Here is a 57671-nt window from a genome sequence, read left to right as displayed (position 1 = left end):
GCGCTTGGGCAGGGGATCAGCGGCCGCCAACCGATCGCCGAAGACGGAACCATGGGACAAATCGATCGAGATTTTGCGGAAGATCGGCGCTTGTGTTAAACCGCTAGAGGGTTAATCAACCGGAAATTGGCGCTTAGGAGCTTGGGGATGGCAAAACGATCGAACGAAGGCACCGTCGCAGCCCCCGTTTCGCCAATGCCCGATCGCCCCGCTTCTGGGGTTTATGTGGTGGTGCATGGGCATTTTTATCAACCCCCGCGCGAAAATCCCTATTTGGAGGCGATCGTGCGGCAGCCCAGCGCAGCCCCTTGCCACGATTGGAATGAGCGGGTTTATCGGGAATGCTATCGACCCAATGCCTTCGCCCGAATTTTTAATGATTCGGGGGCGATCGTGGGGTTGGTGAACAATTTTGAGTGGATGAGCTTTAACGCGGGGCCAACGCTGCTGAGCTGGTTGGAGCGGTTTGACCCGGCCACCTATGCCCGAATTTTGGAGGGCGATCGCCTGAGCGCGGCTCGGCTGGGGGGCCATGGTAACGCGATCGCCCAGGTCTATAACCACATCATCATGCCCCTGGCCAATCGGCGGGATAAGCAAACCCAGGTGCGATGGGGCGTGGCGGATTTTCGATCGCGCTTTGGTCGATCGCCCGAAGGCATTTGGCTAGCGGAAACAGCCGTGGATTACGCCACCCTTGATGTGCTCATCGACGAGGGCATTAAATTTGTGATTTTTGCCCCATCCCAGGCCCAGCGCTGCCGACCGCTGCCCACGGAAGCCGATCCGGAGCCGGATTGGGTGGATGTGGGATCGGGGCAAATTGACCCCACTCGGTCTTATCGGTGTTTTGTGCCCAAGGGAGGGGAACCGGAGCCGATCGACCCGGCAGCGCCTTCGGATCCGGCGGCCACCTTGGCCCGAGACCGCTACATTGATCTGTTTTTTTACGATGGGCCAATTTCCGGCGACATGGGTTTTGGGGATGTGCTGACCAGTGCCGCTTCCTTTGCCGATCGGTTGGGATCGGCGGTGCGGGCCGATCGCCCCAGCCAGGTCATTTCCGTGGCCACCGACGGAGAAACCTTTGGTCACCACAAGCGCGATAAGGAAAAGTGCTTGGCCTATGCCCTCAGCATGGAGTTTCCGGGGCGAGGCTGGTGTACCACCAATTTTGCCCATTACCTAAGCCTGCACCCGCCGGAGTGGGAGGTGGCCATGAAGCCGGTGACGGCCTGGAGCTGCTCCCACGGGGTCGATCGCTGGCAGGATGATTGCGGTTGTGGCGGCGGCGGCGGCTGGCACCAGCGCTGGCGGCGACCGTTGCGGGACAGTTTGAACTATTTGCGCGATCGACTGGTGGCGGTGTTTGAACGCTATGCCACACCACTGCTGCGGGATCCTTGGCAGGCTCGCGATGAATATATTGAGTTGGTTTTGGATCGATCGCCCGATCGGATGACAGCATTTTTGGAACGTCATCGGGCCCGCCCCCTGTCAGCCCAGGAGCGAATCGATGCCCTACGGCTGCTGGAAATGCAGCGCCATGCCCTGTTGATGTTCACCAGTTGCGGCTGGTTTTTTGAGGAAATCTCTCGCCCGGAAGGGGTGCAGATTTTGCGCTATGCCAGCCGGGCGATCGAGCTGGCGGCCGAAGTGGCCGGCGTGAATTTGGAGCCGGACTTTGTGGCCCAACTGGCAGCGGCTCCCAGCAACGTGCCGGAATTTGGCGACGGGGCAGAGGTTTATCGACAGTTAGTTTTGGATGATCATGTCAGTTTTGAGCAGGTGGTGGCAGCCCACGCGATCGGCTCTTTGATTCCCAACCAACCGCGCCAAAGCCGAGCCTATTGCTACACGATCGAACAGCAGGATTACCAACTGCAACGGCTGGGATCTCTGGCTTTGGCCGTGGGCGAGTTGGTGGTGACTTCGGATATTGCGGGCGAGTCTGCCCATTTTGTCTTTGGAGCCTTGCACTTGGGCGGTTGGGATTTTCACTGTTGTGTGCAGCCGTTCCAAGGCCGATTAGCCTACAGCAAGCTGAAGGAGCGGCTGTTTGCGGCGCTGGAGTCTGCCAGTGCGGCCCAGGTGGTCTTGGCCCTGAGTGCCACCATGGGCGGCCAGTCCCGGGGATTTGCCTTGGCGGATCTCTGTGCGGAGGATCGCGATCGGCTGATGCGGGTGCTGGTACAGGAAACAACGGCAAGGCTGGATACGCTGTACGATCGCGCCTATCGCGACAACTGCGGGATCATGACCCGGTTTTATCGAGATGCGCTGCCGGTTCCCCGCGAATTACAGGTGGCGGCGGAATTGGCCTTGGGTCAGCGGGTGTTGTCTTTGGTGCAGCGGTTGGCCGGCGAGTTGGAAACTTGGCCCTTGGCAGCGATCGAGGCCGGGCCAGGAACGCTAACGGAGTTGGAAGCAGTGGCCGCCGAAGCCCAGCGCCTCCACTGTCAATTGGATGGGCTGGAAATTGCCCCTTGGATTACGCGGGCGGTCGGGCGGTTGCTGGAACGGGCATTGGGCTTGGTGGAAACGGAACTGAACGGGCATCCTGCCGCTGACCCAGAACAGTCCCTGGGCGGGTTCCGGGTGGCTGTGGATGCGATCGAGCGACTCACCAGCCTCAGCCGATCGCTTCAACTCACCTTAGATCTGGATTTGGTACAGGAACGGCTCTTTTTCTGGTGGCAGGGTTCCATGGCCGCCGCGCCCTTGGATGATCGGTGGTTGGGCTGTTTGGGGGATTTGGGGCAGGCCCTGGCTGTGCGGCTGCGACCGGGCCCCTACAGTAATTTGCTGATCGATCGCCCCCGATCATCTTGAGCCAATTGGCAGCAATCTGAATCGATCAGGGGCAATCCGAGGCGATCGCCCCAAGGCTAATCCCGTCGGGCCGCCGTATCTCCTAACCCGGATCGCAAAAATCTCGGAAATACCGGAGATATCAGAGGTTTACCCTGCTTTTGTGGTGGCGGTTTTCAGTATCATAAAGGGCGGTCAAAATGTCAGCCCTATGACCTACAACCCTCGGATTCAGGATCTACCCGCCACAGAACGCCCCCGGGAGCGGTTAGCCGCCTTTGGCCCCCGCAGCCTCTCGAATGCGGAACTGTTGGCCATTTTATTGGGCACAGGCCAGGGGCCGGGCAAACTCTCGGCCGTGGGGTTGGGGCAACTGATTTTGCAAACCTTGGGGGGCGATCGCCAGGATCCGCTAGCGGTTCTGCGCGATGCATCCTTGGCGGAACTGACCCAAATTCACGGGGTGGGGGATGCCAAGGCGACGGCAATTTTGGCGGCGGTGGAGTTGGGCAAGCGGATTTTGCAAACCCGACCACTCGATCGGGCCGTGATTGACACCCCAGCCGCCGCCGCTGCTGCCCTCAGTCAGGATTTGATGTGGCAACCGCAGGAACGGTTTGCCCTGTTGTTGTTAGATTCCAAAAATCGACTCCTAGCCACCCAAGTCCTGACGATCGGGACGGAAACCCAAACCCTGGCCCATCCTCGCGATATTTTTCGGGAGCTGATTCGGCAGGGCGCAGCCGCCTGCATTGTGGCTCACAATCACCCCTCGGGCGACCTAACCCCCAGTCCTGAGGATTTGACCCTCACGGAACAGCTTTTGGCAGGGGCCCATTTTCTGGAACTGCCGCTGTTGGATCATTTGGTGGTGGGCTATGGGGAATTTCGCAGCCTGCGCGAGACCACCGATCTTTGGGCCGCCTATCCCGACATGGGCTAAGGGGGCTAGCTCAAGGTTGGGCGGGTGGCTCCGGCGGTTCGGGATTCTCCGGGGGATCTTCCGGCGGGTCAAAGGTGGGCCCATCCCAAGCACTCGACCAATAGACCCGGCCGCCGCCGGTCATTGGTTTGGCCGGTTGCCAGCCGTTCAGCATCTCTTGCAGGGCATCCAAAGAGATCGATCGAGTCTCCCGCAGCTTGTGCCAAACCGATCGCGACAGCAGCAAGGAATGCTCAAATCGCTCGGCCCCAATGCTTTCCAGATAGGCTTCCCGCTCCGGCTGGTAGTCCGCAGAAGCCAGCAAGAGGGGCAAATCGGGATTGAGCGATCGGGTAATCCGCGCCATTTGGGCCATCAACTCGGGATAGAGCCAGGTATAGGCTGGATGCACGGTTAACTCCGCCCGGTGGGGCAGCGCTGCGTATCGGTGCGATCGCACTTGGAAATAGCCGATCGCGGCCTTCCGTTGGGGTTCAAACACATAACCCATCGTGGTTTCTAGCCCATCCATCCGCTGCCGGGTGTCCGCCAGGGCCGCCAACCAATCCGCCTTGAAGTCATCCACGCGCAAATCAAAGGTCTGGCGCACATGGGGGGGCATAGCCGCCGTATCCAGTTGATACAGCAAGGGCGCATCGGCATTCCCCACCGGCATCAGGTTGGGCAAGTCCGGTTCCCGCTCCGCCAGGGCTGTGAGGGCGGCCGGCGGAATAGACCAATAGGTTAACTGGGCGATCGGCTGGAATCCGTTTTGGCGATAGAGCGCCAGGGCATCTTTGCCATGCACATTCACCTCCAGCATCCAGGTGCGTGCTTCCCAAATGGTTTCAAAGCAGTAGCGCAACAGCTCGGAGCCGATGCCCTGGCTGCGACATTCCGGCATCACGGCCACCTGCTTCACACGCCAAGTGCTGCGCGATCGATTCACGGGCATCACTGCGATCGCGCCGCAAACCCGCCGATCGCGCTCGGCCACGCTGGCCCGTAACCGTCGCTGGCTGGGGGCCATCATATCCATCAGTGCCGATAAGCCATACCAAGTGCGCAGCCGCGACCAATCCACCCCTGCCGTTTCCAGGGGGCTTCCTAGCCCGTCAAAGTCCGCTGAGTCCGCCGCAAGCTGGGCGATCGCATCCAAATCGCGATATTGGGCCCCTCGCAGGACAAGATCGGCATTTTGAGGCAAAAAAGCAGGCATCGCGCAGCCGCTCCCACATGGCAGGTTGCTCCTACTGTAGCGGTTTTGATTCCCAGGTGGGGTAACCGTTGGCGAATCCCGATCGTCAATCCCAAACGCCAGTGCTGCGATCGGGGCTAGGGCCTTAATTTTCGGGTGAGTAATTCAGCCCCTTCCTTAACCGCTATTCAAGCCGTTGGATTGATTATTTTCAATTTTGCACTTTCGGTTTCTGATTCAAGAATCGCCTGATTCTTTATTCGTCAACATTCCAATTTTCAGTGGTTTATATCCAAATTCTTAATTGTCACAAGCTTCCAAAATTCAGAAAATTCAACACCCTGATTCGTTGCTTCAAGTAGTTGCAAACCTGACAGATTGATAACTGGCCCACCCCAGGAAACCAACCGAGAACCGCAGTTGTCTGATAAAGCAACTGAGAAGGAAAACCTCGGAATTCAATCGGGTTTGGGAATTTTGAAATACTCGGCTCCGTCAAGATTTGCCAGTTTTTCAACTGTCCATCCCTCCGATCTCCGGATTTCAAACCCCTTTTCAGAAGTATGCAAAGAAGCGCACAGAATGCTTCTCTCAGAATTTTTCAGGGGATTCTTGATCGGGTTCCCCCTCGCTCCTCAGGATTTAAAACCATGCTGAATCGCAATCGCTGGAAAGCCGCTGCCGCTCTGTTGATGACCTTTGGAATGAACGTCACCACCATCACCCCGATGCTGGTTGCTCCTTTGGCTGCTCCTGCTCCGGCCGTGGCCCAAACCATTTCATTCCCTGATGTACCTGCCAATCATTGGGCCAGTGATTACATCCGCGCGCTGGTTTCTCAAAACATTTTGGCGGGTTTTCCCGATGGCACTTTTCGCCCCGATGCACCGGTCACGCGGGCAGAATTTTCAGCCATGTTACGCAAGGTTTATCAACGAAGCAGCATCCGCAGCGCGATCAATTTTGTAGATGTGCCCAGCAGCCATTGGGCCTATGATGCCATTCGCCGCGCCTATGAAATGGGCTTTGTTTCTGGTTATCCCGATGGCATCTTTTTGCCGGAACAAAACATTCCGCGTGAGCAGGTTTTGGTGGCGTTGGCAAATGGTTTGAACTATCAAGCAGCGGCTCCCACGGAACAGGTTTTAGGCAATTTTGCGGATAGTGGGGCCATTTCCAATTTTGCCCGCGGCCCGATCGCAGCAGCCACTGAAAAACGGATGGTGGTGAACTATCCAAACGTCAGCTATTTGAACCCTGGACGCAATGCCACCCGAGCGGAAGTGGCGGCTTTTCTCTACCAAGCCTTGACCAGTGAAGGGCGAGTGGCGGCTCTGAGTTCGCCTTATATTGCCAATGCTCAAACCGTGGCCACCAACTATCGGATTGCGGCGGGCACATCCCTGCCTGTGAGCTACATGAAGGAAAAAATCCTGCTGATGCCGGATGAAACCTTGCCGGTGACTTTTAATGTGCGCAACAACATCACCACCACCACGGGCCAGGTGTTGATTCCGGCGGGCAGCCAAGTGAAGGGAAATCTGCGGCCGGCCGGCGACAAGGCGACGCAGTTTGTGGCGCAGGAAATTGTGATGCCCGATGGTTCAACGCGCTCCCTGAAGGCCACGTCCAGTGTGATTACAACGACGGAAACGGTGCGCAAGGGGGCTGATTTGGGTCGGTTGCTGAAGAATACGGCGATCGGGACGGCGGCGGCGGCGGCCATCTCGGCGGTGACGGGCGATCGGGCGATCGCCACAGAAGAGCTGCTGATCGGTGCGGGTGGCGGTGCGCTCTTGAGCCTGATCGAGCGGTTCTTGGGTCGCAACAGCATCGATGTGCTGGTGGTGCAACCGGAAACGAATCTGAACCTGACCCTCACGGATGATTTTGTGGTGGCGGCTCGCTAGGCGGGAAGTCCGCAAGCCCGGCAACGGGACTGAGACCCTGATTCAGAGCGTTCTCAGTCCCGTTGAGAGCATCCCGTTGAGCGAGATCGAGTGCAATGGCCCTTAGCTCGCGGGTTGCGGTTTCGATTTTGCTTCCAAATCTTCCAGGCGCGATCGCAGGGTTTGGTTGTCTTTTTTCAGTTGATCTAACTCTTGGCGTACCTGATCCAAGGCGCGATCAGAACCCGCATTGTGCTGCACTCGCTTCACAGCTTCTTCTGCCATCCGGCGCACGCGGCCATCGGGCGACTGGCTGGCCAACCCTTGCAAAATCCCGATCGCTTTGGTGGTTTCCAGTTGTCCCAGGGCAGCCACCACCGCCACTTGGGTTAGGAAAAAGCTCTCGCGGGCGTAGGTTTGCAGCCCATTCAAGACCCGATCGACCGCTGGGGCTTCTTGACCGTTGGCCACCGCGCCCAGGGCCCGAATGGCCGCCAAGCGCAGGGCCTGGGGAATGCCCGGTTGGCTGGTTTCCAAAATCAGTTCCAGGGCGGCGGCGGAGGTTTTGAGGGCGCTCAGGCCACTGATGGCCCCCGATCGCACCACTTCATTCCAGCCCGATCGCTTCTTCAGGGCAGATTTGAGCAGCGTAATCGCCTGATCGGCCAAGGCCGGTTGGGCAGACGCGATCGACCCGATGGCCGCCAAGGCCGCCGACTCGGTGGAATAGCTGGCATCACCCTTTTTGGCGATCGGCTCCAGCACCGAATAAGCCGCCTCGGTTTTGAGGGAAGCAATGGCCTGAATCACCGATCGACGCACGCGGGGATCCGAATCCTTCAACCCCGGCTTCAGGGCCGCCAACACCCCATCCAAGCCAATGGTGGCCAGGTGATCGGCCACCTCGGCACGCACCCCCCAGAAGCGATCGCGAGTCAGGGATTGGGCCAAAGCATTCAAGGCCTCCAGCGTGCCTTTTTGGGCGATCGCCTTAGCCGCAAACACCCGGGCGATCGGGTCAGGATCAAACTGCAATTGGGCTTTCAATTCCGGCAGCGGATAATCTAGCTCCACCGTTTTGAGCCAATGATTCCCCGGATCAAAACTGACGAAATCTGGTTTTTGCTCCAAGGGGAAATAGAAAGTTTGTTCCCGATCGTGAATGGCCAGCTTCACGGTTTTGAACGTGATCTTGGGGGCGGGGGCCGCCGCTTTTTTTGACTTTTTCGATTTCGGAGCAAGGCTGGCTGCTTCATAGCTGAGGGTTGCAAAGGCCACCGGAATTTTTAAATTAAACAGCGTCTCCAAATCCCCTTCCTTAGCTTGGGTTTGGATCACGGTCAATTTTGCAATGTTATTTTCCCCATCCCAGCTATAGGCAACTTTGAAATCAGGATGGCCTCCTCGAAACACATACTGATCAAACAGAAACAACAAATTGCGACCCGTTGCCTGTTCGATCGCCCGCAAGAGGTCGATCGTTTCGATGGCACCAAAGGCGTGATTTTTGACAAATGTTTGAATCGATTTCCAAAACAAATCATCGCCCAATTCCTGATGCAGCATGTGGTAAACACAGCCGCCCTTTTCGTAGGTATGGCAATCGTAGAGTTCGATCGGCTCGCGATAAACATGGGTCACCATGGGCCGCCGGTAGCGCCGCCGATCTTCCCCTAAATAGGCCCGTTGATCACCCAGGCGATAGTAGGCCGCTTCCTCCGATCCATATTCATGTTCAGTCCAGAGGGTTTCGGAATAGGTAGCCATGCCTTCTTTCAGCCAAGCATGAGACCAATGCTTAATGACCAGCAAATCGCCAAACCACTGGTGAGCCAGCTCATGAACCACCAAAGCCTCGGAATTGCGATTATCGCTCGCCGCTCGTTCATCTAACAAACAGCGATCGGTTAACAGGGTCATGGAGGTGTTTTCCATACCCCCGAAAATGAAATCCTCCATGCAAGCTTGTCCATACTTGCTATAGGGATAGTCATAGTCAAATTTTTCGCTGAGAAAGTCCATCATCGCTGGCGTTTTGCCCATGGTGCGCTGGGCTTCCGAAGCCCGATTTTGAGCGGTGTAATAGCTCACAGGTCGGCCGCGCCACTCATCCTTAATCTCTGCAAAATCTCCCACGGCTAGGGTAAACAGATAAACCGGATGAGGCTGTTTTTGATGCCAATGATAAGTGGTGGTTTTGCCCTTAGTGGTCTGATTAATCAGCTCTCCATTTGAGAGCACCAGCAAACCACTGGGCACTTGCACTTGCATTTCGGAGGTGCAGAGTTGCCCTGGAAAATCAAAGCAGGGAAACCAAAACCGAGAATCTTCGTCCTCGCCTTGAGTCCAAACTTGCACATTTTTATTGGGATAGTCCGCCGTGGGCTGCACAAAATAAATGCCTCGTTGGGGACGATCTAATTGATAGTCAATGACTAATTTAAAGAGGTGATCGCGCTGGGTTGGTTCCGCAAGGGTGATGGCTAATTTTTCGCCGTCATACTCAAATTTCTGGGCGGTTTTGCCCACTCGCACCCCTTGAATTTGCATCGCCACCGCATCTAATTCCAGGCGATCGACTCCATCTTGTACGGGCAACAGGTCGATCGAGCAAGTTCCCGTGACCTGGCAATTGGGAATATCCAACACCAAATCAAGGGCCACATGTTGCGTGCGCACCGGGCGATCGGGGAGATAGTGGGGCTTGGCTCCGGGAAGTTGAAACGATCGCGCTTCATCTGCACTCAAACCCCAAAATGCTTCCAAAAACCGATTCCGCGACATGGTGGATTGCCCCTAACGATGATGGACTAGCGAAAAATTGCTGACAAATTGAATGATTTGAGCCAGCTTGGCAAATTATTGATGGTCTTGGGCACAAAAATTATTGGCTCATCCCAGACGCGCCGTAGTTATTTTTAACATAACCATCAGAAAATTAGGGCAAGATCAATGGTAGAGATTACAAGATGGCTAGGAGTTGAACCCAATTGAAACCTGGCCCATCGGCTAATCTAGGAATAGTCAACGTTATGAGCTGTGACGAACCCAGCAACCGGATACAAGATCGCTGCTTATTGAAAAGCACTTCTCAAAATCATTTATTCACCAATAACCTCTTTCAAAATCTCCCGATCGAGTTACCCGAAGAGATCTTTGAGACGATTTTGCAAACTCCCGAGATCAAAATTGAGCGAATTTTATCAAAGGGACACCGATCGGAACCTGAGTTTTGGTACGACCAAGCGCAATCTGAGTGGGTTTTGGTGCTTCAAGGTCGTGCCCATTTGGAACTACCGGAAGGCAGGGTTGAGCTAAAGCCTGGTGACTATTTCAATATTCCTGCTCACCAAAAACATCGGGTTGCTTGGACAGACCCGGATGTGGAAACCATTTGGCTGGCAATTTTCTATTGAAATTTGTGGTCTGATGAGAGGGAATGAGTTATCGTTTTTGAGGCTTGATTAGCCCCGAAATGTTGCTTTCAAGATTGATTTCAAGATCGACTTTTAACCTTAGGTTCTTTTAATCTTGGTTTTTTTTAACTTTGGGCCACAACAACTCGATCGCGCCCGGCCCATTTCGCTTGATAGAGAGCGGCATCGGCCGCTTGCAAAAGGGTGGCTACGGTAACCGCATGTTGCGGAAAACTGGCCACCCCAAAGGAGGCAGTAATTGCCCCCAGGGTTTGCCCACCGTGACGCAAGGATAAATACTTCAGCTCTTGGCACATCACCTCCGCCCGTTGCACCGTTTCTTCGAGGGTGGCTCCGGGCAAAATCAGTGTCATTTCCTCGCCACCATAGCGACAGGCGATATCGGAACCTCGGATGCGACTTTGCAGAAATTGCGCCACTTCCTGCAACACCAAGTCTCCGGCATCGTGGCCAAAGGTGTCGTTGAATTGTTTGAAATGGTCAATGTCCAAAATGATCGCCCCGATCGGGGAGCGATCGCGCCGGGCCCGACAAACCGCTTGCTCCAGGGCTTCCTCTAAATAGCGTCGGTTATAGAGACCGGTGAGCGGGTCGCGGATGCTTTGTTGTTGCAGGGTTTCCCGCAATCGCAGGTTGGAAATGGCCAAGGCCACCTGCTCCGCCACGGTGCGGGCGAGTTGCTGTTTTGGAGCCGAAAGGGAATCGTGCTGCGGGGTGCAAAGATACAGCAGTCCTAGGGTTTCGCTTTGGGCCATCATCGGCAAACAAAGGGATTCCGCTTGGGATCCCAGGGGGTGGGCATGGCGACAGAGCAACCCCGTGTGTTTGTGCTCGGCCCAATGGATGCGGCCACGACGCAGGGCCCAGCAATCATCGGGATAGAACAGGGTTTCCCCGATCGGGTCAGGGCCCCAAGTGGCCACCGCCTCCAGGGCCACGCGAGTCGATTCCAGGGTAAACAGGGCCCCGGAACAGCCGGGAAACAGGGCTTGCACCAGGTCAGCCACGGCGGTGTAGGCTTCCTCCACGGTCACGCAAACCTGCAGGAAATCAATCATTTCACTCAGCAGCGCCATTTCGCGGTTGCGAAACTTCAGCTCCTCAATGCGTCGCTCCAGTTGTTGATTGGTTTCCTGAAGCACCTGTTCGGCCTGCTTGGTTTGGGTCACATCCCGAAAAGTCAGGGTCAGGCCGTCGCCTAATTTCACCGCCGTGAGTTGCAACCAAGCATCGCGGCCGTCAACTTGGGTGATTCGGAGCGATCGACTGAAGGCTTGGCCAGTTTCCACCACCCGCACATAGGCTTCAAAGAGGCCGTCTTGGCGCACAAGGGGCACTTGATCAAGCAGTTGTCGATTCAGCAGTTGATTGCGCGATCGCCCCAGCACCATTTCGGCCGAGGCGTTCACCGCCGTCCACAAAAAATCCACAATCTGCCCGGCCCCGTTGCGGATCGTGCGCAGGGCAGCAATTCCATCGATCGAACTGTCGAGAATATCCGCCAGTTCTTGTTGGGTACGGGCCAATTCGCTAATGTCCGTCAGGACTCCCCAAAGGATATCTTCCCCGTTGACCGCGCTGTGGCGCACCGCCCGCACCAGGCCATGAACAATGTTTTGATTGCGGTGCTCAAACCGCTGAATCAGTTGAATGCAGTTGGCCTGGTTCACCTGCACCGCCTGCCGCAGATTGTTCAGGGTCGATCGATCTTCCTCAATGAGCCGCTGTTCCCAAGTGGCCCACTCATCGGCCAACTCCGAGGGGCCATAGCCCAACAGGGCCTTCCACCGAGGCGACAACACCAGGCGATCAGTCGTTAGGTTCCATTCCCAAACCCCATCGTTCACCACTTGGGCAACCCCATCGCCCACTTGTCCCAGGAAATGGGTCAAACCGGCAGACCAGTAGCCATGCACCGGCTGCGAACAAATTAGCGGGGAATAGTCTGAGTCTGGGGCTGGTTCTGACAACTGACCAGCCAGACCGCCCCGTTCCACCACCGCTTCCAGCAAAGCAGTACGAGAAATAACCCCCGCAAAAACTCCCTGCTCCTCTAGCAACACCAACCAGGCGCATTTTTGAGCCTGAAACGTGTCCCAAGCGGTTTGCAAATTGGTCTGAGCGGGCAAGGTCACGGGTGGTCTAGCCAGGCTCATGAGGGCAGAGGTGGCCAATTCCCGCTGGGTCGCCACGGCCCAGGCCAGCTCGCTCACCGTCAGCACCCCGATCGGCTTCTCGCCCTGGGCCGTCGGCAACACCAGCACAATCAATTGTGATTCAGCAATCTGCGATGGGTGAATTCCCTGAAGATGCTGCACCATGTCTGCGATAGTTTTGTCCGCTGAAATCACCAGCGCTTGCGTTGCCGCAAGGTAGCCAGCTTCGCCCAGGGACAGGGAACGGACAGCGGGAATAATTTGGTGAGAATCAAGCACAGGATAGGAAAAAGCAAACGCCTGAATCAGTGAAATCGTTTGAATCGTTTTTGGCAGCCGTGATGCAGTGTTTGGGCCGATGGGGCCGGCTGACCATGAGCAACGTCCCCAGCGATCGCTAAGAGGTAAGCGGGCGGCTTGGGGCTAATTGATCACGACTAATATCCAAATTAATATCCAAAATCAGTACTCAAACAGTGCTAGGGCTGTTTATCGCCGCACAGAGCCGCGCGATCACCTGATCCTAACCCATTCATCCCAAGACCCTGATGGATTGCCTGATGCATTTCCCGATGTACTAGATCTCCAGATCTCCGACTAGATGCACGAACTGAGGTGCTCGTTATTGAATTTCCATTGAATCGCCGAATTGAATCACCGATTGGATTACCGGATGGACTGCTGAATCAGTTATTGGATGAATCGAGCGGTGGACAGCTTGCAGCAACCACCAAGCCGAGTGGCCAGTCACCACACGGCGGGACTAACCAGCAATCAACAGCTCCGCATTTATTATGAGTGGGTTGGCCCGGTCTTCACCAAGGGTTGTTGATGATCAGCCCTGTTGTTGAGGAATTGGGGGCGGCAATCCAAGAAAGTTCGCCTCAAAATCCGTATGGATTGATACAAATCACCGCAAGCTCTCTACCAATTGCTAGGATTGCCCTAATGACGGCGGTTGGTATGTGATCAGCGAGGCGGCGTAATGACTGATAATGCGGCCTTCTGGGAGGGCATCGAGCAGGCAAAACAAGGCGACCAAGCAGCGGCGATCGCTTGCTTTGACCAAGCCATTGCGGCGGATCCCCATTGGGCTGAAGCCTATTACCGGCGGGGTTTGGCCTATTTTGATATGGGCCGATTACAACAGGCCGCTTTTGACTATTCGCGGGCGATCGAACTGGCCAATGATTATCAACCGGCTCTCTATGGCCGAGCCTTGGTTCGTGTGGTTTTGGATCACTTTGATGGGGCGTTGGATGATTTAGCCCATCTGCTGCAGCTCAATCCTCAAAATCCAGCGGCCCACCAACTGAAGGCAACGGCCCTGCGTAAGCGAGGAGATTTGACCGCCGCGATCGTCAGCTTGCGCAAGGCGACGGAGCTTTATCTCGATCGCCGCGATCCCGTGGGGGCCCGGCAATGTTTGGATTTACTGAAGCAACTACAACCCAACGCCAGTCCGCCTGTGCTGACGGAACCGTTGCCCCCGTTTAATGCACCGCCCACGTTGGCCAGTTTGCAGGCCGCCGCCACGGGCACATCCAGTACAGGTGCGTCCGATGCGAGCACACCCAACACGGGCACACCCAACACGGGCACACCCAACACGGGCACACCCAATACGGGCGCACCCGTGGGAGCGATGATGCGCCCAGAGGCCTTTTATGCCCAGGCTTTGAACCGGGCAGAGTCGGGAGATATACAGGGGGCGATCGCGGAGTTAGATTGGGCCCTGAAGTTGGATCCTGTGGATCCAAAGGCGCTGGCTTGTCGGGCAGCGGTGCGCATTAAGCAAGGTAACTGGCAAGGGGCGATCGCGGATTGCAACCGGGCGATTCAAGGGGGTGGGGCTGATGCCACGCTCTACCGTTACCGAGCCAGGGCCAGGCTGGAAATGGGCGATCGAACGGGGGCGTTGACGGATTTAGATCAAGCCTTAGCCCAAGATGACCAAAACCCGCTGCTGTGGCTGGCTCGGGGCGATGCCCAACAGGCACTGGGAAACTACAGCGCCGCGATCGGGGACTATAACCAAGCATTGGAGTTGGGGGGCGATCGGCCCACCATTTTGCTGTTGCGGGCCCAAGCAGCCGTTCGCCAAGAAAACCTGAAACAGGCGATCGAGGACTACCAAACCGCCGCCAGCTTGTTTTGCGATCGCAACGACTGGGAACGCTATCGCGCCACCTTGGAACAACTCAAGATGTTGCAGCAGCCGGTGAACCTGTCTCCGGGGTTGCCCCAAAAGTCCCAAAATCCCCTTTGGCAGCGGCTGTTGGGGCGGGTTGGCGGCCAGGAAGCGATCGCACAAACCTTGCTCGATCGGGCCCGAGACCATTACCCCAACATGGATGAAGATTGGTATTTGGAAAAGGTGCTCTATGACCTGGAACGGGATGACCTCCCGGAGGATTAGGGCGCGTCGTCAAATCGCCTGAAACCCTGATGACCTCGTTTTTCAAACAATCAGTCGTAGGGGCGAGGTCTCCTCGCCCATTCCCGTGATCCTTGGGTGTTCCCAGGGGTGGATAGGGTTGTGGCGATCGCCCGGGCGAGGGTTGGTAGACCCAACCCCTACGACGATTGGGGCAATGAAAACAGGCCCCAAAGACCCATGATTTCGATTCGCGAAAAGTCTGGGAACTGGCTTTGGGAACTGGCAGCGAAAGGGTTGATCAGCTTTCGCCAGCCACAGGGGTTGCGATCGGAGAGAACATAATCGATTCCAGTTGAATCAGCGCCTTGTCTAGGTCGTCGTTCACCACCTGCTGATCAAATTCATCGGCGGCGGCCACTTCCTCGCGGGCCCGGGCCAAACGCCGCTCGATCGCCGCTTCGGCATCTTGGCCACGCGATCGCAACCGTCGTTCTAACTCATCCAACGACGGCGGCAACACAAACACCCGAAACGCCTCGGGAAACGTGGTTTTGACCTGACGCGCTCCCTCTAACTCAATTTCCAACAACACCTGCTCGCCCCGCGCCAGACGCTCCACAATCGGTTGGCGCGGGGTTCCATAACAATTACCGGCAAACTCAGCCCACTCCAGCAGGTCACCCGCTTCGGCCATGGCCATGAACCGATCGCGCGACACAAAGAAATAATCCTGCCCGTCCACTTCGCCGTCACGGGGCGATCGCGTGGTGGCAGAAACGGATAAATACAAATCGGGATGGCGTTCGCGTAACAGCTTCACCAATGTGCCCTTACCCACGCCGCTGGGGCCTGTTAATACCGTTAGCGTTCCGTTCGCCATTTGAGTTGCGCGCCGATCTTCAAATGCATTAATACTGGTCTCAATCAAGGGAAAACAGTGCTGATTTAAAGCTAACTTAAAGCCAGCCTAAAGCCGACTGAAGCCAACTTAAGCTGATCTAAAAAATCGAAACCTCGTGAATTAAAAACCTATCAATCAAGGACTCGTCAACCGAAAGCCTGTCAAGTGATGGAGCCAGGTCGCTCCTAGTCCATCAGCCTAGATCCCAATCATCCTGTCAGTTTTAGCGATTTTGAGCGTGGCTTTAGCCCCTTAGGCACTAGGCCCATGGTTGCATTTTCCATAATCGCTCGATCGCATTCTTGGGGCTATCTGGCTTGCCACAAAGTGTAGTTAGCCAATGTCATTAGCCTAATAAATTAGCCGGTGGTTACTGAACCACAATCTTGCCGGCCATGCCAGCGCCACGGTGAGGTGCGCAGTAGTAGCTGTAGGTGCCAGCAGGCAGGTCGCTCGGCAGGGTGAAGCCAGCTTCGCCTTTGCCCAACAGTTGGCCCAGTTTCTTCACTTCAGCCGCGTCAAACTTCGAGGCATCTTCCAACACCACGTTGTGGGGCAAACCAGCGGGGTTCGACCAAACGATCGTGTCGCCAGCCTTGGCGGTCACGGTTTCAGGGGAGAACTTCAGCAGGTTGGTCATTTCCACGCTGTGGGTTTCGGCCAGGGCGCTGGGAGCCACGGCGAACAACACACCAGCAAACAGAACGACGGCAGCCACCAGCAGGCTAGCGCGACGGGCGATCGATTTCATCCAAGCTTTCATTGGTCAAAAACTCATGAAAGGGGTTTTACAGGTTGAATTCTATCGCTCTCCCGTAGCAACGGTGCTGGTTTTGACCAATTTCCTTTGACCGATTCGATTTGACCGATTAGGTCAGATCGATTGGGTCAGATCGATTGGGTTTGATCAGCTTGATCGAGCTTATTGCTCCAAGGAACCGTGACCACAGCCGATCGCCTGGGTGATGGATGACCAGCCACGCTCCGCCAGCTTGGCCGCCAAGCCCTCAGCAATGCGGCGGGGCAGTCCCGGCCCCTCGTAGACAAAGCCGGTGTAGACCTGCACGAGACTGGCCCCGGCGGCAATTTTGTCCCAGGCATCTTCGGCGCTGAAAATACCACCCACGCCAATAATGGGCAGTTGGCCAGCGGTTTGGCGATAGATATGGTGAATGACTTCCGTGGCCCGATCGCGCAGGGGTTGGCCGCTAATGCCCCCGGCTTCGGCGGTGATTGGGTTGCCCGTTTGCTTCAGGGTTTTGGTTTGCAGTTGGTCGCGGCGAATGGTGGTGTTGGTGGCAATCACCCCCGCTAGGCCAAAGCGCTGGGCAAGGCCCACTACGTCATCGATCGCGCTCCATTCCAAATCTGGCGCAATTTTCACCAACAAGGGCTTCTGGCCTTGGTTGTCTTGCTGAAGGCTGTCCAAAATCTCCCCGAGTCGATCGGCATCTTGGAGCGATCGCAGGCCGGGTGTGTTGGGCGAAGACACATTCACCACGAAATAATCGCCCCAATCCTTCAGCAGCCGGAAGCTGCCCAAATAGTCGGCGGCGGCTCCTTCCAATTCAGTGATTTTGGACTTGCCCAGGTTGACCCCGATCGGGATGTTGGGATTTTCCCAGGGGGAAGGGCGAAGGGCGGCCAGCCGTTCAGCCAGCGCCGCAGCCCCTTGGTTGTTGAATCCCATTCGGTTCAGGACGGCGAGATCGGGCAGCAGGCGAAAGAGCCGAGGTTGCGGGTTGCCCGGCTGGGAATGGAGCGTCACCGTGCCCAACTCCGCAAACCCAAACCCCAGTTGCTCCCAAGCCCCGGCGGCTACCCCATCTTTGTCAAAACCAGCCGCCAGGCCCACGGGGTTCTCAAACTTTAAGCCCCAGAGGGTTTGACTCAGTTCCGGTGTTTGGGCACTGAACCAATGGCGCAGGTTGGCGAGCATTGATCGCCCCGTGGCCGATCGCCGCAACTGAGCCAACCCTTGCAATAACTCCATGGCCTGGTCGTGGGCCCGTTCGGGGCTAGGAGCCAAGGGCGAAAACACCAACGGACGAAGGACGCGATACCAATCCATAAAACGGCAACAAGAGACGGCAACAAGAGACTGATGCGGGCTTGAGTTCGCCAACAGCAGAGCAGACCCACCCCGATCGCGCAGGTCGCCAATCAAGTCGCCAAGGACGCAATCGGCGGTTTTAGGGGGCTTTGAACCGACGGCGGCTTGAAAACTGCTTAGGACGTAAGCGATCGAGACAATTCCACTTGATTCACAGCACGGTTTAGGTGGCGCAAAAACTCTTCTTTGCCTTCAAAGCGATCGAGCCGAAAAATTGGTTTTCCATCCTGAAACAAAATCACCGTCGGCAGGGTGGTGAGGCGATAGGAATTGGCTAATCTCAGATTGCTGTCTGCATTGACATTAACCAACTTGATCGACTCACCCCAGTCCGATCGCAGCTTATTCAGGAGGGGATCAATCAAACGACACAATCCACACCAAGGGGCCCAAAAGTTCACCAACACCAAACCGGGCGTTTGTAGCACTTCCCGATCGAAGCTGGAGTCATCCATGGTATCTAGCATTATGAACCGGCAAAGAAATATTAAAAAACGCTGGACGAGCAATAAACGAAAATAATCAAAAATCGCCGGGAATTTGGCACATTTCAGGAAGGCTAGTCACGCAAACCAATCTAGAAATGTCCTCTGTCCCCGGCGATCGATACCTACCAGTTTACGCTAGCCGTTAGCCGAATGAGCGCCGGATGGGCCCACCAAAATCCCAACACAAAGGCCGTGACCCCCACATAGGCCGGACGCAAAAATTCCGCAAGCTGAAGGGTTTGGCGGCCGTCAAAAATTGCCCGAAAAGGAATGATTGATGTGCGTTCCTTGACTTTTAAGAATGCATCGCCATAGCGGCCATACAAGCGCCGATCCCCGTGCCAAATTGCAAACAGGTGATGGGCAATCAAACCGGCACAGGTCACCATCATGAAACTGGTTCCCAACCAAAGGGCATGGCCCACGCACCAAATAATTTGCCCGATCGCCTGGGGATGGCGAGTGATCCGAATAATTCCCGTTTCGTACAGGTGAACTTGGGGCTTGGCGACGGCGGCCACTTCCAACAGGTTAAAGGTGGCCGGATAGAGGAACAGAAATGAAATGGCCGACAAGATCCAAACCACCGGCTGCACCCAGGCTTCCCCTTGCAGTTGCCAAAGTTGGATCCCGTCGTAGCGATGGTTGAAAAAGTAGGTAATCAACAATCCCGCGGCCGGCAAACTGACCAAGGCGAACAACACCCGGTAAGCCCGCGCGCCGATCAGAGCTTCGCCTTTGATCCGCAGGGCTGCCAGGCCGCTGTGCAAAACCGCAAACCCCACCAACAAACCCAGCATGATCCAATGGCTGGCGGGAAACCAGGCGGGAGTGAGCCAAGGGGCCAAACCCAGGAGGGAACTCATTGCCCCGATCGAGCCGATCGATCCAGTAAATCCGAGGGAGAAAATGGAAATCATGATGCAATCAATCACGCAATCGGCAGTGAGGGCAGAGGGAGGATCGTTGATCCAGTCGGGCAAAACCCGAAATAATCGAAAATGACCAAAGGTGACTGGAAATCGCCACAGGTGACCCGAGAGCGTCAGAAATCGCCCCGAAAATTGCTGGAAATCACCAGAGGCAACCCAAGATAGCTGGAAACAACCCCAGAGAGAGTTGGAGATCCCCAAAGGTGGCTGGAAGACGACAGAAACTGGCCTCAGCACCACCAGGATAGGAATTTACCGGTTTTTGGTCGGTGCGCCGCAGGGATTGGTGCTGTGTTTGATCCTGGGTCTATCAGGGAACCGAAATTTTCTCATAAATGTTTTTAATCAAATGGTGGGGGTCTGCTTCAGAATAATGAAGAACGGGCGATCGTGCGGCTAGGTCGAGATGAGATCCTAGGTTGATGATCATTTGTCACCGTTCGATCGCCTAAGGTTCACTGTCTACGGTTCAGTCGCCCCGTAACCTCTCGATTCACGCCTCCTTTCTCCAGAATGGTGGGCCTGTGAATTTGGCCCGGGCCCTGATGGTTGTCGTTGGGGACTCTTCCCAGTACAACCTTCCGCCAAAAGGCTGTTTCGCCTCGTGTTGTTTCGCCTCATGTTGTTTCGCCTCGTGTTGTTGCGCCCTGTGCTGTTTCGCCCTGTGCCGTTTCACCCGATCGCGCCGCAACATCTTGCAGCAACGGCTTTCTTCGCCAACTCCCGATCGATTTCCATCCCATTCCACTCGATGGCTTTCTCCAGGCTGTAGTACTGTCTATGTCCGATTTGCCATTCACGCTTGACCAACTCCGCATCCTCAAGGCGATCGCCGCCGAAGGAAGCTTTAAGCGGGCTGCCGATAGCCTCTATGTTTCGCAACCTGCGGTGAGCTTGCAGGTACAAAACCTAGAGCGCCAATTGGATGTGCCCCTGTTCGATCGCGGCGGTCGCCGGGCCCAACTAACCGAAGCAGGCCACATGCTGCTGAGTTACGGCGAAAAGATTCTGACCCTTTGCCAGGAAACCTGCCGGGCGATCAAAGATTTGCAAAACCTCCAAGGCGGAACCTTGATCGTGGGGGCCAGCCAAACCACCGGGACTTATTTGCTGCCTCGGATGATTGGCATGTTCCACGACAAATATCCCGAGGTGGGGGTGCAGTTGCATGTGCATTCCACCCGCCGCACCTCCTGGAGCGTGTCGAATGGCCAAATCGACCTGGCCATCATTGGCGGCGAAGTGCCGGCCGAGCTGCAAGAGTCCTTGGAAGTGTTGGCCTATGCCCGCGATGAGCTGGCACTGATTTTGCCACCTCAGCACCCCTTGGCCCAGCTTGATCCCATCGATCGGGAACATCTCTATGGGTTGTCTTTCATTGCCCTTGACTCCCAATCCACCATCCGCAAAGTGATCGATACGGTCTTGAGTCAGTCGGGAATTGACACCCGCCGCCTCAAGGTGGATATGGAATTGAACTCGATCGAAGCCATTAAAAACGCAGTTCAAGCAGGTCTCGGCGCGGCCTTTGTCTCCGTAGCGGCGATCGAAAAAGAACTGCAATTAGGCCACCTCCACCGCAGCCAAATCGAAAACTTCCGGGTTGAGCGAATCCTCAAGGTGATTACCAACCCCAACCGCTATCGCTCCAAGGCCGCAGAAGCCTTCACTCGCGACATTTTGCCCCATTTTGCTTCGGCCGATTTATATCCACCGCCCCCGAGCGTCCCTAGCTCTCCGGAGCCGGAAATGCTGATTAGTTTGGATTAATTAATCTGAGATTCATCAATCTTGAATTAATCCATCTTGGGTTAATCAATCTTGAATTAATTCATCTCGAACTAATCAATTTCAAACTAATCAATCTTGGGTTAACCGATTTTTAGAAAACAAGTGATCAAAAAACAATAGGCAACCAAATCGGAAACCAATTTTAAAATTTTGATCAGAAACCGGTTGATCAGAAAGTTGATCAGAAATCTGAACCATTGACCTTCTGGGGAATAATTGCCGGCCGTTGCGGCCCCTGGCTTAGACTGGAGGCAGCGACCGAAGGCAATCCCCATGGAGGTTTACTGCACGCGGCCGGGGTGCGATCGCCCCCGGAACGAGTTTCCCGATCTGGATCACCCTCAGACCCTGGTGTCTGTGGGGCAAAAGTTTTGTTCGCGCTGCGGAATGCCGCAAATTTTGGGCGGTCGCTATTTGCCGATTCGCCTGTTGGGGCAGGGCGGCTTCGGAGCGGCTTATTTAGCGATCGATCGCTACACCCCCGCAACCCGTAAATGCGTGGTGAAACAGTTTTTGCCGCCGGCCGATCTTCAGGGCGATCGCCTAGCCCTGGCCCAATCTTTGTTTGTGAAGGAAGCGGCGGTGCTGGAATCTTTGGGCCATGAGCATCCTCAAATTCCGGATCTGTTCGCCTTTTTTCCGCTCACGGTTCCCACCCCAACGGGCGATCGCACGCAGGACTACTTCTACATTGTTCAGGAATTCATTGACGGGCAAAATCTGGAAGAAGAGCTAGCGGATCAGGGCCCTTTCTCAGAGGCAGAAACGCGGATCGTGTTGCGAGAAGTGCTGAAGGTGCTGCATTTCATTCACGATCGGGGAGCCATTCACCGAGACATCAAACCCTCAAATCTGATGCGGCGGCGGGATGGGCGGCTGTTTTTGTTGGATTTTGGTTCCGTGCGGTTGGCGGCCCAAGGCTCGAATAACCAGTCCACCAGCATCTATTCCACCGGATTTGCGCCGCCGGAGCAGGTGACCGGCGGGATGGTTTTCCCATCCACGGATCTCTATAGCTTGGGGGTCACTTGCCTGGTGTTGTTAACGGGGCAAGCGCCTGAAACCCTTTATGACTCGTTTCAGGGCCAATGGCGCTGGCGATCGGGGGTGACGGTCAGCGATGAGTTGGCCGTGGTGCTCGATCGGCTGGTGCAGCTCACGCCCAATCAACGGTTCAGCTCGGCCCAAGAGGTGCTGGCGCGGCTTGATCAGGTGACCATTTTGCCGTTGGTGAATCCCGGCGCGGGCCAGCCCAGTTTGCAAATTTTGAGCGTGCCACCCAAACTCAGCACCTCTCAGCCAGTGGCCGCCGGCCCCGCCCCCCTTGCGCCCCATCCTCCAGCGCCAACCCAACCGCAACCCGCCACCTCCCCAAAACCCAGCAAGGGCAAGGCGCGATCGGGCACACCCTTCAGCACGCGCGAGTGGATCAGCCACAGCCTGTTTACTGGTGTTCAGGGCACATTAATTTGGAACTTTGGGCAAAGTTTGGGGCAATTGTTCGGCATTGAGGCGGCCGTGCCGGGCCTGTGGTTGCTGATTATTTTGGTGGCGCTGCAACAGTCGCGGACGATCGAGCGGTGGGATTTATTGCTGTTGCCGGTGATTACGATCGGGGTAGTCAGCCTGATTCCTCTGTTGCGAAACGGGTTAGCCCTGTTGGAATTGATCGTGCTGGCCGGGGCGATCGGGCTGGTTTGCGTCATCATCACCTGCATCATTCGCCTCGGATTTCTGCTCACAGGTCGCTCTCGACCCTAATCAGAATCTATGGACATCTTCAACACAACCAGACAAGGGGCTGAAGCCCCTTGTCACCCACGATTTCGCGAGAATTTTCGGCAGATTTAAGCCAAGGCTTTCACGATTTCTTCATCAGTTGAAAAGTCCACTTCCGCGCGATCGGCTCCCGACGGTAAGTAATCATTTTCAAACGCATCTCGCAACCCAGAAACCAAATCGTAGGCAGGTTGCCATCCCAAATCCTGTTTTGCTTGTTGATTACTGGCAAAGAAATGCTGCACGCGCATTGGAAAAGCCTTTCGCTTGCCAAAATCAAATTGCTTGGGATCGTAATGAATCAATTGCAATTGCTCCGGATCTTTACCGGCAGCCAATGCACAGGCCCGCGCCAAGCCATCAAACGTGACGTAGCGATCGCCCGAAATGTTGTAGATTTTGCCAATGGTTTTGGGGTTACCAGCCGCCGCCACCATTGCACTAGCCAAGTCAGCCACATGGCCCAGTTGGGTGATGTGTAATCCGTTGCCGGGAATGGGAATTGGGCGATCGCGCACAATCCGATCAAAAAACCAAGATTCCAGCGGATTGTAATTCAGGGGCCCGTAGATATAGGTTGGTCGAAATGATGTGAAAGGTTCATCATGGTGGGCTAAATAACTTTCCGTTTCATGTTTGCCCTTGTGACGACTTTTGGGATCAACGGGGTCTGCTTCGCAGTGGGGCAATTGGTCGGTTTTCAGGTAAACACCAGCCGAACTCATGTAGAGAAAATGCTCGGTTTTACCGCGCAACACTTCCACCAGCGGTTGCGTGTCGCTGAGTTCGCGACCGTTATTATCAAACACCCATTCAAAGTGGCGATGGGCTAGTTTTGATTTCAATTCATCGCCTTGGGTGCGATCGCACTGAATGACTTCCAAACCTTCAACGGGCGAGGGCTTGCGACCACGATTCAACAGGGTGACTTCATGACCTTTTTCCACCAGTAATCGGGTCAGATAAACGCCAATAAACCGCGTTCCACCCATCACTAAAACACGCATAAATCCCTTGCACCTTTCAAAAAATGGAGTATTGATCGCTTGGAAAACGAAATTGGGGAAAGAAATAGCCCGGAAGCTTTGAGACCACAGCGACGAGGCTATTTTATCGATTTATTCCCCACACAAACACTCCACCGCCCCTTAAGATTTGATCTGTTACCGCTTGCGATTGATTGTGCCTGCCCATGAGTCGGTTTGACCCCGCTGAAGATGCTGCCTCGGGCGATCGGGATGCGCGATCGCGCCGCAGCTTTGGATCGGCGGCCGATTGGCAAGGAGCAGGAGACGATTGGCCCTTGGAAGCGTTCAACGTCAAAGCATTTCGCAAACGGGGCGATCGCTCCGGTGAGCCGGGCCCCAGCGCCCGATCGCGCCCTCGATCGCACCCTCAATCTTGGTTGGGGCCAACGCCCGATCGGGATGACTCACGGGCCCAAAAATGGGAGCAAACCTGGCGGCAAATTCGCGCCCAGTTGCCCGACCCACGCCAGGTGAACCCGTCCCGCCAACGGGTGACGGTTGTGGGCGGCGTTTTGCTGGCGGCTGTGGCGGGGTTGGTATTGCGGTTGGTGTGGTTACAGGGCGTTCAGGGCGAAACCCTCACCAATCGGGCCCGCGCCCAACAGCGAGTAACGGTCAAACCCTTTGCGCCTCGCCGCTCAATTGTCGATCGACGCGGGGTGGCGCTGGCGCTCGATCGGGTCACCTACACCCTCTACGCCCACCCCAAGCTATTCAACAAGCCCAAATCCGTGGTGGCGGCCCTTGTGGCTTCGATTTTGCAGGAACCGGTGACGGAGGTGGCCCAAAAACTGGAGCGAGGCCGCAGCGGCATTCGGCTCCACGAGTCCCTGACGGAAGACCAGGCCCAACGGATTCGGCGCACGGCCTTGGATGGGCTGGAGTTGCATGAGCGGCCCGGTCGGGTCTATCCCCAGGATGAGATGGCGGCGGAGATTGTGGGTTATGTGAACCTATTTGACGGCCAAGGTAAGACCGGCTTGGAATATTCCATGGGGCGACTGTTGGCGCGATCGGTCAGTCCTGTGACCCTGGAACGGGCCCCGGGTGGCTATGCCCTGCCGCGCTTGGGCAGCCTGGAAAACGATCGGCTGAACCAGTTGACCTATTTAGACGATTTACAGCTCAAATTAACCCTTGATTTGCGATTGCAACGGGCCGCCCGGGCCGCCGTGCAAGCTCAAATGACCGCCAGCCGCGCCAAAAAGGGAGCCGCGATCGTCCTGGATGTGCAAACGGGAGCCATTCGGGCCCTGGTTTGTGAACCCAACTACAATCCCAATCGCTACTCAGAGGCGGATGTTGCCCGTTTCCGGAATTGGGTGGTTTCGGATTTGTACGAACCGGGGTCAACCTTCAAGCCGCTGGTGATGGCCATGGGGCTGGATTCGAGGGTGTTGAGTTTGGATGACACTTTTGATGACAATGGTTCGGTGCAAGTGGGCGATCGAATCATTCGCAATTTCAACTTTGCCAGGCTAGGGAAATTGAATCTGAGCAAAGTCATCCAAACTTCGAGCAATGTTGCCACAGTTCGGATTGGTTTGCGATTAGATCCAGGGGTGTTTTATCAATACTTACAGCGCCTGGGTTTTAATCAAGCTAGCGGGGTTGATTTGCCCTTTGAAACCCCTGGTCAAATTAAAGATCGTCAGACTTTTTTAGCCTCCAAAATTGACCGTGCCACCACCTCTTTTGGTCAAGGGGTTGCCATCACACCGCTACAACTGGTGCGGGCAATCGCGGCCCTGGCCAATGGGGGAAAACTCGTCACGCCGCACATTGTGGACAGCCTCAGCACCGTTGAAGGGCAACCCTATTGGCAACCGGCCCACCCGGAACCGATGCCCGTCTTTTCCGCCGCCACCACCCGCGAGGTGCTGAAAATGATGGAAACCGTGGTGTCTCAGGGCACGGGCAAACGGGCTCAAATTCCGGGTTATCGGATTGCGGGCAAAACCGGCACTTCCCAAAAACAAGATGAACGGGGCGGCTATCGGCGCGGGGCTGTCATTGCCAGTTTTGTCAGCATTTTTCCCGTTGAAAATCCTCGATATGTGGTGATGACCATTTTTGATGAACCTCCGGGTGGCTCTGGCGGGGTGGTGGCGGCTCCGGCGGCTAAGCCGATTTTGGAATCGATTATTACGCTCGATGGATTACCACCCCAATAGTTTTTCAGGGATAAAGGTTTCTCAATTTGCCCACCACTTGGGAACGGATTTAGCGCGATCGAATCACCGATAGCAAACTGGAGCGATCGTCTGTCCAAAGTTGGCTAGGGGGTTGGGGTGGAACCGGTTGCCATTGGGTTTGGGGGCGATCAATTAACCAATTCAGATCCTGGGGCGATCGGGCGATTGCCACCCAATGGGAAGGGGTTTTACCGATTGCTTTTTCCGCTTCCAAAACCCGTAAATCCCAGCGATGAATCGCCGTTAAGCGCAAGTCCTGGCTAATGGCTCCCAAGACAGGCAACAGATCAAGATAGCGATTCGTAATGTTAACCAAAATCAAGCCCCGATCGGTCAGTTTGTTGAGATAGCTGGCAATGGCTTCACGGGTAATTAAATGCACAGGAATGGAGTCGGAGCTAAAGGCATCCATAATCACCAAATCCAGGGAGCGATCGCCCACCGTTTGCATTTTTAAACGACCATCCCCAATTTCCACCACTACCTTACCCTTCGACAGTTCCAAGAAACTGAAATAGGTGGGATTTTGAGCGATCAACTTCACTGTGGGATCAATTTCATAAAATGTCCATTGCTGATCCGGTTGGGCATAGCTGGCCAACGTGCCAATGCCCAGGCCCAAAACCGCCACCTGATCGCGCCGAGATTGATTAAACCCCGCAAAAAATTCCCCGATCGGACCCGTTTCTGTGAAGTAGGTGAGCGGTCGATCGCGCCGTTGGGGAAGCAGGCTTTGTTGGCCATGGAGTGTGGAGCCGTGGAGCAAGGACATGACCTGTCTTGAGCGATCGCGCACCACCCGATTCACTCCAAAAAAGCTGCGATCAATTAACAACACCTCACCCCGTAAGCCCACGGAAAATTGCATCATTAAAATAATGGCCAGTCCCGCAGAAATGATCTTAGTTTTGCGCAATTGCAGCGCCCAACCAATCGAGGCCAGCAAGCCAAAAGCAACGCAATAGGCAGCCCAATAGTCTGTCAGATGATTGAAATTAATTCCTGCTAGCAGTGCGCCAAACCCCAGCCCGATCGCAATCCAACTCCACTTGGGCAAGCGGTGGGAGTTAATCACCGACAGCAGCGTCAAAATCAGAATCAGGGGATATTCTTGGGTTGTGGGAAATAGGTAGGGCGCAGCGATCGCGTTAAACGATCCACCCAAAGCTCCCCCCAAAGCAATCCAGAAATAAAACTGCGTTAGGTAGGTTACGGATGGCTTAATTAGCGCCAGAGTTTGATGGCAAACAAAGGCCGCGATCGCAAATCCCAGCCAGTGAAATGGCAACATCACCCACAAATTTTGGGCCCCATCCAAGCGCGACCAAAACACCAACGGAGTCACCAATAATGGCAAGCTGGCGATCGACAGTGGATAGGCGATCGCGCTCCATCGCCAATTGGAAAAAGCGACAATGTAAGTTAATAGATAAAGGCTGAGGGGAATTGCCCAAAAGAGGGGAATTGCCGCCAAATCCGTGGTGACATAGGTGGTGACACCCAGCGATAAGCTGGCTGGCAAGAAGGCAAATAGGGCCCATTGGAGTCGATCGCGCCAAGTGGGTTGCAAGGGTTTGTTTGGCGAGCTATCCGGCTCAGAAGCAAACGTTAAGCGATTGACCACTGCGCCATTTTTTGAACTAGCTGGTGTATTGCCGAGGGTGGTTAATTGCTCTGGTAATGTTGTTAATTCTTCTAGATTTTCGAGGCTTTCTAGTTTTTTAAAGTCTCCTAAACTTTCAAAATTTTCTAATCCTGGTTGTTGTTTTGATTGCAGAAATTGTTCTAAGTCATTTGAGTCGCCCGCAGAATTCCAATTGCGATCGCGCCAAGTAATTAGCACACAGGCCCCAATGAGAAGCAGCTCAACCCCATAGCCCAATTGCCAAAATTGTCGCTGTTCCAGCAGGGAAAAGAGCGGCTCAATAGCCCCTGGATATCCCAAAACGCCTAACAAGCTGCCTGCATTACTCGCAGCATAAAGGACATAGGGATCCTTACCTAAATCTAAGCGAGTTTGCGATACCCACCGTTGCAACAAGGGAGCCGTTGCTGAAAGGGCAAAAAACGGCAAAGCCACTCCTAAAAACAAAATTTGGAGCAGAGTGATTAAGGGGCGATCGACAGTAATGGTTGATTGACTCAAGACTTGGTTGAACTGACTCCAAAGCGCCAACCCACCCCCGATCGCCACAGCTCCATGGATCCAAAACTGAGAGCGTAACGACGGGCGATCGCTCAACCAAGCCGCATAGCCATAGCCGGCCAACAGCATCATTTGAAAGAAAGCCTGGCAAACATTCCAAACGGCCGGTGTTCCCCCCAACAGAGGCAGCAGGCTTTTTGCAACAATAAATTGCACCCAAAATAGTAAAAAAGCGCTACCAAAGAGCGCTACCGAAAATATTGTTTTTTTCATGATTCTTGTGAACCAAGGAAGTTTTATAAAACCAAATCATTACCTATCCAGTTCTGGCTAGCTCTGATCCTGCTGTCACCCATGCCAAACAAGCCGGTTTGGTCTTAACTCAGCACCTACTTAGCCCAAATTATCTTAACCTAGTTCCCCAAAAGACAAGGGGCTTAAGCCCCTTGCCCCCGCACTTTCGCACAATCACGATCTGCCAAGATCACGATCTTTCAGGGTTACGATCTTCCAGGGAAATTATTTTCCAGGTTCGTGACTTTTTAGCCTTCAGGATTTGAGGTGACGGAAACCAGATAATCAACGCTAGACCTTAGCGGGTTCTGAAAAGCGAATTTTCAGATAATCTTCTTCCATTTTAGCGCCCGTTGGTTGCAGAGCCGCCAGGGCTTGGGGCAACACCAAATTACGGCGATGGTTACCGATCCGAACATTCAGTTCATCACCGGTTTTGCTCAGTTCAATCTGGCTCTTAGGAATACCCGGCAAGTACATTTCCAGACTGTAGGTGTTGTCCACCTGCACCACACGCAGGGTCGTTTCTTTGTAATAAACCTGAGCAGGATCTTCGTTGTTGGGGTAAAGGGTTTCCTTCAGGCGATCGAGCGCTGCCAATCCGCACAATTCTTCAGAAAAAAGCGGCACTTCTTTCACCGGCAAGGGGCAGAAATTCTCGTGAATTTCATCCTTATATTTCTGTTGATCGGCTTTCCAGCGATCGAAAAAGGGATCGCTCACCTCCGCCGGAATCACCCGATTGGCCACTACCATATCGGTTGCCACGTTATATAAACTCAGGTAAGCATGGGCCCGCAGCGATTCTTTGATCACCATTTTTTCTGGATTGGTCACCAGCCGCACCGAAGTTTGGGAACTGTCGGTTAAGACCTTTTCCAACGCCTCAATTTGTTCATAGAACTCGTAGGGCGCGTCCATCACTTCCTTATCCGGCAATGAAAAACCAGCGATCGGGCGGAAGATCGGTTCCACCAATGGCCGCAGGGCGACAGACATGCTTTGCAGCGGCTTATAGAAGCGGCGCATGTACCAACCGCCCACCTCCGGCAGGCTCAAAAGCCGCAAGGCCGTGCCCGTGGGGGCTGAGTCAATGATCAAGACTTCGTATTCACCCTCGTCGTAGTGCCGCTTCATGCGCACCAGGGCGAAAATTTCGTCCATTCCCGGCAAAATCGCCAATTCTTCCGCTTGCACACCTTCTAGGCCACGCGCTTGCAGAACTTGCGTGATGTAGCGCTTCACTGCGCCCCAATTTCCTTCTAATTCTGCCAGGGCATCCAACTCCGCCGCCCACAGGTTCGGTCGCACCGCGATCGGGTCGTGACCCAACTCTAAATCCAGGCTATCGGCTAAGGAATGGGCCGGATCGGTACTGAGGACGAGGGTTTTGTAGCCCAGCTCGGCACAGCGCAGGCCGGTGGCTGCGGCGACGGAGGTTTTACCGACTCCGCCTTTGCCGGTCATCAAAATTACGCGCATGATGGAATTGCCTTTGTTTCGGAGGAGACGATCGCCCAGTGCGCCTCCATTATGGCGTTTTTTGTAAAGCTTTTTGAAGCCTGTCTCAGGTAGGTTGCGCGATCTGTCAACCGTTTGCGCGAGCAAAATGCTGTTTCAACACATCCCAGATGGAACATTGCCAATAGTCAATGTGGGAGTTGATTAAGCCCTGGGAATTCAGCCCCAGCTCGCTCCAACCGGTGATCGAAATTCGCGGTTTCCAGGGGATTGGTGTAGTCCAAGTCAGAGTCCAGTCTGTGCGGATCGTGCGATCGGTTGTCACAGCAATTTCATGCAGCCTGAGGCAAGGATCCTGAAACCATTGATCAATAAAGGCGATCGTTTTTCGGTAGCGATCAACTCCTCGAAATTCACTCGTTGGATCTTTGAAATAAACCTCCCGATCGTAAATTTCAAATGTTTGATCCTTAGGAAATTTCTGATAGTCTGCTTTCAAAATTTCAACAACCGATTCTATGTCCATCTGTCTATTCATTTGATTCTCGATATTGATCCAGGGAGTATTTTCAGCATCAAAGCCAATGTTCAATTTGTTTCATCAACCAACACACCAAATGGGCCTTAATTTTTAGCTTAGGCGATTGATGAATTTTTGTGATCACTACAATCACTCTTTGGTTATGGTTTCGGAACAAAATTTCTTGAAAATGCTATTCTTATTATGGATTTTCAGTATAATTTCTGCTGAGATTTTTTGAAATTAATTTCTCAATAAATTTTTAATCGCGTTTTTAAGTCAATTCTAAAGCACAATATTCAATAATTCTCAAAATAACTATTTAGTTATAAAATATTCAATGACTCACTCTAGAGCATTCTTTTAACATAGCTCTGCTTGATTATTGCTGAACTTAACTCAATTTTTTGCCCATTAATCTAGCAACTTGTGATTGCAATTGCTATGATCAGAGCCGAGCTAACGTGATCTTAAGCAGTCGTCAAGTTAAGCCCCAAAACTCTTCAAACCATAATCAAGACCGTAGCCCAATCAGCCTCGATCAAGGCTTGGGTCAGGACTAAGGCGCTGAATCCACTCCTCAACTGCATGACCGTAGCCCATGACTAGCCCACTGCAACAAACCTCGCCCACTTTGTGGCCCAACCTTGAGGGTTACGAAATTACTGAGCAACTTTACTCAGGATCTCGCACAGCCGTTTACCGGGCAATTCAGACGGATACAGGGCGATCGGTCGTCATCAAAATTCTTTGCCATGAGTATCCCAGCTTTAACGAGCTGACACAATTTCGCAATCAATATAGCATCGCTAAGTCTTTGAACATTACGGGTATTGTACATCCCTATAGTTTAGAAGCCTATGGCAACAGTTATGCCCTAGTGATGGAAGATTTCAGTGCTATCTCCCTAGAAAATTACCGAAAACAATACTCGATTTCATTAACTGATTTTCTGTTGATTGCCTTACAGGTATCCGAAATTCTCCATGACTTACACCAAAGCCGCGTTATTCATCGAGATATCAAGCCCGCCAATATTTTGATTCAACCCAGCACCAAAGCAATCAAGATTATTGACTTTAGTATTGCTTCCGTGCTTCCCAAGGAAACTCAGGAAATTCAGAACCCTAATCTTCTTGAGGGAACCATTGCCTATTTAGCCCCTGAACAAACCGGCCGCATGAATCGCGGCATCGATTATCGCACGGACTTTTATGCCCTTGGAGTCACCTTTTATCAATTACTGAGTGGTCGGCTCCCCTTTGAAGCAGCGGATCCCCTCAAACTCATTCACTGTCACATTGCCAAGACACCCACAGCGCTTGACCAGGTGAATCCTGCGATTCCTTCCATGGTGGCAGCCATTGTCTCTAAATTAATGGCAAAAAATGCAGAACATCGCTATCAAACCGCGAAAGGGTTAAAGCATGACCTGGAGGAATGTTGGACACAGTGGGAGGCCACTCAACAAATTCAGCCTTTTGAGTTGGGAACTCGAGATTTAAGCGATCGATTCCTGATTTCTGACAAACTCTACGGGCGCGATCGGGAAGTTGCTCATTTATTAGCAGCCTTTGAACGCGTTGCCCAAGGAAGCACAGAATTGATGCTGGTAGCGGGATTTTCCGGAATTGGCAAAACCGCCGTCATTCATGAGATTCACAAGCCTATCACTCGCCAAAAAGGCTATTTCATTAAGGGGAAATTTGATCAATTCAATCGCAATGTTCCTCTCTCGGCTTTTGTGCAAGCTTTCCGCGATTTAATGAGCTATTTGCTTTCTGAGCCAGATAGTCAATTAAACCAATGGCGAACCAAAATTTTGCAAGCCTTGGGAGAAAGTGGACAAGTTTTGGTTGAAGTCATTCCCGAGCTGGAGACCATCATTGGGTCTCAGCCAGCCGTGCCCGAACTATCAGGAACAGCCGCCCAAAATCGGTTTAATTTTCTGTTTCAGAAGTTTATTCAGGTTTTCACAAGGCCCCATCATCCCTTGGTTATTTTTTTAGATGACTTACAGTGGGCAGATTTAGCTTCTTTGCAACTTTTGAAGGTTTTGATGGGGGATAGTGCCCACTTATTCATGTTGGGAGCCTATCGCGATAATGAGGTTTCGCCCATTCACCCCCTCATGGTTACCCTGGAAGAATTGATCAAAGAAAAAGCGATTGTTAACACCATTACCCTAGATCCACTGAGTCTAGAACATGCCAATGATTTAGTGGCTGATACGTTGCGTTGCTCGCCCGATCGAGCCTTGCCCCTAACCAAATCAATTAATCGGAAAACCCAGGGAAACCCTTTTTTCACAACACAATTTCTAAAGTCGCTCCACGAGGAAGGCTGGATTACATTCAACCGAGAAGCCTGCTATTGGGAATGTGACATTTCCAGCATCTACACCCTAACCACAACTGATGATGTGGTGGAGTTTATGGCGGCGCGGCTTCAAAAGCTGCCTGAATCCACGCGATCGGTCTTAAAGCTAGCGGCTTGTTTGGGTAACCAATTTGACTTAACAACCCTCTCGATTATTGCTCAACAATCTGCCGCAGAAACAGCCAATGCCCTTTGGAAGTCGTTGCAAGAGGGCTTGGTTTTACCCAACAGTCAGGTCTATAAATTTTTCCAGCCGGAGGTACTAACCCCAGCCGATCGGGAGGTGCAGGAACCGCAGGTTAATCCAACCTATCGTTTTTTACACGATCGCGTCCAACAGGCCGCCTATTCCCTGATTGATCCGGCTCAGAAACCCATGACCCATCTGATGATTGGTCAACTTTTGCAGACTCAGCTCTCTGGTTCAGAGTTAGAAAACCGACGATTTGATATTATTAACCACCTAAATTTAGGCCAAGACTTACTCACCACCGATACAGAACGGTTTTCCTTGGCTCAAAGTAATTTGGAAGCTGCCCAAAAAGCCAAAATGGCAACGGCCTATGCGGCTGCCAGCAACTTTGTTAACACGGGGTTATCACTCCTATCCAATGATCGTTGGCAGAAACAATACCACCTGAGTTTGGAGCTACATATCTTAGCGGCCGAAGTGGCATGCCTCATGGGCGACATTGCCGAGATGGACAATCACTGTCAGCAGGTTTTAACGGCAGCTCAAAACCCATTAGACAAGGTAGAAATCTACAAAATTCAAATTAATGCCCTCGCCACTCGCAACCAAATGTCAGAGGCGATCACAGTCGGGGCCAATGCACTTTCGGAGCTGGGTGTGGCCTTGCCCACCCAAGCCGACTCAACCATGAGTCATCAAGTGCTTGAAGCATTAGCTCAGCAACTTAAAGATTATGTCATTGAGGATCTGGGGCATCTTGCTCCCATGACCAATCCTCGGATCATGGCAGCCATGAAGTTAATGGCGGCACTTTTTGCACCGATCTACATGGTGAAGATAGAACTCTTTCCATTGGTTTGTGCGCGGATGGTGAGCTTATCCTTGGAATTTGGTAACAGCTCTGTTTCCATGATTGGCTACAGTGGCTATGGCCTAATTTTGACCAATTCTTACAATGAGTTTGAAAAGGGATATCAGTTTGGCAAGGTGTCCTTAGAGTTGCTCGATCGCTTCAGTGCTCCTGAATATCGGGCCATGACCCTTTTTCTATTTAGTATTTTTATTCAGCATCGCCATAATTCTTTGCGATCAACCATTCCCATGCTCAAGGAAAGCTATCTGTTGGGAATGGAAACCGGCAATTTACTCTACGCAGTCTATAGCATTAATAATTACTTTTTTAATCAATTTTTCTCTGGCTTTTGTCTAACTGACATAGAACCGGAGATGGAGCAATATTGCATCATTTTGAGCCAGATGAAGCGAGAAAACCCTGTAAGTTATCTGCGCATGCAGCAGCAGGCTTTTCAAGGCTTTGTGACCAACACTGATTACCCCGATCGACTAATTGGTGAGAGCTATGATGAAACTGTGATGTTCCCCCAGTATGTACAAAAAAATGAATCGTCCGGCTTGGCATTTGCTTATATTTATAAATTGATTTTGGCTTATCTTTTTGATCATTATGAGCGAGCTATTGATTATATCAATGCAGGCTCCCCTTGCATGTATATCATCACGGGACATATTCATATTTCAGTTTTCTATTTCTATGCAGGGTTAACTTACTTTCGGGTTGCCACTACTCAGTCCAGCTTAGGGCGATCGCGGGCCTTATCTCTCGGAGAACAGCAGCAAGCTACCTTAGCCACTTGGGCCAATCAATCGCCAATTAATCATCAACATAAGGTGGATTTGTTAGAAGCAGAAAAGTGCCGCGTGCTAGAAAAGTTTTACGAAGCCGGTATTTTGTATGATCGCGCCATTGATGGAGCCAAGGCACAGGGATTTTTACAGGAAGAAGCTTTAGCGAATGAACTGGCTGCCAAGTTCTATTTAGATTGGAACAAGGAAAAATTCGCCGCCAGCTATATGCAAGAAGCCTATTACTGCTATGCCCGATGGGGTGCAAAGGCGAAGGTCAGTGAAATCGAACAGCGTTATCCCAAATTGCTGGCTCCTATTCTCGAATCGACTTCCGAGAAATTGAATCCTCTGGAAACATTTGTTTCTGTTGCGACAGCAACCTATAGCTCCACCGCCACACAAAATTCCAGCAGTAATAATCTCAATGTCATGCTCGACTTGGTAGCTATCATTCGAGCATCTCAGAGTATCGCTAGCACCATTCAACTAGAGGAGCTACTGCAACAATTAACGCAAATTATTTTGCAATATTCCGGCGGTGACCAATGCGTTTTGATGGTTCCTGATCAGGATGGTGAATGGTTAGTGCGGGCGATCGCCTCCACGGAAACGACCAGGCTTTGCACCATTCCCCTTCAGCATGAAAACTCCCTGCCTTTACCCCTAATTCAATGGGTGAAAAATACCAGAGAATCGGTGGTGATCAATGAAGGTCAAACCCATTTGCCGATCGGGGATGCTTTTCTTGATCGCCCGATGCCCCAAAGCGTGTTGTGCTTACCAATCCTCAACCAAGCGCAATTGGTGGGCATTTTGTATCTCAGTAACCAAGCTGCGAAAAATGTATTTACGAGCGATCGGCTCTTGGTTCTGAATTTTCTTTGTGCCCAAGCAGCGATTTCACTGGAAAATGCTCGGCTCTATCAGCAAGCACGCACCTATGCTCAACAGCTTGAACAATCTCAACTACAAATTGTTCAAAGCGAAAAAATGGCATCTTTGGGAAACTTGGTGGCGGGAGTTGCCCATGAAATCAATAACCCGATCGGCTTTTTAAATGGTAGCATTCAAAATTTGCAAGATTCTTTTCAGGATCTCATTGGTCATTTAGAACTCTATCAACAACATTATCCCAACCCTGAACCCAGCATCACGGAAAATGCAGAAGAGATTGATTTAGACTTTCTGAGTGAAGATTTGCCAACCTTGTTGAAATCGATGCAATTGGCAACCGATCGCATTAAAGGTATTAGCAATAGTCTGCGCACCTTTTCGCGGGCAGATACTGAATATAAAGTTCAAGCCAATTTACATGAAGGAATCGACAGCACATTATTGATTCTGAAATATCGACTAAAAGCCAATGAGCATCGTCCCGCCATTGAAGTCATTCAAGACTATGGGGACATTCCGGCAATCGATTGCTTTCCGGGACAGCTTAATCAAGTGTTTATGAATCTTTTGGCCAACGCGATCGACATGTTCGATGAGCTAGCACAAGGGCAAGCATTCGAGGCGCTAGCGGCCCATCCGCAAACCATTACGATTGGCACTCGACGGGTGGATGATCACGTGCAAGTGACCATTCAAGACAATGGCAAGGGCATGAACGAGGAATTGCAATCCAAGATTTTTGATCCCACTTTCACTACCAAGGCCGTTGGCAAAGGCACAGGGTTGGGCTTGGCGATCGCTCGCCAAATTGTGGTGGAAAAACATGGCGGTAGCTTAATGGTGCGATCGGAGTTGGGCCAGGGGTCGCAGTTTCTGATGAGTTTGCCCATTCACGGATCTTGAGCAGCTTGCGGAACGGTTGGAGATTTCGATCACAGATTGCCTGAAATTAATAACCTGGAGCTAATAGCCTAGAACCAATAACCTGGAACCAATAATCCGAAATTAATAACCTAGGCCCCATAGCCTGAAATTCAATGCCAATCAGCGAGCAACAATCAGAAACAGAGATCAGCAACAGAGATCAGAACATGAGTGATTACAGTTTTGTCGATGGGTTGCGCGATCGCCGTCGCCGGTTAAGCGATCGGGTGTCGTTTCCGGTGGCCCTGTGGTCTGGGCAAGGGGCGGCGCGAAATTTTCCCGCCAATCGCTATCCTTTTCGGGCCAGTAGTCATTTTTTATATTTTGCGGGTCTGTCCCTTGAGCGGGCTGTGCTGCTGATCCTGGACGGGCGCTCCATTCTGTTTTGGGATCAGCCCACGGTTGATGATGCGTTGTGGCATGGGCCGGAACCCTCGCGGGCGGAATTGGCGGCCCAAATGGGAGCGGAGGATGCCTATCCCCTGGCGGAGCTGGCGAGCTATTTGGGCGATCGGGTGGCGGAGGTAGCCACCATTGCGGTGCAGTCGCCTGCGGCTCGGGCCCATCAGGAAACATTGCTGGGGCGATCGCTCCCCCAACCGGCCCAGGCGAACGGCCCCGATGGGGCCCTGGTGGATGCGATCGTGGCGGTGCGATCGACCCAGGATCCGATGGCCCTAGGGGAGTTGCGGCGATCGGCGGCGATCGCGGTGGCGGCCCACCGGGCCGGCCTCGCGGCCACTCGCCAAGCCCCCAGGGAAGCGGCCGTGCGGGCGGCGATCGAAGCCACTTTGATCGCCCAAGAGGCTTGCCCTGCCTACAACAGCATTGTCACCACCCGGGGCGAAGTGCTCCACAATGAGCGCTATCACCACCCCCTCACGCCGGGGGATTTGTTGTTGGTGGATGCGGGGGCTGAGGTGGCCAGCGGCTGGGCTTCCGACATTACCCGCACCTGGCCCGTATCGGGGCAGTTTTCCGCCACGCAGCGGGCAATTTATGAGGTGGTGCTGGCGGCCCATGATGCGGCGGTGGCGGCGGTGCGGCCGGGGGTGGAATACCGCGACATCCACCACAAGGCGGCTTGGGTGTTGGTGGAAGGCCTGGTGGACTTGGGCATTTTGCGAGGACAACCGGCGCAGTTGGTCGATCGGGATGCCCATACGCTGTTTTTTCCCCATGGTGTGGGTCACCTGTTGGGGCTGGATGTGCATGACATGGAGGATCTGGGCGATCGCGCGGGTTATGCACCCGATCGCCAACGCAGTGAGCGGTTTGGCTGGTGCTTCCTGCGGCTCGATCGCCCCTTGGAGGTGGGCATGGTGGTGACGATCGAACCCGGTTTTTATCAAGTGCCGGGCCTGCTGCAAGACCCCGCTCGGCGCGATCGCTATGACGACTGTGTTGATTGGGAACGGTTGGCCCAATTTGCCGATGTGCGCGGTATTCGGATTGAGGATGACGTGTTGGTCACGGCGACGGGGCCGGAGGTGCTCACGGCCGATTTGCCCACGGATCCCGACCAAATTTGCGCGCTGATCACTGGTGCTTAGCGGGTTCAAAAGTCAGCCTCAAGTCTGGCTCCTGGACTGACGGGCGCTTCAGTCCAGGAGCCAGCCCCTAGCTAGACAGCAACAGAGACGGCATCGATCGCCCACCACCATTGGGCAGCATGGGCGGTATGGGTCGATCGCCCAAATTACCCCGAATCAGAAATCGATCGGGCAAATCCGCCGCCGATTCTGCCTCCTCCAACGCAGGCGGCGCAGGGGGCAACTCCACCACAAAGGTCGTGCCCTGATTGGGTTCCGACTCAAACCAAAGCCGCCCCCCATGCTGCTCCACAATGGTTTGGTAGGCGATCGACAGGCCCAACCCCGTCCCCTGCCCGATCGGCTTCGTACTAAAGAAAGGATCCAAAATGCGATCGTGCACCGCTTCCGGAATGCCGAGGGCATTGTCTCGAATCCGAATCACTGCCCGTCCGCTGGCCGGATCCAGGGCCGTGACCAGCCAAATGGTGGGGCGTTCCTCCTTGGCTAACCATGGGGGCGACTCGATCGCCACCGTCAAAGCATCGATCGCATTTTCAATCAGCGCCGCCAACGCCTGATTCAGCGGGCCCGGATAGCAAGTGATGGCCGGCAGTGCTCCCCACTCATGAATGAGCTGAATCGAATGGAGTTGATCACCGCTGCGCAAAGCATTCAGCCGCCCTTGAAACAACACCAAGGCACTATCCAAACTCTCGTTGAGGTTAATGCTCTTGACAATTGCCTCATCCAACCGCGAGAAAGCCCGCAGCGATCGAACAATCTTTTGGATTCGCTCCACGCCCGATCGCATTGATTGCAGCATTCGTGGCCAATCCTCAGCAATGTAAGCAGGATCCACCTCTTCCACCAACGCTTCCACCTCAGCCGCAGGAGCCATCCCCGATCGCGCCCACTCCGCTTGGTAGACATTCACCAAATTCAACAAATCCTGGATATAGTGCCCCGCGTGGGCCAAATTGCCCGCAATGAAGGCCACCGGATTGTTCACCTCGTGGGCCACCCCCGCCACCAACTGTTCCAGCCCCGCCAACCGTTCCGCCTGCACCAACTGGGCCTGCTGCCACTTCAGGGCCTGCAACGCCGCCTCCAACTGAGCCGCCTTATCCGCGAGCTTGTCCTCCGCTGCCTGTCGCCGCCGAATTTCCGCCTGGGCCTGTTCATACAGTTCCGCCTGCAACACGGCCACGGCCAACTGATGGGACAACCGCTCCAACAAATGAATTTCGTTCGGATGCCACTGGCGCGGACTATGGCAGTGGTGAGCGATTAACAGACCCCAGAGCCGGCCATGGTCAGAGATGGGCAACACCAAATTAGCCCGCACTTGGAACCGACGCAGCAAATTGCGATGGCACTCGCTCAGGGGAGCCGTTTCAATGTCGCTGATGGCGCTAATGCGTCCCTGTTGGTAATCCTGGGCGCGGCTGATCTGAAAGCAGGTGTCCTCGATCGTCACATCCAACGACGCATCCCAGCCCTCGCCCACGGATTCGGCCACCACAATGCCGCTCCAGTCGGGGTTAAAGCGATAGACCACCACCCGATCGGTCTGCAGCAGTTGGCGCACCTCATTCACCGCCGTGCTCAACACCGCCGTCAAGTCCAGGTCTTGGCGAATGCGTTGGGTCACGCCGCTCAGGAGTTGTTCCTCTTGCAATTGCCGATTTTGGCGCTTGCGGGCTTCCACCGCTTCAGTCACATCCGTTTGCACGCCGATGTAGTGGGTCAAGTGGCCCGCCGCATCATGCACGGGGCCGATCGAAAGGCGATTCCAAAAGGGCCGGCCATCCTTGCGGTAATTGAGCAACACCACCTCACAGGCCTCGCCCCGGCGAATGGCCTGGCTGAGTTGCTCCACCGCCACCGGATCCGTGTCAGGCCCCTGCATAAACCGACAGTTACGCCCCAACACCTCTTCCCGGCGGTAGCCTGTCATGGTCTCGAAGGCTTCGTTGCAATAGATCAGGGGGCGATCGGGCCGGCTCATATCGGCGATCGCAATGCCACAACTGGCCGAAGCCATCGCCCGTTCATACAACTCCAGGGTCACCGGCAATAACCCTGGACTCGCTTGATTTTCCATAAGCCTCCAAGCTTCAGGATCTGACTCGTCCTCTGATTGGTTTGTGGTTTGCCATCCGGCCAAACATTCAGAACCATTCAACAGCGCCGTTGAATCTTCAGACACCCTCTCGGATGACTGGGCATTCATGGTGTTTTCCGCCGCACCCTGCAACGACAAACAGCGTTCAAGGTCAATCCCTGGTGGATCCCGAATCCTTCATTGTTCCGGGCCAGTCCACGGTGATCAAGAGCTTGGTTAAAAAATTTCGCGATTCACCCGATTCAAATGCTGTTGATTAGGATTGGTTTTCACAGAATTTTATTTCCCTAATCTCATTCTAGAAGTGATTTCAGGAAATGATTGGGTCGGCGGCGGCCACCGGCCACGGAGCGATGGGAGCGATGGGAGCATTACAGGAGAATTGTGGGGGAGTTGCGGGAGCATTGCGAGAACGTGGTGGGAATGTTGCGAGAACGTTGATCGATCGCCCGAGACAGACCAAGGCAGACGGATTATTGTTGGCTGTTATTGTGGTTTTCGATTGATGTTGTGGTGTCTGGTGGCGATTCATGCCTAACCTGTTTTGGCCTCGGAAATGGACAAGGGCGATCGCTCCGGCTCGATCGCCCCAGTTGCGTCAGTCGTTGGGGGCGATCGGGCTGGTGGCCAGCTTGCTGGTGGGGGGCTGTGGCGGCGGCGCATCCACCAACTCCGCCAACCGTCCCAGCGCCAGCGGCCCGGCGGATAAAACCCTGAAGTTGCTCTATTGGCAAGCCCCCACCATTTTGAATCCCCACCTGGCCACAGGAAATAAGGATTTTGACGGGGCGCGCGTGGTCTATGAACCCCTCGCCAGCTACGACAAAACGGGCAAATTGGTTTTGTTTTTGGCGGCAGAAGAACCCACCCTGGCCAACGGTGGTGTGGCCAAGGACGGGCGATCGGTCACTTGGAAACTAAAATCCGGCGTGAAGTGGGCCGATGGCAAACCCTTCACCGCTGAGGATGTGGTCTTTACCTATGAGTTTTTGAGCGATCCTAAAACCGGCGCGGCCACCCTCACGGACTATGCCATGGTGAAATCGGTGCGGGCGATCGATCCGCAAACGGTGCGGATTGAATTCACAGCGCCCACGGCCAGTTGGTCTCAGCCCTTCACTGGCTACAACGGCATGATTTTGCCCAAACACATTTTTCAGGACTATGTGGGAGCCAGGGCCAAGGAAGCACCGGCCAACCTGAAACCGATCGGGACGGGCCCCTATCAAGTGGAGTCCTTTAAGCCGGGTGATTCGATCGTCTACAAACCGAACCCCAACTACCGCGATCGGGCCAGCCTCGCCTTCGAGCAGGTGGAAATCAAAGGCGGCGGCGATGCCACCTCGGCCGCCCGGGCCGTGCTGCAAACCGGCGATGCCGACTATGCCTACAATCCGCAGGTGGAAGCGCCGATTTTGAGGCAACTGGAAAGCGGCGGCAAGGGCAAACTGCTGGCCGTGACCGGGGCCCAATCGGAACGGATTCACTTTAACTTCACTGACCCCAACCGGGCCACTGCCGACGGGGAGCGATCGAGCGTGCAGTTTCCCCACCCCTTCTTCACGGATAAAACCGTGCGCCAGGCCTTTGCCCTCGCGGTCGATCGCGCCACCATCGCCCAACAGCTCTATGGCCCCACCGGCAATCCCACAGCCAATTTGATCATCGCTCCCCAGCAGTTTGCCTCACCCAACAACCAAGTGGAATTCAACCTGCAAAAAGCAGCCCAACTGTTGGATCAAGCGGGTTGGAAAGACACCAACGGCAACCAAATTCGCGACAAAAACGGCGTGGAAATGCGGGTGCTGTTCGTCACTTCGGTGAATCCCCTGCGCCAGAAAACCCAGGAGATTGTGAAGCAAGCTTGGGAGTCGATCGGGATTGGCGTGGAACTGAAATCCGTGGATGCCGGAGCCTTCTTCTCCGGTGACCCGGCCAACGCCGACACGGTAAACCGCTTCCAAGCCGATTTGCAGCTCTACACCACCGGCAACACCTCCCCGGATCCCAGCGCACACCTGAAATGGTGGACTTGCGCCGAAATTGCCAGCAAAGCCAACGACTGGAACCGCAATAACTACACCCGCTATTGCAACTCAGCCTATGACCAAGCTTGGGCCAAAGCCGACCAGGAATTGGATCCGATCAAACGGCAGGCGGCCCTGATTGCCCTCAATGACCAACTGATTCAGGATGTGGCCCTGATTCCCCTCATTGCCCGGGCCAAAGTGGGAGCCGTCAGCGATCGATTGCAGGGCGTGGATCTCACCCCTTGGGACAGCGACACCTGGAACATCGCCACCTGGAAGCGTCCCTAACCCTCCATCCATCCATCGGGTTCAGAAACCGCCGAGTTTCTCGCCCTTGCGTTAACGGGGGCCCTTCATGGTATGGTTATTGCGACCTGGACCCGCGCAATCCCAACGCCCGAACCGTGTCAGAGCCGGAAGGCAGCAGCACTAAGGGATGCTTGAGATAGGCGCGGTCTCCGGGTCTCTTTTTTTGTTGATTGCTTTTGCTGATTGCTTCTGTTTATTGCTTCTACTTATTTTTTGTTCGTATTCAATCTTGTAAAGTACCCCGATCAATCGCGGGATGGATCGCCGGATAGATCTCGGGATAGATCTCGGGACGCATTGCGGGATAAGTCGCGGGACACATCACGGGACACATCGCGGGATACATAAATCAACGGGCGAATTTCCTGAGTTGTTGATGAATCCAACAACCACAGACCTGAATTGCATAGGATTGAAGTATTCAGCCTGTTGAACTGAAACCGAGACAGTCCTAGCGAAGGCTGAGGTACTGGTTTTGGCAGCCGATCGATCGGGAACGTCTCAGCGGCAGCCCAGTTCAATCACCAGGGTCAGGGCGCGGGGATTCGCGATCGCACAGCCACTAGGAGCGTAATTAACAATGATGGAGCGGCATCATGGGGCCAGGCAGGCGGCCCAACAGGCCTTCTTAGAGGCCCTCGAACGCCTACGGGAAAATCTGACCGATCCTGAAGATGCGGCCGCCCTTGACACGGTGGAACCCAAAGCAGCCCCCAGCCCCCAGGCCGCAACCGAAACCGCACCTCCCGCCAACCAGGAAATTACCCTGGAGGATTTGGAAGCGGCGATCGAGGACATTGAGCGCTATATGGGCAGCCAGTACCCACAGGACGAAGACCCCCAGGCTCCCGTAAATCCTGAAGATCCCGAAAATTCCGAGAATCCCGAAAGCTCTGAAAATTCCAAGGTGGCACAGGGTGAGGCAAGCAACCCCGATCGCCCCTTGGATCAAGGGATGGAACCAGCGGCCGAAACACCCGATCTGGCAGACCCCAACGCGCTATGGGCGGAAATTTTGTTGGGACTGGAGCAAAAGACCGCTCCTCCGCCACCGCCTGCGCCCCCCGATCGGCGGCGCTCAGGGGAAACCCGTTGAGTGGTTCCCTCAACGATTAGTGAGCCTTTAGCCGCGCCGCCCCTCTGCGATGCCCTCGATCGCCTCAAAGTAGTCTGCGGCCTCTTGCCACACTTCCCGAAATGACATGGCTCCCGATCGCTCGTTGGGCGACACCAGATGTTCCCATTCGGCAATGTAACTGGTCACTAAATCCACCATCGGTTCACTGATGCTGCTGGTGGGCATTCCCGCTCCGGCAAACCGATAGACCTGATCGGTGGAAAAAGATTGCAGTTGAAACCCTCCCGGCTGGGTGATGGCTTGGTAGGGGCCAATTTGCACGGACGTTTGCGGGGACGGGGCGGGCTGTTCGATCGTCATGGTTCCAAGCAATGGGGAATTGGGGGGCAATGGGAGGCGATCGGCTTGGGCAGCGATCTCATTGGATTTCAATCAATCCATTCAGGCCAAGCAAACTAAGTAAGTCGGGACGATTAATCGAGATCAAGCCAACGCGATCGACCCAAAGCAATCGATTGTGATTAACCGATTTAGAGCAATCAAACCAACGCGATCGACCCAAAGCAATCCAGATCAATTCAGGGTGATCGATCCAGAGCGATCGGGCGATCGCGGCCCTAAACCCTGGCCGCAGCCGGGTTGCCAACATTGCTGGCTTGACGCATTTGTCGATCCTCCGGGTAATCCTTGTCGGGAATTGGGACGTAGGAACGAACAATTTTGCGGAATTCATCCCCTTCGATCATTTCTTCGTCGAGCAGTTGATCAACCAATCGATCGACCAGTTCTCGATGCTCACGGAGGATCTGACAGGCCTTTTCGTAGCAGTTGACGGCAATTTCCCGCACGGCGCGATCGATTTTGGCGGCCACCTCTTCGGAATATTCCGGCTGCGACATCCAACCTCGTCCCAAAAACACCTCGCCCGATTGGCTTTCCAGGGCCAACGTACCCAGATCAGACATGCCATAGCGAGTGACCATTTCGCGGGCTAAGGTGCTGACCACCTTCAGATCGTTGCTGGCTCCGACGGTGATTTCGGAATCGCCAAACACTTCCTGCTCGGCCGCCCGTCCCCCCAGGGTCATCACAATTCGATCGAGAATCCAAGCACGGGTATAGAGACCGCTATCCACCATTTCTTCATTGAAAACCTGTTGGGCAAACCCACCAATGCCGCCCGATCGGGGAACGATCGTCACCTTATTCAACGGGTCAGAATGCTTCAGCAGCGTCATCAACAGGGCGTGGCCCACCTCGTGATAGGCAATCAAGCGTTTTTTCTTGCTATCCAACAGGGGAGCCAACTTCAGGCCAATGGTGATCCGGTCGATCGCGTCGTCAATTTCCTCCAGGCTGATGGCCGGCTTCCGTCGCCGGGCCGTCAAAATCGCCGCCTCGTTGAGCAAATTCGCCAAATCGGCCCCCGCAAAACCGGGAGTGCGCCGGGCGATCGCCTCGATCGACACGCCTTCTTCAACTTTTTTGGTGCGAGCATGGACTTGCAAAATCGCCAGCCGACCCGTGTAACTGGGCAGATCAACGGTAATTTGGCGATCAAACCGGCCCGGTCGCATCAGGGCCGAGTCCAGCACATCGGGGCGGTTCGTGGCGGCAATAATAATCACCCCCGAGTTGCCCTCAAACCCATCCATCTCAGTCAGCAGTTGGTTGAGGGTTTGTTCCCGTTCATCGTTGCCGCCGCCAATGCCCGCGCCCCGTTGGCGACCCACCGCATCAATTTCATCAATGAACACAATGCAAGGGGCGCTCTCCTTTGCCTTGCGGAACAAGTCCCGCACCCGAGACGCTCCCACCCCCACGAACATTTCCACAAATTCTGAACCGGACATGCTGAAAAAGGGCACGCCCGCTTCCCCGGCAATCGCCTTGGCCAAAAGGGTTTTGCCCGTTCCCGGCGGCCCCACCAACAACACCCCGCGCGGAATCTTGGCCCCCACGGCCGTGAAGCGTTCCGGCTGCTTCAGGAAAGTCACCACTTCCTGTAGCTCCTCCTTGGCTTCCTCCACCCCGGCCACGTCATCAAAGGTCACGCCGGTTTTGGCTTCCATCTGAAACTTGGCACGGGATTTGCCAAAGTTCATGGCCTGGCCCGAAGCGTTGGCCGTGCGGCGCACAATGTTCACCAGTAGGGCAATCACCAACCCCACAAACAGCAAATTGGCAATGAGACTGAGGGCTGCGGTGCGATCGACCGACTCTTGCACCGAGAGTTCCACCCCCTTCGCCCGGGCAATTTCGATCAATTCCGGGTTGCGCTCAAACAGGGTCACTTCGTAGGGCGAGCTGGCGCGACCATTTTGATCCAAAAAGACCCGGGCCAGTTGTTCTGCGGGAAACAGATCAATCCGCTTGACCTGACCCGCCTCCAACTTTTCCATCAGATCGCCATAGGTGAGGGTGCGGCCGCGGCGCTGGTTGGCAGGCTGATTGGCCGGTTGGTTGGCGGATGGGCCCGTTGTGGAAGTCGCTTCCGAAGAAGATCGATCGTTATGTTGGCCTTGGGCCAGTTGACCTTGGGCTAAGGCGGGCGCGGTCACCGTCAACAGGTTAAACAGCAGCAGGGCCGAGGCGATCGCCCGTCGCCGACGATGGCGCGATCGGGTGGGTAGGATCCATGAACCGGGATGCCCCCCACCGGTTCGATCGGCCTGCGATCGGTTGGCGGTGTGGTGCGATGATTCCGAGGGAGATCCCATTCCAAAAAAGCGCATCATGCTGAAAGCTGCTGGCGGTGTGGACTGTTTCTAGTCTAGCTTGCTCCGTCTAGGCCCTTGGCGGTTTGCACAGCCCGGTTCGATCTCTGGGTCAGTGTTTGATCGGTGTCTGATCGGTGTCTGATCGGTGTCTGATCGGCGGATCGGGGCAATCTGCGATCGGCGCAAGCGTTCGATCGGGGCAAGCGTTCGCAATTCCCAGGCTTTTAGCGATCGCCCACCCGTTGGTCATCAACGGCCCCAAAAATTGCCTCAGGATGGACATAGTGTTTAAATTCCAGCAAATTGTGGAACGGATCGGCTAAAAATGCCGTGTAATGCTCCAATTGCTCCCCAGGAAACCGACGGCGCGGGGGCTGTTCAAAGGTGAGTTGTTTGGCCTCGGCTCGATCGATTAAGGCTTGCCAGTCGGCCAAGGCCGCAAACACCAACCCAAAATGGCGCGGATAGATCCCCTTTTGCGGTTGGCAAGCCCCAGGACTCACGTGGGCCACAATTTGGTTGCCATAGCAATTCAAAATCAGCGAGTTGGTCCCCTCGCGTCCAGCGGTGCAACCTAGCCCATCAATATAAAAGGCCTTGGTTTGGGCCAGGTCGGCCACCGGAAAGGCCAAGTGAAACAGGGCGATCGCCCGGGGATTTTCGGAACCGAAGGGTTGACCCGTGGGAGTTACTTCCAAATTTGCGGGAGTAGCTACGGCCCCGGTTGCTGAGGCCCCGGTTGCTGAAGTTATCGCTGTTGAAGTGATCATGATGAGAACGGTTTAGAGAAATTGCCAAAGTCAGAGGGAGCCACCATCCACCTGATAGCATGACAGAAGAAGTCTGAAGGAAAAGGCTGCCGTGGATTTCAGCGCGATCGCAACGCCCATTACCCAGCAAGCGACCCAACACCCTTGGCTCACGGCCGCAGTGCTGAACACGCTGCTGCTCACCCTAGTGGCGATCGCCCCCAAAAAACTGCTCACGCCGGCCGGCATTGTCCATGCTTGGATTTTGGGTGTGTTGGTGTGGGGTTGCATGGGCTGGCCGGGCTATGCCGTGGTAGGGTTCTACTTTTTGGCGGGGTCGGCCGTCACTCGGGTGGGTTTGGCCCGCAAGGAAGCCGCTGGCATTGCCGAGAAACGATCGGGCGCAAGGGGCCCGGAAAACGTTTGGGGATCGGCCCTGGGTGGGGCCCTCTGTGCCGGGGCGATCGGGCTGTTATCCTTAGCCGCTGACCAGGCGATCGCCCAAACCTGGATCCCCCTTCTCAGTTTGGCCTATGCCGCCAGCTTCAGCGCCAAACTCTCCGACACCTGCGCCAGCGAAATTGGCAAAGCCTATGGCCGGCGAACCTTTTCGGTGATTTCCTTTCAGCCCGTGCCGCCGGGAACCGAAGGAGCCGTCAGCCTGGAAGGAACCCTGGCCGGTTTTGCCGCCTCGATCGCCCAAGCCCTTGTGGCCTGGGGTGTGGGCTTAATTTCTCCCTTCGGAATTTTGGGATGCGCGATCGCCGCATTCCTGGCTACAACAGTGGAAAGTATTGTGGGCGCGACTTGGCAGGAGCAGCAACCGTGGTTAACAAACGAAGTCGTGAACGGTCTGCAAACCCTGCTGGCGGCCCTGCTGGCGATCGCGATCGGGTGGCCGGCGATCAGCCCGATCAGCCCCTAAACTCGCCCGCCGACCCCAACTCCCGCAGCCTTGGGGCCACGGCCCAAGCCGCGATCGAAAAGCATTGGGCCAAGGCCGGTCGCCACGAAGCCGCCGTCCTCAAAGACCAGGATCCCGAAGAGCTACACCAAATGCGCGTGGCCCTGCGACGGCTGCGATCGGCCATTGTGGGTTTTGCCGTGGCCATTGACCTGCCCAAACGGGCCAGCGAGCGGGCCGTGGGACAAGTGGCCAGAATTTTGGGAGAACTGCGCGATTTGGACGTAATGGACGAAGCCTTGCGCGATCGCTACCTGCAAAACCTGCCCCCGGAAGAACAGCCCCTTTTGCAAGCGGTTCGCGAAGAGCTGGCCGGTCAACGCCAAAAAGCCTTCGGTCGCGTCAGCAAAACCCTGCAAAAACGCGAATGGCCCGCCATCAACACAGCGCTGGGGCGTTGGATTGCCCAACCGCGCTTGCGACCCGCCGCCGATTGGCCCGCCGTGGTGGTGGTTCCCGATTTGCTGTTGCCCATTTTGTCCCACTGGTTAATGCATCCCGGCTGGTTGGTGCAAACCGAAGGGCGATCGGTCACGGATCTTTCGCTGTTGGAGTGGGCGGTGATCCATGACCTGCGCAAGGTGGCCAAGCGGGTGCGCTACCAAATGGCCCTTTTTACCGATTTCTATGGCAGTGACTACGAGCAATTGCTCGACACCATTGGCGATATCCAAACCGTGTTGGGCGATTTGCAAGATATCGCTGTGCTGGAAAACTTTTTGGTGAAAACGATCGGGATTCAGTGGGCCACTGATGCGCCCGTTTGGGCTGGATTGCTGGAACAACAGCGCGATCGAGCCTGGGAAAACTGGCTGCAGCTCCAGAAGCAGTTCGATCGCCCCAATCAACGGGAACGGATCCGAGACGTGGTAAATCGTCCGCGCCTCAACTCCTAACCATTGGCTGACTGTCTGAGTCGTTTCAAGCCTTAAAGGACATTAATCCCTTAAGCTGTGCCATCCTCGCCCAGACCATACCAACCTTGGAGATAGGTTTGCAGCATGGTGGCGGCCGTCGTGCGGCTGGGGGCCCGATCGGGCACAGACCACCACCCCCAGGCGCGATCGGGCGATCGCCAAAAAGCCTGATGGGCCAAGGGGGGATCAGCCCAAAACTGCGCCCGCCCGGGCCCCAACCAAGCGGAACTGCGGTGCGTCCATTGATCGTGGCTGAACCGATAAATCGGCAGTCCCCCCGGCAGCGCCACCCCCCAACCATCCCAGGCAAACACCCCCCGCACTCGCCCACCGCGCCGCTGCCAAGCCTGGGCGGCTCCCAAGGCTGCCACCACGCCCGCACTGAAGCCAATTAGCCCGATCGCCCGTTGGGGATCGATCGCCCGCAGCGCCTCCAGCACCCGATCGCCCTGATAGGTGGCCTCCCAAATCACCAAGGGCTGGGGCCAGGCGGGTTTCCAGGTGGCTGCTAAAAACTGTTCCGTCGCCGATCGATCCGCAAAGCCGGGACAAATGCAACAAATCGGCATGGCGGCCTGGGTGTGTTGGGGCTGAGGTCTGGACGCTTGAGCCTCGCAAGTCAGTGGAGCGTCATTTTGAGGGCCATGGAGTTGAAAATCAGGGGCTTGGCCGATTCCATTGCAACAATTGCCAGCGCCCCAAGCATTTGCATACTTATTTGAATTTTTCATGGAGATTGTTATCCCATTTCCCATTAATGTTTGCATTTAATGATCAAGCATTACAAAAAGACAAGGAATCTGTTCAAGATCTCCAAAGAAACTTGTCTTCTTCTCAAGAATTTCCCTCAACCGGTTCCGATTGACCAACTGAAATCTGATTCCGCTTTCATAATAGAAATGAATCCCCCCACGAGGCATTTGTTGTGGCTGCGTCTTCCCAAAAGGCTGAAGGTCAATCCCCCCTGATGGCAACCCAAATCAGCGCGATCGACCCATCAGAAGTCGAAATCGGGCCCGGCGACGATCGGGTAGCCGTTTTGCTGATGGGCTATGGCGAAGTGGAATCCTACGCGGATTTTGCCAATTACAACGAACAGGCTTTGAACCTGTTGACGGCCAAATTTGCTCCAGTTCCCCAATGGGTTTATCCACCCCTGGCGAAATTATTGGCGGCCTTTGATTTGCATGAGTGGAGTCACCAACATGGTCAATTTATTTCTCCCCACAATGCAATTTTTGAGCGCCAACGATCGGGCATTGAGCAAGCACTCCAACAACGTTGGGGCGATCGAGTCTCGGTGTTTAAGGCGTTTAACTTTTGTCGTCCCCATTTGCCCGAGCAAGTTTTGGCAGAAATTCGCGATCGGGGATTTAGCAAGTTACTGATTTATCCCTTGCTGGTAGTGGACTCCATTTTCACCAGTGGGATTGCCATTGAGCAGGTGAACCGGGCCTTGAGTCAGTTAACCGATGGCAACACCCATTGGGTGCGATCGATGCGCTATCTCCCATCGTTTTATGACGAGGCTAGCTATATTCAACTGCTGGCAAAGTTGGTGAGCGAAAAAATTGATCGGGACTGGCGATCGCACTTTTTGCCATCGCAAATTGGGATTGTGCTGCTGAATCATGGTTGTCCCCATGAAGCCAAGGGATTTGTGTCAGGAATTGCCGAAAGCCAAGCCCTGTATGAATCGGTGCGTCGGGAGCTGATCACTCGCTATCCCCTGATTTCGATCGGCTGGCTCAATCACGATACGCCCATGATCGATTGGACACAGCCCAATGCTCAATTGGCTGCTCGCAATTTAATTGAACTGGGAGCTAAGGCAATTTTGATGGCCCCGATCGGGTTTGCCACCGAAAACCATGAAACATTGCTGGATGTGGACCATATTTTCCTGGCACTCCAGCGTCAATATCCTGAGGTGGTTTATCAACAATTACCCTGCGTGAATGATCACCCTGAGTTTTTGACCATGGCAGCGGATTGGGTTGATCCTCTAATTACGGAGTTATTGGCAGAAACCAGCGCTGTGATTCATTTCGCTGGGTTCGATCGCTCCAGCCTCGATTCCGAGCATCATCACCACCAAAGCCATAGCCATGATCACAGTCATGATCACGGTCATGATCATGGGGACAATCACAGTCATGATCATGGTGGCAACCACAGCCATCATCATGGCCATTCCCATGATCACGCTCATCATCAACATTCCCATCATTAAGGTTTCAAATTCAGCGACAGTTGCAGAATTGAAGCGGGATGATTCGGTGTTGGAATTGGCTCGGGGCTGGTGGTTTGGGCTGGGCAATATTGTTTGTAATGACACTGATCGCAATGGGTTCCGGGATTGGGTTCCCAGGCGCGATCGGTTCGTAATCGCTGGGCCAAGTCTGCAATCACCGCCTGGGCTGCGATTAGCCGTTCTTCGGTGACGGGAATTCGCACCGATTCTCCGGGCCGCAAAAAAATGAGGTTGATGTATTTCAACTCTCGTTCCCATTGTTGATTAATGGCGATCGCGTAGAGGCCCACTTGCATTGTGAGCTGATCGAAATCTGGCTCCACAAATTGCCGTGAGGTTTTGTACTCAATTAGCTCAAGGGAATCTAAATCAAACCAATCGAGGCGATCGAGCCGACCCGTGAGGGCAAATTCCAAATCATTGATTTGTAATCGACCTTGAATTTTTGCCTCCGTAGCCAGGGGTTTGAGGAAGCGATCGCTCGGTTCAATCCAGTGATGGAAATAGCGCACCAAAATATCGTAGCCCTCAGCAATTTGACGCTCCGTGAGGCCAGCGGTTTCCTGAGTCCAGCAAGCATCAATCCAACTGAGTCCTGGTTTTTGGGGATAGCTATAGTCCCAATCGCGGTAAATTCGCGTGAGTGCTCCATGGAGCGATCGCCCCAGGGCCGCGCCTCCAAAACCCGCCGTCGGAATTTTATATTCATAGCGAAATTGATATCGAGCGGGACAGGTTTGGTAGGTGGTTAATTTGGCCGGTGAGAGTCGATAGGACATTTGGCTTCAGAGGGCTTCAGAAAAACCGGGAATTTTTAACCGCAGGATCTATCACAGGATCTACCGCAGAATCTACCGCAGAATCTATAGACTAAATAAGAATTGGGAGCCGATGCTTAATTTCGGTTAGATTTGCTTAGATTTAAGGCATAGCTTCAATTTTAAGACCTCCAAAATGGCCATGGGAATGCGAGCGATCGGGTTAATGAGCGGCACCTCCGTTGATGGAATCGATGCGGCATTGGTGGAACTGTCGGGGACGGAAACGGACTTGGAGGTGAAGTTGCTCCGTTCCGAAACCTTTGACTATCCAGCGGCCTTGCGATCGCAAATTTTGGCGGTTTGTGCCGGTGAATCCCTGTCCATGGCGGCCATGGCCCAGTTGGACGACGCGATCGCCCGGGAATTTGCGGCGGCCGCCAAAACAATCCAAACGGCCCAACCGGACTCACAACCCATTCGCTTCATCGGTTCCCACGGACAAACGGTGTTCCATCGGCCACCCCAAACGGTCGACGAACAACCCTTGGGCTACAGCTTGCAGTTGGGTCGCGGCAGCGCGATCGCCCACTGGAGCGGCATCACCACCGTCAGCAACTTTCGGGTAGGTGACTTGGCCATGGGGGGCCAGGGTGCGCCGTTAGTGCCTCGGGTGGATGCTTACCTGTTGGGGGATGAGCAGGAATGTCGCTCTGTGCAAAATATTGGCGGCATTGGCAATGTGACCTATCTCCCGGCTCGGCGGGGGTTTGCCAATTTGACGGCGTGGGAGGGGGCCGTTTGGGGTTGGGACACGGGGCCGGGCAATGTGTTGGTGGATTTGGCGGTGCAACACCTGACGGACGGGGCCCAAACCTTCGATCGCGATGGAGCCTGGGCGGCCCAAGGGCAAATTTCAGATTCCCTGGTGGCCCAGTGGCTGGCGGATCCCTTCTTTAGTCAGGAGCCGCCCAAGTCCACGGGACGCGAGCACTTTGGCCCGGACTGGTTGGCCCGCAGTCGCCAAGCGGCGATCGCCCTGGGTCTGTCCGATGCCGATTGGTTAGCCAGCCTCACGGAACTGACGGCCCGTTCCATTGCCGACAGTTACCGCAACCACTTGCCCCAACTGCCCGATCGGGTCTTGGTCTGTGGGGGCGGCAGTCGCAATCGCACCCTCTGGGCCCGTTTGCAACAGCATTTGGGATCAATCCCGCTGGAAACCACAGATCAATGGGGACTCTGTGCCAGCAGCAAGGAGGCGATCGCCTTTGCGGTTTTGGGCTACTGGCGACTGCTCGATCGCCCCGGCAACCTGCCCGCCGCCACGGGAGCACGGCAATCCGTACCCCTCGGCGAGGTGTGGCCCGCCCCCAGCGCAGGGTAAACTCGATGGCAGGTTCGTAACAAAACATTTCAAATCTGAGTTTTCCCCTGGAGGCCCCACCCTTGGCAACCCCCACCGGATTCGGCAAGCCCAAAGCCCAACCCAAAGCAAAATCGAACGATCGCCGCGCCGCCGCCGCCAGTCAGCTTGATGAGATGCGATCGAAGGGAATGCCGGAATTTGAAGTTTACGTGCGGGTCAAAGACCAGAAACCCTGGTACCCGGTTGGGGCCTTGGCGGTGAACCGCAGTAATCAAATTAACCAGGCCATCTTTGCCAATGAAAATGACCTGCGCCAAGGGGCGTTCCGTCTTTTTCCGCGCCTGAAAAAACAGCAAGGCAACTTGGAATATGGCTATCGGATTAAGGCCTACAAGGACGATCCGATTACCCTTGCGGTTCAACCCACGTCGGTGTTGCCTGGGCCGCTGCAAGGGGCGATCGACCAAGTGCGGGAAGGTCTGGGCAGTTTGGTCAGTCGATTCACGGCTCGCCGCTCTTAGATCATCATTTCCTAGCCTATGGCACAGGTTCAAACCGGCCTCACGACCTGGGGCGATCGGGCAGTGACCACCACTGGGATTGCCCCCAGGATCGACCATCAACGCAATTTGGCTAAGATGGTGGCCTACAGAAGCATTGGACTCTTTCACCAGGAGAGCGATCGGCATGGCCCAACCCGTTCCGCCCGTCATTTTGGCCCCCGTTGAAGATTTGGATCGCGAACGCCAATGGCTGGAGCAGTCCCTCGCAAACCTCCTCGACTCGGAATATATTCCCGAGGCCGTGAACAGCCAAATTGCCCGCGTAGCCGCCAATGCCTATATCCGTCAACGCATGGAAGGCGAGGATGATATTGATGGCATTGCGATCGCGATTTTGACGGAAATGCAGGGGTTTGACTTTTCCAAGAGCTTTTTCAGTGAATTTGCGATCGCCAATGCGGTGAGTGAGCTACTGCTCGATCGGATGGGCATTGAACCCTGTTGTGGTCGCGGCCGCTTTGATCCGCCGGCCGCTGCTTAGGTGGCTGCTTGGGTATGAATGGGTTGCGACTTGGGCGTTGCTGCCAGCCAGCCGCAACCCTGAGCACCAGTCCACGGAAAAAACCAATCTTTCGATAGGATGGGAAGGCAGAAAGGTAACCGCCAAAGACCGCCCCACCCATGACCGCGAAAGTATTGGTTGAGAAGAAAAAGCTAAAGAATCCGCCCCTTGAGATCCACACCCTGGGCGATCGGGTGCTGCGTCGTCCGGCCAAGCGCGTGGCCAAAGTGGATGCTGAAGTGCGCAAAATCGCTGAAGACATGCTGAAAACCATGTACAGCGCTGACGGCATTGGCCTTGCGGCTCCCCAAGTGGCGATCGACAAGCAGATTATTGTGATTGACATCGAGCCAGACAAGGCCGATGTGGAACCCCTAATTTTGATCAACCCCGTGGTGAAGTCCGCAGGCGGCCCCCTGGAATGCGACCAAGAAGGTTGCCTCAGCATCCCGGGAGTCTATTTGGATGTGGAGCGCCCCACCCAAGTTGAAGTGGCCTACAAAGATGAAACGGGCCGCCCGCGCACCCTCAAGGCCGATGGACTTTTGGCCCGCGCCATTCAGCACGAAATGGATCACCTGAATGGGGTGATGTTTGTCGATCGGGTCGAAAACGAGCTGGCCTTGACCACAGCCCTCAAGGAAAAAGGCTTTGTCTATGGCGATGTGCGTCCTATGCGCTAATGCGGAGGAGCTGCGCCAACCGATTTCACACCGTGGCCTAGCCCAGCAACCGAAGTTGCTGGGCTAGGGACGGAATCCCCAAACCTACCGGGATCGAGAGGATATCAGCCAGGCCATTTCAAGAAAGCAGTTTCAAGAAAGCCATTTCAAGAAGGCGATCTCAGGCCAGTTCAGGCCAATGCCGGCCCAGATTTTTCAGCAAAAATTCAGCAAAAATTCGGAGCAAATCAAAACCCATGCTGACTCCTAAGAGTGGCTTATTTTTGGCGATCGCCTGCGTTGCCGCGATCGCAGCGGTGGGTTGTGTATTTGAACTCACGTCCGGCGAACCGGAGTTGGGAACCGTCACCACGGGAACCATTCTGGGCTTGAGCATCCCTGTCACGATCGCCAGTTTCTTTGGGGCCATCAAAAACGCCCAACAGGATTAGGGCTAGCCTGTCCCATCACCCGCGACCCTAGCCCCTAGGAGCCAGTTCTCGGCAGGCTACCTTCGCGCGGCAGCGTTGTTTTGGTGGCTCGGTTCGTTTTCGCAATGATGTAGTCGATCGCTCCGGCCAGATTCGGGGCGATCGCGTCGGGTTCATACCCTTCCAGGCGATCCCGATCGCGAATTCCGCTGAGCACACCCACAATCGGGATTTGAGCCGATCGAGCCGCCGCAATATCCGCCTCCGTATCTCCCACCATCCAAGTCAGGGCTGCGGGCGGCAACTCGCCCATGGCTTTGGCCATGAGTTTGGGCTTGTCTTCCACGTCGCGGGTTTTCACATAGTCATTCGGCAGGCAATAGCGGCGATCGGGTGTGAAGAACCGAGCCAATCCACACCGCTCCAGCGCTTCATCCAGTTCCCGAACCCGGCGCATTGTCATTACCACCAGTTCCCAGCCCATGTCTTGGGCCCGCTCCAGTGCTTGGATTGCACCGGGAACCGGTTGATCCAGCGACATATATTCCATGCGGTGAACCGTGTCCCGCCGCAGTTGGGCAAATTGATCCGCTTGGGTTCCATCCAAACCCGATCGCACACCAATTTCAGCCTCTTTGACTTGGGCCCGTTTCAGGTTCCAAAATTCCCGCTTGGACAAACGGTGGATTTCCTGACCCGATCGAGCAATTTCCCGCAAACAGTATTGATAGACCTGGTAATACCGTTCTGAAACATCCGCGATCGGGCCGTCAAAATCCGTAATCAGTCTCATATGCCACTAGTGACCTGATGATGGGCAAGCGAATTTCGCAATCAATTTGCAAACTGATTGCCTTGGCTCGCCCTTAGGTTTGTTAAGAGTTGTAATGAAATCTATCTAATGACAATTCACCCCATTCGTCAATTGAAAGGGTCGTTATAATCACCGATCGTTCATCGAAATATTCAATGGCTTGATCCAAGATTGCTTATTTTCATTCTCAATAACCCTAATTTTTAAGCAGTTTCCGACAGCATTTCTGCGCCCTAGACTGGCGCTGATTCCCGATCGTTACTGTCGATCGCCCTTGCCGATCGTCACTGCAATCACGCGCAGCCATTCCCCATTGCCCTAACGCAGCGGCACGCTTCACGGCGGTCACGGACGCTCAAAATTCACAATGATCATTCACCACTAAAATTCATATCGAGTTCGAGTTAGCAAAACCGGTGAAAAATTTGGCACAAATTCGCGTTCAATGAAGCGGCAATTTGGCAGTAACTCCCCCAGAGTCTGGCGCTGATTTGCCCAAATGTGCCTGCGGAGCCAGCCCTAAACGGCCAAATATTGCGCGTTTGGCCATGATCGATCAAGGGGATGCTCTTACGACGTGATCCCCTGAATTTGCGGCTCAGCCCCGATCGGGCGGCCGATGGTCATTTGAGCCACGATCGGGACTGTTACGAAACATTTCAGAAATAATGCTAATATGAAGTTGCCCTTAACAAGTTCCAGGGCAACCCCCCAAAAGTCACGCTTTTAGACCCCCACTTCACCAAGTCTTTACGCAAAAACGGCAAATTTTATACGTTTCTTTAACTGGGTCTGGCTTAGACTTTTTAAGCTGAAATCGAGGCAAGGGGAGTGTATCTTGCAATGAGCCTTGAAGTATGGCCTGCTCTCACGTCAAATCTCGATCGCACGAAGCGAAATTACCCCAAAGCCTCATCGGTTTTCGCAACAAATCGGTTGTTTTTGTGCCCAGCCAAACAGGATCTTGGTTTGCAGCTTGTCCGCTGTACCTGTTGAGACATCATCTGAGTCTCTGAAGCATTGCTCAACCTGACTCGAACGGTTTTTCCAAAACGGCTACCCCCATTCATCAATTTTGGTCGGTGGCTGCGGCATCCAAACTCGGTGTGCCCCCTTTGCAATCACGACGCTTCAGCGTCACTTGTTAGCTTTCTTCAACTTTCCAGATGTTCCAACTTCTCCAATTCCTTCGTGACAGCATCGATCGCATTGAAATCCGCGATCGGGAAATGGCCCTTTTGATCTATCGCCTCATCCCCAGCCAATGCCCCTTTGCTCGGGACGTGAAGTTGTTTGGGCGCTTATTGTTTCGGATTCCGCCCCTGTGCAAGCTGAATCCGCTCTATGAACAGTTGATGGGGCTGCGATTCCGCGCCACTTGCTATTTGGTTGACCAATGCGGCGTAGATCTGC

At 54.4% G+C, this 57671-nt stretch carries 41 protein-coding genes and 1 other RNA gene (1 of these 42 cut by a window edge); 23 read left to right on the top strand and 19 right to left on the bottom strand.

Annotated elements, in window-relative coordinates; genetic code table 11:
• The first annotated feature begins 147 nt into the window (after positions 1–147).
• Positions 148–2832, top strand: coding sequence for a DUF3536 domain-containing protein (locus H6F46_RS10910; RefSeq protein WP_190355215.1), 2685 nt, complete (start codon positions 148–150; stop codon positions 2830–2832).
• Positions 2833–3022: 190 nt separating this feature from the next.
• Positions 3023–3754, top strand: coding sequence for a DNA repair protein RadC (radC, locus tag H6F46_RS10905; RefSeq protein WP_099532570.1), 732 nt, complete (start codon positions 3023–3025; stop codon positions 3752–3754).
• Between the two features lie 10 nt (positions 3755–3764).
• On the opposite strand, the gene H6F46_RS10900 is transcribed toward radC, so the two are convergent.
• Entirely contained in the window at positions 3765–4952 is a 1188-nt protein-coding gene (locus H6F46_RS10900; protein WP_190355216.1) for a GNAT family N-acetyltransferase, read from the bottom strand.
• A 629-nt stretch (positions 4953–5581) separates the two neighbouring features.
• Between H6F46_RS10900 and H6F46_RS10895 the strand changes: the two genes are divergently transcribed.
• The gene (locus tag H6F46_RS10895; RefSeq protein ID WP_099532567.1) at positions 5582–6841 is read left to right on the top strand and encodes an S-layer homology domain-containing protein; all 1260 of its coding nucleotides are present in this window, start codon (positions 5582–5584) and stop codon (positions 6839–6841) included.
• Between the two features lie 102 nt (positions 6842–6943).
• Here the strand turns inward: H6F46_RS10895 and H6F46_RS10890 are convergent, their stop codons facing one another.
• Positions 6944–9604, bottom strand: coding sequence for a M1 family metallopeptidase (locus H6F46_RS10890; RefSeq protein WP_190355217.1), 2661 nt, complete (start codon positions 9602–9604; stop codon positions 6944–6946).
• Positions 9605–9897: 293 nt separating this feature from the next.
• Between H6F46_RS10890 and H6F46_RS10885 the strand changes: the two genes are divergently transcribed.
• Positions 9898–10236 (top strand): cupin domain-containing protein, encoded by a 339-nt coding sequence (locus H6F46_RS10885; protein WP_242027896.1) that lies wholly within the window; start codon positions 9898–9900, stop codon positions 10234–10236.
• Between the two features lie 125 nt (positions 10237–10361).
• Here H6F46_RS10885 and H6F46_RS10880 read toward each other — a convergent pair whose 3' ends face one another.
• Positions 10362–12692, bottom strand: coding sequence for a diguanylate cyclase (locus H6F46_RS10880; RefSeq protein WP_099532563.1), 2331 nt, complete (start codon positions 12690–12692; stop codon positions 10362–10364).
• 706 nt (positions 12693–13398) lie between these two features.
• Between H6F46_RS10880 and H6F46_RS10875 the strand changes: the two genes are divergently transcribed.
• On the top strand, positions 13399–14832 hold the full coding sequence (locus tag H6F46_RS10875) for a tetratricopeptide repeat protein (RefSeq protein WP_190355219.1): 1434 nt from the start codon (positions 13399–13401) through the stop codon (positions 14830–14832).
• Positions 14833–15091: 259 nt separating this feature from the next.
• Here H6F46_RS10875 and gmk read toward each other — a convergent pair whose 3' ends face one another.
• The 5 genes from gmk to H6F46_RS10850 all read right to left on the bottom strand — a co-directional run bounded on the left by gmk (position 15092) and on the right by H6F46_RS10850 (position 19161).
• Positions 15092–15673 (bottom strand): guanylate kinase, encoded by a 582-nt coding sequence (gene gmk, locus H6F46_RS10870; RefSeq protein ID WP_099532560.1) that lies wholly within the window; start codon positions 15671–15673, stop codon positions 15092–15094.
• A 391-nt stretch (positions 15674–16064) separates the two neighbouring features.
• Positions 16065–16457: a plastocyanin/azurin family copper-binding protein gene (locus H6F46_RS10865; protein ID WP_199291508.1), complete on the bottom strand. Its 393-nt coding sequence runs from the start codon at positions 16455–16457 to the stop codon at positions 16065–16067.
• 159 nt (positions 16458–16616) lie between these two features.
• Entirely contained in the window at positions 16617–17765 is a 1149-nt protein-coding gene (locus tag H6F46_RS10860) for a quinone-dependent dihydroorotate dehydrogenase (RefSeq protein WP_190355220.1), read from the bottom strand.
• A 158-nt stretch (positions 17766–17923) separates the two neighbouring features.
• Positions 17924–18262, bottom strand: coding sequence for a co-chaperone YbbN (locus H6F46_RS10855; RefSeq protein WP_234406677.1), 339 nt, complete (start codon positions 18260–18262; stop codon positions 17924–17926).
• A 155-nt stretch (positions 18263–18417) separates the two neighbouring features.
• Positions 18418–19161 carry an NnrU family protein gene (locus H6F46_RS10850; RefSeq protein ID WP_099532584.1) on the bottom strand — a complete coding sequence of 248 codons (744 nt, stop codon included), beginning with the start codon at positions 19159–19161 and terminating at the stop codon, positions 18418–18420.
• A gap of 670 nt (positions 19162–19831) precedes the next feature.
• On the opposite strand from H6F46_RS10850, the gene H6F46_RS10845 reads away from it, so the two are divergent.
• From H6F46_RS10845 to H6F46_RS10835, 3 genes are all read left to right on the top strand, one after another.
• Positions 19832–19999, top strand: coding sequence for a hypothetical protein (locus H6F46_RS10845; protein ID WP_190355221.1), 168 nt, complete (start codon positions 19832–19834; stop codon positions 19997–19999).
• Positions 20000–20007: 8 nt separating this feature from the next.
• Complete coding sequence (locus tag H6F46_RS10840) at positions 20008–20997, top strand: LysR family transcriptional regulator (protein WP_099532556.1); 990 nt, start codon at positions 20008–20010, stop codon at positions 20995–20997.
• A 294-nt stretch (positions 20998–21291) separates the two neighbouring features.
• Positions 21292–22779 (top strand): serine/threonine-protein kinase, encoded by a 1488-nt coding sequence (locus H6F46_RS10835; RefSeq protein ID WP_099532554.1) that lies wholly within the window; start codon positions 21292–21294, stop codon positions 22777–22779.
• An 86-nt stretch (positions 22780–22865) separates the two neighbouring features.
• Here H6F46_RS10835 and H6F46_RS10830 read toward each other — a convergent pair whose 3' ends face one another.
• Positions 22866–23804 carry an NAD-dependent epimerase/dehydratase family protein gene (locus H6F46_RS10830; RefSeq protein WP_099532553.1) on the bottom strand — a complete coding sequence of 313 codons (939 nt, stop codon included), beginning with the start codon at positions 23802–23804 and terminating at the stop codon, positions 22866–22868.
• A gap of 185 nt (positions 23805–23989) precedes the next feature.
• On the opposite strand from H6F46_RS10830, the gene H6F46_RS10825 reads away from it, so the two are divergent.
• Entirely contained in the window at positions 23990–25999 is a 2010-nt protein-coding gene (locus tag H6F46_RS10825) for a penicillin-binding protein 2 (RefSeq protein ID WP_199291507.1), read from the top strand.
• A 49-nt stretch (positions 26000–26048) separates the two neighbouring features.
• Here the strand turns inward: H6F46_RS10825 and H6F46_RS19850 are convergent, their stop codons facing one another.
• From H6F46_RS19850 to H6F46_RS10810, 3 genes are all read right to left on the bottom strand, one after another.
• Positions 26049–28382, bottom strand: a complete 2334-nt coding sequence (locus H6F46_RS19850; RefSeq protein WP_190355222.1) for a fused MFS/spermidine synthase — start codon at positions 28380–28382, stop codon at positions 26049–26051.
• A 369-nt stretch (positions 28383–28751) separates the two neighbouring features.
• Positions 28752–29942: a TRC40/GET3/ArsA family transport-energizing ATPase gene (locus H6F46_RS10815; RefSeq protein WP_190355223.1), complete on the bottom strand. Its 1191-nt coding sequence runs from the start codon at positions 29940–29942 to the stop codon at positions 28752–28754.
• 106 nt (positions 29943–30048) lie between these two features.
• Positions 30049–30447, bottom strand: coding sequence for a DUF2358 domain-containing protein (locus H6F46_RS10810; protein ID WP_190355224.1), 399 nt, complete (start codon positions 30445–30447; stop codon positions 30049–30051).
• Between the two features lie 595 nt (positions 30448–31042).
• Between H6F46_RS10810 and H6F46_RS10805 the strand changes: the two genes are divergently transcribed.
• Both H6F46_RS10805 and H6F46_RS10800 read left to right on the top strand, forming a co-directional pair.
• Positions 31043–36457: an ATP-binding sensor histidine kinase gene (locus H6F46_RS10805; protein ID WP_190355225.1), complete on the top strand. Its 5415-nt coding sequence runs from the start codon at positions 31043–31045 to the stop codon at positions 36455–36457.
• A gap of 188 nt (positions 36458–36645) precedes the next feature.
• The gene (locus tag H6F46_RS10800) at positions 36646–38031 is read left to right on the top strand and encodes an aminopeptidase P family protein (protein WP_190355226.1); all 1386 of its coding nucleotides are present in this window, start codon (positions 36646–36648) and stop codon (positions 38029–38031) included.
• Between the two features lie 67 nt (positions 38032–38098).
• Here the strand turns inward: H6F46_RS10800 and H6F46_RS10795 are convergent, their stop codons facing one another.
• Positions 38099–40117, bottom strand: coding sequence for a GAF domain-containing protein (locus tag H6F46_RS10795; RefSeq protein WP_199291506.1), 2019 nt, complete (start codon positions 40115–40117; stop codon positions 38099–38101).
• A gap of 551 nt (positions 40118–40668) precedes the next feature.
• On the opposite strand from H6F46_RS10795, the gene H6F46_RS10790 reads away from it, so the two are divergent.
• From H6F46_RS10790 to H6F46_RS10780, 3 genes are all read left to right on the top strand, one after another.
• Positions 40669–42456 carry a peptide ABC transporter substrate-binding protein gene (locus H6F46_RS10790; RefSeq protein WP_190355228.1) on the top strand — a complete coding sequence of 596 codons (1788 nt, stop codon included), beginning with the start codon at positions 40669–40671 and terminating at the stop codon, positions 42454–42456.
• A gap of 83 nt (positions 42457–42539) precedes the next feature.
• Positions 42540–42636, top strand: an RNA gene (ffs, locus tag H6F46_RS10785) — signal recognition particle sRNA small type.
• Between the two features lie 421 nt (positions 42637–43057).
• The gene (locus tag H6F46_RS10780; protein WP_190355229.1) at positions 43058–43573 is read left to right on the top strand and encodes a hypothetical protein; all 516 of its coding nucleotides are present in this window, start codon (positions 43058–43060) and stop codon (positions 43571–43573) included.
• 27 nt (positions 43574–43600) lie between these two features.
• On the opposite strand, the gene H6F46_RS10775 is transcribed toward H6F46_RS10780, so the two are convergent.
• From H6F46_RS10775 to H6F46_RS10765, 3 genes are all read right to left on the bottom strand, one after another.
• On the bottom strand, positions 43601–43915 hold the full coding sequence (locus H6F46_RS10775; protein ID WP_190355230.1) for a hypothetical protein: 315 nt from the start codon (positions 43913–43915) through the stop codon (positions 43601–43603).
• Positions 43916–44172: 257 nt separating this feature from the next.
• On the bottom strand, positions 44173–46293 hold the full coding sequence (gene ftsH / locus H6F46_RS10770; protein ID WP_277874059.1) for an ATP-dependent zinc metalloprotease FtsH: 2121 nt from the start codon (positions 46291–46293) through the stop codon (positions 44173–44175).
• A 206-nt stretch (positions 46294–46499) separates the two neighbouring features.
• The gene (locus tag H6F46_RS10765; RefSeq protein WP_242027895.1) at positions 46500–46973 is read right to left on the bottom strand and encodes a VOC family protein; all 474 of its coding nucleotides are present in this window, start codon (positions 46971–46973) and stop codon (positions 46500–46502) included.
• Between the two features lie 190 nt (positions 46974–47163).
• On the opposite strand from H6F46_RS10765, the gene H6F46_RS10760 reads away from it, so the two are divergent.
• Positions 47164–47949 carry a TIGR00297 family protein gene (locus H6F46_RS10760; RefSeq protein ID WP_099532579.1) on the top strand — a complete coding sequence of 262 codons (786 nt, stop codon included), beginning with the start codon at positions 47164–47166 and terminating at the stop codon, positions 47947–47949.
• Positions 47850–48884, top strand: coding sequence for a CHAD domain-containing protein (locus tag H6F46_RS10755; protein WP_190355232.1), 1035 nt, complete (start codon positions 47850–47852; stop codon positions 48882–48884). Before H6F46_RS10760 ends, H6F46_RS10755 begins: the two co-directional genes overlap by 100 nt.
• Before the next feature lie 50 nt (positions 48885–48934).
• Here H6F46_RS10755 and H6F46_RS10750 read toward each other — a convergent pair whose 3' ends face one another.
• Complete coding sequence (locus H6F46_RS10750) at positions 48935–49474, bottom strand: hypothetical protein (protein ID WP_190355233.1); 540 nt, start codon at positions 49472–49474, stop codon at positions 48935–48937.
• A gap of 398 nt (positions 49475–49872) precedes the next feature.
• Between H6F46_RS10750 and H6F46_RS10740 the strand changes: the two genes are divergently transcribed.
• Positions 49873–51138 carry a ferrochelatase gene (locus H6F46_RS10740; protein WP_242027907.1) on the top strand — a complete coding sequence of 422 codons (1266 nt, stop codon included), beginning with the start codon at positions 49873–49875 and terminating at the stop codon, positions 51136–51138.
• Here the strand turns inward: H6F46_RS10740 and H6F46_RS10735 are convergent.
• Positions 51135–51938, bottom strand: a complete 804-nt coding sequence (locus tag H6F46_RS10735; RefSeq protein ID WP_190355234.1) for a PD-(D/E)XK nuclease family protein — start codon at positions 51936–51938, stop codon at positions 51135–51137. The genes H6F46_RS10740 and H6F46_RS10735 overlap by 4 nt on opposite strands.
• A gap of 187 nt (positions 51939–52125) precedes the next feature.
• On the opposite strand from H6F46_RS10735, the gene H6F46_RS10730 reads away from it, so the two are divergent.
• The 5 genes from H6F46_RS10730 to H6F46_RS10710 all read left to right on the top strand — a co-directional run bounded on the left by H6F46_RS10730 (position 52126) and on the right by H6F46_RS10710 (position 55465).
• On the top strand, positions 52126–53304 hold the full coding sequence (locus H6F46_RS10730) for an anhydro-N-acetylmuramic acid kinase (RefSeq protein ID WP_190355302.1): 1179 nt from the start codon (positions 52126–52128) through the stop codon (positions 53302–53304).
• Between the two features lie 62 nt (positions 53305–53366).
• Entirely contained in the window at positions 53367–53807 is a 441-nt protein-coding gene (locus tag H6F46_RS10725) for an HHL1-like protein (RefSeq protein WP_099532538.1), read from the top strand.
• A gap of 166 nt (positions 53808–53973) precedes the next feature.
• Positions 53974–54330, top strand: coding sequence for a hypothetical protein (locus tag H6F46_RS10720; RefSeq protein ID WP_099532537.1), 357 nt, complete (start codon positions 53974–53976; stop codon positions 54328–54330).
• Between the two features lie 140 nt (positions 54331–54470).
• Complete coding sequence (def, locus tag H6F46_RS10715; protein WP_190355235.1) at positions 54471–55034, top strand: peptide deformylase; 564 nt, start codon at positions 54471–54473, stop codon at positions 55032–55034.
• 236 nt (positions 55035–55270) lie between these two features.
• Positions 55271–55465 (top strand): hypothetical protein, encoded by a 195-nt coding sequence (locus H6F46_RS10710; protein WP_099532535.1) that lies wholly within the window; start codon positions 55271–55273, stop codon positions 55463–55465.
• Positions 55466–55499: 34 nt separating this feature from the next.
• Here H6F46_RS10710 and H6F46_RS10705 read toward each other — a convergent pair whose 3' ends face one another.
• Positions 55500–56237 carry an HAD family hydrolase gene (locus H6F46_RS10705; RefSeq protein WP_190355236.1) on the bottom strand — a complete coding sequence of 246 codons (738 nt, stop codon included), beginning with the start codon at positions 56235–56237 and terminating at the stop codon, positions 55500–55502.
• 1187 nt (positions 56238–57424) lie between these two features.
• On the opposite strand from H6F46_RS10705, the gene H6F46_RS10700 reads away from it, so the two are divergent.
• Positions 57425–57671, top strand: the 5' portion of a protein-coding gene (locus tag H6F46_RS10700; RefSeq protein WP_190355237.1) for a Mo-dependent nitrogenase C-terminal domain-containing protein. Its footprint extends 14 nt past the window's final position; only the first 247 of its 261 coding nucleotides appear in the window; it begins with the start codon at positions 57425–57427; the stop codon falls past the right edge of the window.

It is taken from the genome of Limnothrix sp. FACHB-1083 (assembly GCF_014696485.1).
In the GTDB taxonomy this organism is placed as follows: domain Bacteria; phylum Cyanobacteriota; class Cyanobacteriia; order CACIAM-69d; family CACIAM-69d; genus CACIAM-69d.
The sequence above is the reverse complement of the archived record's forward strand: the minus strand, read 5'-3'. Positions and strand labels throughout refer to the sequence as shown.

Coding starts and splice junctions, on each gene's coding strand:
- H6F46_RS10910 (WP_190355215.1), top strand. CDS start 148: ATGGCAAAACGATCGAACGAAGGCACCGTCGCAGCCCCCGTTTCGCCA.
- radC (WP_099532570.1), top strand. CDS start 3,023: ATGACCTACAACCCTCGGATTCAGGATCTACCCGCCACAGAACGCCCC.
- H6F46_RS10900 (WP_190355216.1), bottom strand. CDS start 4,952: ATGCCTGCTTTTTTGCCTCAAAATGCCGATCTTGTCCTGCGAGGGGCC.
- H6F46_RS10895 (WP_099532567.1), top strand. CDS start 5,582: ATGCTGAATCGCAATCGCTGGAAAGCCGCTGCCGCTCTGTTGATGACC.
- H6F46_RS10890 (WP_190355217.1), bottom strand. CDS start 9,604: ATGTCGCGGAATCGGTTTTTGGAAGCATTTTGGGGTTTGAGTGCAGAT.
- H6F46_RS10875 (WP_190355219.1), top strand. CDS start 13,399: ATGACTGATAATGCGGCCTTCTGGGAGGGCATCGAGCAGGCAAAACAA.
- gmk (WP_099532560.1), bottom strand. CDS start 15,673: ATGGCGAACGGAACGCTAACGGTATTAACAGGCCCCAGCGGCGTGGGT.
- H6F46_RS10865 (WP_199291508.1), bottom strand. CDS start 16,457: ATGAAAGCTTGGATGAAATCGATCGCCCGTCGCGCTAGCCTGCTGGTG.
- H6F46_RS10860 (WP_190355220.1), bottom strand. CDS start 17,765: ATGGATTGGTATCGCGTCCTTCGTCCGTTGGTGTTTTCGCCCTTGGCT.
- H6F46_RS10855 (WP_234406677.1), bottom strand. CDS start 18,262: ATGGATGACTCCAGCTTCGATCGGGAAGTGCTACAAACGCCCGGTTTG.
- H6F46_RS10850 (WP_099532584.1), bottom strand. CDS start 19,161: ATGAGTTCCCTCCTGGGTTTGGCCCCTTGGCTCACTCCCGCCTGGTTT.
- H6F46_RS10840 (WP_099532556.1), top strand. CDS start 20,008: ATGTCCGATTTGCCATTCACGCTTGACCAACTCCGCATCCTCAAGGCG.
- H6F46_RS10835 (WP_099532554.1), top strand. CDS start 21,292: ATGGAGGTTTACTGCACGCGGCCGGGGTGCGATCGCCCCCGGAACGAG.
- H6F46_RS10830 (WP_099532553.1), bottom strand. CDS start 23,804: ATGCGTGTTTTAGTGATGGGTGGAACGCGGTTTATTGGCGTTTATCTG.
- H6F46_RS10825 (WP_199291507.1), top strand. CDS start 23,990: ATGAGTCGGTTTGACCCCGCTGAAGATGCTGCCTCGGGCGATCGGGAT.
- H6F46_RS10815 (WP_190355223.1), bottom strand. CDS start 29,942: ATGCGCGTAATTTTGATGACCGGCAAAGGCGGAGTCGGTAAAACCTCC.
- H6F46_RS10810 (WP_190355224.1), bottom strand. CDS start 30,447: ATGGACATAGAATCGGTTGTTGAAATTTTGAAAGCAGACTATCAGAAA.
- H6F46_RS10805 (WP_190355225.1), top strand. CDS start 31,043: ATGACTAGCCCACTGCAACAAACCTCGCCCACTTTGTGGCCCAACCTT.
- H6F46_RS10800 (WP_190355226.1), top strand. CDS start 36,646: ATGAGTGATTACAGTTTTGTCGATGGGTTGCGCGATCGCCGTCGCCGG.
- H6F46_RS10795 (WP_199291506.1), bottom strand. CDS start 40,117: ATGGAAAATCAAGCGAGTCCAGGGTTATTGCCGGTGACCCTGGAGTTG.
- H6F46_RS10790 (WP_190355228.1), top strand. CDS start 40,669: ATGCCTAACCTGTTTTGGCCTCGGAAATGGACAAGGGCGATCGCTCCG.
- H6F46_RS10780 (WP_190355229.1), top strand. CDS start 43,058: ATGATGGAGCGGCATCATGGGGCCAGGCAGGCGGCCCAACAGGCCTTC.
- H6F46_RS10775 (WP_190355230.1), bottom strand. CDS start 43,915: ATGACGATCGAACAGCCCGCCCCGTCCCCGCAAACGTCCGTGCAAATT.
- ftsH (WP_277874059.1), bottom strand. CDS start 46,293: ATGATGCGCTTTTTTGGAATGGGATCTCCCTCGGAATCATCGCACCAC.
- H6F46_RS10750 (WP_190355233.1), bottom strand. CDS start 49,474: ATGCCGATTTGTTGCATTTGTCCCGGCTTTGCGGATCGATCGGCGACG.
- H6F46_RS10740 (WP_242027907.1), top strand. CDS start 49,873: ATGGCAACCCAAATCAGCGCGATCGACCCATCAGAAGTCGAAATCGGG.
- H6F46_RS10735 (WP_190355234.1), bottom strand. CDS start 51,938: ATGTCCTATCGACTCTCACCGGCCAAATTAACCACCTACCAAACCTGT.
- H6F46_RS10730 (WP_190355302.1), top strand. CDS start 52,126: ATGCGAGCGATCGGGTTAATGAGCGGCACCTCCGTTGATGGAATCGAT.
- H6F46_RS10720 (WP_099532537.1), top strand. CDS start 53,974: ATGGCCCAACCCGTTCCGCCCGTCATTTTGGCCCCCGTTGAAGATTTG.
- def (WP_190355235.1), top strand. CDS start 54,471: ATGACCGCGAAAGTATTGGTTGAGAAGAAAAAGCTAAAGAATCCGCCC.
- H6F46_RS10710 (WP_099532535.1), top strand. CDS start 55,271: ATGCTGACTCCTAAGAGTGGCTTATTTTTGGCGATCGCCTGCGTTGCC.
- H6F46_RS10705 (WP_190355236.1), bottom strand. CDS start 56,237: ATGAGACTGATTACGGATTTTGACGGCCCGATCGCGGATGTTTCAGAA.